Annotated in this window: 48 protein-coding genes (1 of these 48 running past the window's edge); 22 read left to right on the plus strand and 26 right to left on the minus strand. The window is 42.5% G+C overall.

The genetic code is table 11. From position 1 onward, the window contains the following. Positions 1–1,224 precede the first annotated feature (1,224 nt). On the plus strand, positions 1,225–1,422 hold the full coding sequence (locus GCHA_RS01275) for a hypothetical protein (RefSeq protein WP_007984203.1): 198 nt from the start codon (positions 1,225–1,227) through the stop codon (positions 1,420–1,422). A gap of 375 nt (positions 1,423–1,797) precedes the next feature. After that, positions 1,798–2,781, plus strand: a complete 984-nt coding sequence (locus GCHA_RS01280) for a GGDEF domain-containing protein (protein WP_007984204.1) — start codon at positions 1,798–1,800, stop codon at positions 2,779–2,781. Between the two features lie 8 nt (positions 2,782–2,789). Here the strand turns inward: GCHA_RS01280 and GCHA_RS01285 are convergent, their stop codons facing one another. Beyond that, positions 2,790–4,007, minus strand: a complete 1,218-nt coding sequence (locus tag GCHA_RS01285) for an MFS transporter (RefSeq protein ID WP_007984205.1) — start codon at positions 4,005–4,007, stop codon at positions 2,790–2,792. Between the two features lie 370 nt (positions 4,008–4,377). Between GCHA_RS01285 and GCHA_RS01290 the strand changes: the two genes are divergently transcribed. The 7 genes from GCHA_RS01290 to GCHA_RS01320 all read left to right on the plus strand — a co-directional run bounded on the left by GCHA_RS01290 (position 4,378) and on the right by GCHA_RS01320 (position 14,155). Continuing rightward, positions 4,378–6,759 (plus strand): TonB-dependent receptor, encoded by a 2,382-nt coding sequence (locus tag GCHA_RS01290; protein ID WP_007984206.1) that lies wholly within the window; start codon positions 4,378–4,380, stop codon positions 6,757–6,759. Between the two features lie 22 nt (positions 6,760–6,781). Continuing rightward, positions 6,782–8,923: a dihydrolipoyl dehydrogenase family protein gene (locus tag GCHA_RS01295; protein WP_007984207.1), complete on the plus strand. Its 2,142-nt coding sequence runs from the start codon at positions 6,782–6,784 to the stop codon at positions 8,921–8,923. A 90-nt stretch (positions 8,924–9,013) separates the two neighbouring features. Beyond that, the gene (locus GCHA_RS01300) at positions 9,014–9,892 is read left to right on the plus strand and encodes a DUF547 domain-containing protein (RefSeq protein ID WP_007984208.1); all 879 of its coding nucleotides are present in this window, start codon (positions 9,014–9,016) and stop codon (positions 9,890–9,892) included. After that, complete coding sequence (locus tag GCHA_RS01305) at positions 9,876–11,120, plus strand: ABC transporter substrate-binding protein (RefSeq protein ID WP_007984209.1); 1,245 nt, start codon at positions 9,876–9,878, stop codon at positions 11,118–11,120. Before GCHA_RS01300 ends, GCHA_RS01305 begins: the two co-directional genes overlap by 17 nt. A 1-nt stretch (position 11,121) precedes the next feature. Beyond that, a complete protein-coding gene (locus tag GCHA_RS01310; protein ID WP_007984210.1) occupies positions 11,122–12,819 on the plus strand; it encodes an ABC transporter permease subunit in 1,698 nt (565 codons plus the stop codon). Continuing rightward, complete coding sequence (locus tag GCHA_RS01315; protein ID WP_007984213.1) at positions 12,803–13,465, plus strand: ATP-binding cassette domain-containing protein; 663 nt, start codon at positions 12,803–12,805, stop codon at positions 13,463–13,465. The genes GCHA_RS01310 and GCHA_RS01315 overlap by 17 nt, the downstream gene beginning before the upstream one ends. 75 nt (positions 13,466–13,540) lie before the next feature. After that, positions 13,541–14,155, plus strand: a complete 615-nt coding sequence (locus tag GCHA_RS01320; protein ID WP_007984215.1) for a CDP-alcohol phosphatidyltransferase family protein — start codon at positions 13,541–13,543, stop codon at positions 14,153–14,155. A gap of 6 nt (positions 14,156–14,161) precedes the next feature. Here GCHA_RS01320 and GCHA_RS01325 read toward each other — a convergent pair whose 3' ends face one another. Beyond that, positions 14,162–14,971: a sterol desaturase family protein gene (locus GCHA_RS01325; protein WP_007984217.1), complete on the minus strand. Its 810-nt coding sequence runs from the start codon at positions 14,969–14,971 to the stop codon at positions 14,162–14,164. A 120-nt stretch (positions 14,972–15,091) separates the two neighbouring features. Here GCHA_RS01325 and GCHA_RS01330 point away from each other — a divergent pair, with 120 nt between their 5' ends. After that, complete coding sequence (locus GCHA_RS01330; protein WP_007984220.1) at positions 15,092–15,799, plus strand: DUF1499 domain-containing protein; 708 nt, start codon at positions 15,092–15,094, stop codon at positions 15,797–15,799. Positions 15,800–15,943: 144 nt separating this feature from the next. Here the strand turns inward: GCHA_RS01330 and GCHA_RS01335 are convergent, their stop codons facing one another. Beyond that, positions 15,944–16,171, minus strand: a complete 228-nt coding sequence (locus GCHA_RS01335) for an EexN family lipoprotein (RefSeq protein WP_007984222.1) — start codon at positions 16,169–16,171, stop codon at positions 15,944–15,946. A gap of 292 nt (positions 16,172–16,463) precedes the next feature. Between GCHA_RS01335 and GCHA_RS01340 the strand changes: the two genes are divergently transcribed. Beyond that, a complete protein-coding gene (locus GCHA_RS01340) occupies positions 16,464–17,024 on the plus strand; it encodes a porin family protein (RefSeq protein WP_007984225.1) in 561 nt (186 codons plus the stop codon). Positions 17,025–17,112: 88 nt separating this feature from the next. Here GCHA_RS01340 and GCHA_RS01345 read toward each other — a convergent pair whose 3' ends face one another. Continuing rightward, positions 17,113–17,529: an acyl-CoA thioesterase gene (locus GCHA_RS01345; protein WP_007984227.1), complete on the minus strand. Its 417-nt coding sequence runs from the start codon at positions 17,527–17,529 to the stop codon at positions 17,113–17,115. 56 nt (positions 17,530–17,585) lie between these two features. After that, complete coding sequence (locus GCHA_RS01350; RefSeq protein ID WP_007984229.1) at positions 17,586–18,536, minus strand: transporter substrate-binding domain-containing protein; 951 nt, start codon at positions 18,534–18,536, stop codon at positions 17,586–17,588. A gap of 340 nt (positions 18,537–18,876) precedes the next feature. Here GCHA_RS01350 and GCHA_RS01355 point away from each other — a divergent pair, with 340 nt between their 5' ends. The 3 genes from GCHA_RS01355 (at position 18,877) to GCHA_RS01365 (ending at position 22,644) form a co-directional block, all read left to right on the plus strand. Beyond that, a complete protein-coding gene (locus GCHA_RS01355) occupies positions 18,877–20,568 on the plus strand; it encodes an alpha-amylase family glycosyl hydrolase (protein WP_318248903.1) in 1,692 nt (563 codons plus the stop codon). Positions 20,569–20,914: 346 nt separating this feature from the next. Then, positions 20,915–21,325: a hypothetical protein gene (locus GCHA_RS01360; RefSeq protein WP_007984233.1), complete on the plus strand. Its 411-nt coding sequence runs from the start codon at positions 20,915–20,917 to the stop codon at positions 21,323–21,325. 494 nt (positions 21,326–21,819) lie between these two features. Next, positions 21,820–22,644, plus strand: a complete 825-nt coding sequence (locus GCHA_RS01365; RefSeq protein ID WP_007984234.1) for a toll/interleukin-1 receptor domain-containing protein — start codon at positions 21,820–21,822, stop codon at positions 22,642–22,644. A 172-nt stretch (positions 22,645–22,816) separates the two neighbouring features. On the opposite strand, the gene GCHA_RS01370 is transcribed toward GCHA_RS01365, so the two are convergent. Beyond that, positions 22,817–23,650: an HD domain-containing protein gene (locus tag GCHA_RS01370; RefSeq protein WP_007984238.1), complete on the minus strand. Its 834-nt coding sequence runs from the start codon at positions 23,648–23,650 to the stop codon at positions 22,817–22,819. Between the two features lie 519 nt (positions 23,651–24,169). Between GCHA_RS01370 and GCHA_RS01375 the strand changes: the two genes are divergently transcribed. The 7 genes from GCHA_RS01375 to GCHA_RS01405 all read left to right on the plus strand — a co-directional run bounded on the left by GCHA_RS01375 (position 24,170) and on the right by GCHA_RS01405 (position 36,138). Further along, a complete protein-coding gene (locus GCHA_RS01375) occupies positions 24,170–24,766 on the plus strand; it encodes a restriction endonuclease subunit S (protein ID WP_007984240.1) in 597 nt (198 codons plus the stop codon). After that, positions 24,766–26,040 (plus strand): N-6 DNA methylase, encoded by a 1,275-nt coding sequence (locus tag GCHA_RS01380; protein ID WP_007984241.1) that lies wholly within the window; start codon positions 24,766–24,768, stop codon positions 26,038–26,040. The genes GCHA_RS01375 and GCHA_RS01380 overlap by 1 nt, the downstream gene beginning before the upstream one ends. 90 nt (positions 26,041–26,130) lie before the next feature. Continuing rightward, positions 26,131–27,780 (plus strand): type I restriction-modification system subunit M, encoded by a 1,650-nt coding sequence (locus GCHA_RS01385; protein ID WP_007984243.1) that lies wholly within the window; start codon positions 26,131–26,133, stop codon positions 27,778–27,780. A gap of 3 nt (positions 27,781–27,783) precedes the next feature. After that, a complete protein-coding gene (locus GCHA_RS22360; RefSeq protein WP_007984245.1) occupies positions 27,784–28,971 on the plus strand; it encodes a restriction endonuclease subunit S in 1,188 nt (395 codons plus the stop codon). After that, positions 28,968–31,682, plus strand: coding sequence for a TrlF family AAA-like ATPase (locus tag GCHA_RS01395; protein WP_007984246.1), 2,715 nt, complete (start codon positions 28,968–28,970; stop codon positions 31,680–31,682). Before GCHA_RS22360 ends, GCHA_RS01395 begins: the two co-directional genes overlap by 4 nt. 4 nt (positions 31,683–31,686) lie before the next feature. Then, the gene (locus tag GCHA_RS01400; RefSeq protein ID WP_007984248.1) at positions 31,687–34,899 is read left to right on the plus strand and encodes a type I restriction endonuclease subunit R; all 3,213 of its coding nucleotides are present in this window, start codon (positions 31,687–31,689) and stop codon (positions 34,897–34,899) included. A gap of 477 nt (positions 34,900–35,376) precedes the next feature. Continuing rightward, entirely contained in the window at positions 35,377–36,138 is a 762-nt protein-coding gene (locus GCHA_RS01405) for a site-specific integrase (protein ID WP_007984250.1), read from the plus strand. Between the two features lie 34 nt (positions 36,139–36,172). Here GCHA_RS01405 and GCHA_RS01410 read toward each other — a convergent pair whose 3' ends face one another. The 6 genes from GCHA_RS01410 to GCHA_RS01435 form a co-directional block, all read right to left on the minus strand. Continuing rightward, positions 36,173–37,258, minus strand: coding sequence for a hypothetical protein (locus GCHA_RS01410; RefSeq protein ID WP_007984251.1), 1,086 nt, complete (start codon positions 37,256–37,258; stop codon positions 36,173–36,175). 12 nt (positions 37,259–37,270) lie between these two features. Next, positions 37,271–38,827, minus strand: a complete 1,557-nt coding sequence (locus GCHA_RS01415) for a TnsD family Tn7-like transposition protein (protein ID WP_007984253.1) — start codon at positions 38,825–38,827, stop codon at positions 37,271–37,273. A 24-nt stretch (positions 38,828–38,851) separates the two neighbouring features. Further along, complete coding sequence (locus tag GCHA_RS01420; RefSeq protein ID WP_007984255.1) at positions 38,852–40,282, minus strand: ATP-binding protein; 1,431 nt, start codon at positions 40,280–40,282, stop codon at positions 38,852–38,854. After that, complete coding sequence (locus GCHA_RS01425) at positions 40,282–42,396, minus strand: TnsB C-terminal domain-containing protein (RefSeq protein ID WP_007984257.1); 2,115 nt, start codon at positions 42,394–42,396, stop codon at positions 40,282–40,284. The genes GCHA_RS01420 and GCHA_RS01425 overlap by 1 nt, the downstream gene beginning before the upstream one ends. Next, positions 42,383–43,207, minus strand: a complete 825-nt coding sequence (locus GCHA_RS01430; RefSeq protein ID WP_007984259.1) for a TnsA endonuclease N-terminal domain-containing protein — start codon at positions 43,205–43,207, stop codon at positions 42,383–42,385. Before GCHA_RS01430 ends, GCHA_RS01425 begins: the two co-directional genes overlap by 14 nt. Before the next feature lie 164 nt (positions 43,208–43,371). Beyond that, on the minus strand, positions 43,372–44,553 hold the full coding sequence (locus tag GCHA_RS01435) for a BaiN/RdsA family NAD(P)/FAD-dependent oxidoreductase (protein WP_007984261.1): 1,182 nt from the start codon (positions 44,551–44,553) through the stop codon (positions 43,372–43,374). A 126-nt stretch (positions 44,554–44,679) separates the two neighbouring features. Here GCHA_RS01435 and GCHA_RS01440 point away from each other — a divergent pair, with 126 nt between their 5' ends. Next, complete coding sequence (locus tag GCHA_RS01440) at positions 44,680–45,366, plus strand: cyclase family protein (RefSeq protein ID WP_007984263.1); 687 nt, start codon at positions 44,680–44,682, stop codon at positions 45,364–45,366. On the opposite strand, the gene htpX is transcribed toward GCHA_RS01440, so the two are convergent. The 14 genes from htpX to spoT form a co-directional block, all read right to left on the minus strand. Then, positions 45,363–46,235 carry a protease HtpX gene (gene htpX / locus GCHA_RS01445; protein WP_007984264.1) on the minus strand — a complete coding sequence of 291 codons (873 nt, stop codon included), beginning with the start codon at positions 46,233–46,235 and terminating at the stop codon, positions 45,363–45,365. The two genes, GCHA_RS01440 and htpX, sit on opposite strands and share 4 nt — an antisense overlap. A gap of 246 nt (positions 46,236–46,481) precedes the next feature. Then, the gene (locus GCHA_RS01450) at positions 46,482–46,697 is read right to left on the minus strand and encodes a hypothetical protein (protein ID WP_007984266.1); all 216 of its coding nucleotides are present in this window, start codon (positions 46,695–46,697) and stop codon (positions 46,482–46,484) included. 160 nt (positions 46,698–46,857) lie between these two features. After that, positions 46,858–47,484: a response regulator transcription factor gene (locus tag GCHA_RS01455; protein WP_007984268.1), complete on the minus strand. Its 627-nt coding sequence runs from the start codon at positions 47,482–47,484 to the stop codon at positions 46,858–46,860. After that, a complete protein-coding gene (locus GCHA_RS01460; protein ID WP_007984269.1) occupies positions 47,477–48,646 on the minus strand; it encodes a sensor histidine kinase in 1,170 nt (389 codons plus the stop codon). Before GCHA_RS01460 ends, GCHA_RS01455 begins: the two co-directional genes overlap by 8 nt. 63 nt (positions 48,647–48,709) lie before the next feature. Continuing rightward, complete coding sequence (locus GCHA_RS01465) at positions 48,710–49,540, minus strand: ABC transporter permease (RefSeq protein ID WP_007984271.1); 831 nt, start codon at positions 49,538–49,540, stop codon at positions 48,710–48,712. Beyond that, the gene (locus GCHA_RS01470; protein WP_007984274.1) at positions 49,537–50,526 is read right to left on the minus strand and encodes an ABC transporter ATP-binding protein; all 990 of its coding nucleotides are present in this window, start codon (positions 50,524–50,526) and stop codon (positions 49,537–49,539) included. The genes GCHA_RS01465 and GCHA_RS01470 overlap by 4 nt, the downstream gene beginning before the upstream one ends. A 398-nt stretch (positions 50,527–50,924) precedes the next feature. After that, positions 50,925–51,398 carry a peroxiredoxin gene (locus tag GCHA_RS01475; protein WP_007984278.1) on the minus strand — a complete coding sequence of 158 codons (474 nt, stop codon included), beginning with the start codon at positions 51,396–51,398 and terminating at the stop codon, positions 50,925–50,927. Between the two features lie 42 nt (positions 51,399–51,440). Next, positions 51,441–51,836, minus strand: coding sequence for a VOC family protein (locus tag GCHA_RS01480; protein WP_007984280.1), 396 nt, complete (start codon positions 51,834–51,836; stop codon positions 51,441–51,443). 24 nt (positions 51,837–51,860) lie between these two features. After that, positions 51,861–52,694 carry a class I SAM-dependent methyltransferase gene (locus tag GCHA_RS01485; protein ID WP_052017966.1) on the minus strand — a complete coding sequence of 278 codons (834 nt, stop codon included), beginning with the start codon at positions 52,692–52,694 and terminating at the stop codon, positions 51,861–51,863. Then, positions 52,681–54,756, minus strand: coding sequence for an ATP-dependent DNA helicase RecG (recG, locus tag GCHA_RS01490; RefSeq protein WP_007984285.1), 2,076 nt, complete (start codon positions 54,754–54,756; stop codon positions 52,681–52,683). The genes GCHA_RS01485 and recG overlap by 14 nt, the downstream gene beginning before the upstream one ends. 230 nt (positions 54,757–54,986) lie before the next feature. Next, positions 54,987–55,631 carry a peroxiredoxin-like family protein gene (locus GCHA_RS01495; RefSeq protein WP_007984287.1) on the minus strand — a complete coding sequence of 215 codons (645 nt, stop codon included), beginning with the start codon at positions 55,629–55,631 and terminating at the stop codon, positions 54,987–54,989. 86 nt (positions 55,632–55,717) lie between these two features. Further along, a complete protein-coding gene (trmH, locus tag GCHA_RS01500; RefSeq protein WP_039991948.1) occupies positions 55,718–56,470 on the minus strand; it encodes a tRNA (guanosine(18)-2'-O)-methyltransferase TrmH in 753 nt (250 codons plus the stop codon). A gap of 193 nt (positions 56,471–56,663) precedes the next feature. Next, complete coding sequence (locus GCHA_RS01505; RefSeq protein ID WP_007984291.1) at positions 56,664–57,050, minus strand: RidA family protein; 387 nt, start codon at positions 57,048–57,050, stop codon at positions 56,664–56,666. Between the two features lie 21 nt (positions 57,051–57,071). Continuing rightward, positions 57,072–57,671, minus strand: the 3' portion of a protein-coding gene (gene spoT, locus GCHA_RS01510; RefSeq protein WP_007984294.1) for a bifunctional GTP diphosphokinase/guanosine-3',5'-bis pyrophosphate 3'-pyrophosphohydrolase. Its footprint extends 1,530 nt past the window's final position; only the last 600 of its 2,130 coding nucleotides appear in the window; its start codon lies beyond the right edge, outside the window; it ends in the stop codon at positions 57,072–57,074.

Consider the following 57,671-nt stretch of genomic DNA (forward strand, 5'->3'; position numbering starts at 1 on the left):
AAAACAGCGTGCTTCCTTAGAAGCGGCTTAAGATGTTGTCCGTAGACCCTCTTAAGCGGGAGGCGTATAATACGCTCTCAATCTTCGATGTCAAGGTGTTATTTTTATTTAATTTCCATCAATTTTTGAAGTGAATCTAAAACCGACAAAAGCAAATCAAACCGCCTTGCATCACGCTGATTAAACACTTTTAAAAAGTCTTGAATCACCTGGTAAAACCAGTGTCAGTGCAGCTGTTTTAGCGGCTGTCCCGAAGCGAGATGCGCATTATAGAGATCCCATTTCTGATCGCAAGCGTTTATTGCAAAAAAAGGTTTAACCGAACACTTTATGAACAACCCGCCGTAAATACAGGCTATCTGTTGGTTTTTACAACAAAAAGAGATATGAAATAGTCGCTATGCGGCGATCCCGTGCTTCTTTTTATTAGATCAACACGCGCCTTAAGTAGTGCAAGCTCTGCTTCTAGTAAAAGATGGTAGAAAGTAAGCGCCGAGATTTACCTTTCTTACCGTTACATTTCGATCACTAGGTCCTATTGCCACTTCCACTTCCACTTCCACTTCCACTTCCACTTCCACTTCCACTTCCACTTCCAAGAAAGTTAACTCTTTTTAGAACTAGCATAAGTGAACAAAACGCCGAAACAAGGTATGCGCACACCAATCCGCATTAATAATGTGCCCCGTCAGAATGCATCCAGCTTATTTTCATTGTGCTGTCGTTATGTAGTAATGGGTGTTCCCTTATAAATAGTGGGAAGCAGTTAAGCGAATGTAGAACCTGGTTGTTCGTTTACGATGTCGCCAGCTCTTTATAACGCCCAGCCTTCTTTATAACGTTATGGCTTATCTATGATGTTCAATCTACTTTATATCACTCGAGCTCGATATTGCGCTTAGGCTCCCTTATTAGGCTCAGGGCTTTTTAGTACGCTCAAGGCTTTTCCCACGCTCAGGGCTCTTTATTACGCTCATGGCTTTTCCCACGCTCAAAGGCTTTTTTCAACGCTCAAGGCTGTTCATGTTTTCTTACTTGCTCGGGAAGCACTCGGAAGACTCGTTTTTTTATCTATAAATTCAATCAGTTAAAATCAGAAGAATAGCAGAAGGTTAAAAATCTCTCCCAGACGTACAGTGTTAACGTCGATTAACCCAGCATTCAGTATTGAGTCATTAATTGGCATTTACTCTCGGCCATATTAACGACATACAAGGAACTAACATGAAAACATTTTTACTTTTACACATCGCCCTACTTTGCGCTTTAGGCTACGTAAGCCAAAGCATATTTTTTGGCCCAGTAGGAGACATTCTATTTACGGTGGCCAGCGTGATATGTGTGCCGATCGTCAGTGCATACGCGTTGAAGTGTTATTTCAGTCTTACTTCTATGCGTCAGCGTAATCACAGATTGCAATAAGGGTTACCTATTTTACATGCCGGTTTAGCCTAACTTTATTATACGTCCCCGCACCCAAAGCACATATGCTTCGGGTGCCTCTTTGCTTTGCCCCCCCATTTATGCCCGTTCTATGAGCTGTTCATGCGCTATCTAAAGCGCGTGTTTTATTTTATCCCTAATAAAACTGCTATTGCCCGTCTCTTTAGAACAAGAACAAAGCAAATCCCATGATTCCACTTTAAAGAAGAAAAGGAAAAGCAACAATTTACCACCTTATAAACTTCAATTAAAACAATAAGATAAAAGCAGAAGGTTAGCAGAAGGTATTATAGACATTAGTTTAATACAGTTTATCCATCGCATATCAACCTAGATAGTTGGAACGGAAGCAAGATGGCAAACTCAAATAAACATAACGAAAAAAATGCTAAATCACCGTCGCTGTTAGACACCTTCTCACTACCACTGGTAAACGAAAAAATGAATGCCTTCAGTAGAATGGCAAACGTTATTGCTGAAGCGATCTTTATCGTCAATGATGAAGGGGTTATTGAGATGATAAACCCTTTGGCCGCAAAGTTTTTTGGCGCCCCCCAAGAGGCCTTAATAGGTCAAAAATGGTTTACCTTTTTGCACGAACGTTATCGCGAACAGTATGAATACCTTTTTCTAAACTGGAACCAGAATATAGACTTACCTTTGAGTCACGGCCCTAAGGAAGTTTTAGTCGAACGCACTGATCGAACATGGTTAGAAGTTGATTTGTCAGTTTCGTGTTTGCCTGCTTCTATCACCGAATCATCTCCTTTTTATGTCGGTGTCATGCACAGTTTGACTAAACACAAGTCTGAGTATGGGGAGTTACGTAGACTTGCCTCTACTGATCATCTAACTGGGTTAGCTAATCGACATAATCTAGAAAAAACCTTACAAAAAAGCTGGCTTGAGTGCTTAAACACAGAGCAAGCCATTAGCCTTATTCTTATCGACGTAGACTATTTTAAGCTGTTTAACGATCAGTTCGGTCATATCAATGGTGACAAGTGCTTGCAGAAAATAGCGAAAACCATTGAGCAATGCTTACCAGCTAACGACTGCATGGCTGCTCGCTACGGCGGTGAAGAGTTTGCCGTAATCCTACCTCGCCTGCCTTCTGTGAGTGCTGAGATCGTCGCTAAGGATATTCAAAACCAAATTAACATCCTCAAGTTTAGCGAATTAGGGCTACCATCAACCTTCAGAGTAAGTGTTAGCCAGGGTATAGCAACAGAACTAGGCGGACGATACCGCACATCTGAAGCACTTATTTGCGCAGCCGATACCGCACTATATCGGGCTAAATCTGAAGGGCGAAATAGGATTAGTACCAGCCTGTAAAGATGCGGTTAGCTTTGTGAAGGAACACCAAAAGCGCGTTTGGCCAGTAGCAGAATCAACACAGCCACCAGCATTAAAAACGCGCTAAGTCCGAAGAGTTGAGCAGCTGGTAAGTATTCGACAACCGCGCCGGTGACAAAACCCGCCAACAACATGCCAAAAGCAAATGCATTTTGATATAGCGTGGCACCAAAGGTCGGTTGGCTCGGTAACAGCCCTTGTAATAAATTAACCCCCAGCCCCGCCATAAAGCCGTACATGATTGCTTTGAGCGCCTGTAAAGCAAACAAGTAAAGCATGCTCTGATTAAACGGCAATAAAATAAAAAAGACGATGCCACAGGCGCTTGCAGCCATAAAAAGCTGATGGTAAGAAAACCGTGACAGTAAATTAACGCAGCGCACGATAAGCGCCACTTCCATTACGGCGGCCGTCATAAAAAGTGTACCGACTAAACTGACTGGTAACGACTGCTCTACAAAATATACAGGCAACAAGTGCTGATATAGGGTGATGGCAAAACTAACCACAGCAAAAAACAACGCTGGCGCAACGAGGTGCCGATACTGATGCCACTCTCCCACGCGCTGTAAGGTTCTGTTCACATCATCCGGTGCAATAGTCATGTATTGTTTTTCAACCACATTATTCTTGTGCGGCCCAGCAGGCAAAGTTGACGTATTACCTGTGGGCAGAATCAAAAATATGCCTGCTAGTAGGGGTAATAATGCGCCAAGTAAATAAAAAAACCAGCTAAACCCAACATATTCGACGAGATAAAACGCAATCCCTGGGCACACCACCCAAGCAGCACTGACGGTTGCCATCAAGCGCGCATTGACTCGATTGATTTTTTCACTTGAAAAATAACGAAAAGCGACCCCCATCAATAATGAGGTTGAGGCGTGAAATGGAGCAAACAGTAGCAGCATCACAATACACGACAATGTGTAGTTTTGCGTATTGGCTAATACTAATAAAGCACCACACGCTATAAAGCTAATAGCGAACAACCCGACTTTATGCTTGCCTACGCGCTCTACAATACGTGCAATGATAAAAGCATAGGCAATGCTACTGAGGGCGTATCCTCCTAATAACGCGCTTAACTCGCTGGCCGTTGCATCCAGATAACGGTAAGCATACAAAGACAGCACAGGCATCAAACTTGCCATTACACAGGCGTTCAAAAAGCCCGCTAAATAGTAACGACTGTCTTTATCCATGACGCTCACAATATGACTCATCTTCAATACAGCTATTCTTCTATTGGCGATAATATATTTATGCATGCCTACAGAGTCAGGTGTAGCCCAATCCTATAGAACTGCATCATAGGGTATTGTACGGTAAAAGCGTAAAGCCTATAACACATTGTTTATTATGATTTTTAATTTATATTGTAGGTCTGAATAGCCCTATAAAAAGTCAATTACCAGCCAACATAGCAGCACAAAAATAAACTATTCGCGTTATTACGCGTAAGAGATATATAACGTTTCGAACTAAAATAAGCGAATTGCTTAGAAAGTTAGTGCAATAAAAATCGCAGCCGATAGGTCTCTTGGGACAGAATCATTTTAAAAGGAAAAAAACATGTCGACTTTATCCCACAGTTTATTTGTTAGCGCTAGCGTAGCGATGGCATTCACTGTGAGCGCCCAAGAGAAGACTCGCTCTGCTGAGCAAGAAGCTCTTCAGGACAACAACTTAGAGCACGTCACCGTTACAGGCTCAGCTCAGCCAGCTCTGGTTATGTCACCCAAAAATGCCATTATCGATGGTCCATTTGGTAAAGATAAAAGTTTGACGGACATTGCCCGTACCCTAACGTCAATTTCCAGCGACATGTTAGAGCAGTTATCCATTGATGATCTACAGGACGTTCTGGCCTTAGTGCCAAACACTTATTCTGCCAGTGGCTTTGGCGCGCCTAGCCTGCCAACTATTCGTGGTCAGTTAGGTGAATTATTTCAGCAAGGTATGCGCCGCCAGGCAGGCAACAATGGTTTTGGGATCCCGCTGTCATTTAACAGTGTCGGGCAAATTGACGTAGTCAAAGGAGCGCCTTCGGTCATACTCGGTACAACGCAACGTAACGGAGGTTTTGTCAATCTCAATAATAAAACCGCTACTTTGTCTGGTACAGATGTAAAGCTTCAAGCCAGCGCGGGTAGCTGGGAGCATTATCGCGGCCAAGTGGATGTGAACACAGCCATAGAAGAAGGTAAAAGTGGTATTCGGGTGAGCGCCGAATACATAGATAACGACAGTTACTATGATTTCACCGAATACCAAAGTGAAGACTTATTCATTGCCTACACGCTATTACCAGACGACAAATCAAGCTGGAACATCAGCTTTGAGTATTACGACGTAGATTTTACCGACAACGCAGGTATTAACCGCCCAACACAAAACCTTATCGATAATGGTTTATACATTACCGGTCAAGGCGTACAACCCAATGGGTCACAAGTGCCAGGTGCTTTTGCTGTGGTATCACCAACTGGTGAAGTACGCATTCCCCGCAGTACAGTATTAACTGACCCAGATAACATCAACAATGCGCAAACTTACGTATTGCATAGCACTTACGAGCGTCAACTCAATGCGGTGCACACGTTAACTAACCGCAGTTATTTTCAGTATTTAAACCGAGAAGAAATCACCCAAAATAGTTTTGTTGAAATCATCGATGGAGCGAAAACCGCGCAAAACCGCCTTGAAATCAACTCAACATGGTCTGGCGCCCAACAAACAACATGGGGAGTCGATATTCGTTATAACGATGTGCTCGGCTATAGCCAATTCACCACAGAAGCTGACTTACCCATCGATTTACTGGGCAGCATAGAACAACGCCGTATCCCTCTCACCCAAGCTCAACAAGCGCGTTTAGTCGAGCTTCGCCCCGGGGTATTTGTTTCTCCTGGCGCTAATTACGACGTTGACGGAGATGGCAACAATGACTTTTCGCTGTCAGACACCACAGACTCCACTACTTGGCAAACGGGTTTGTTTGCCGAACAAGACAGTGACTGGACAAACAGATTTAGCACCACCATTGGCCTTCGAGCCGATCATTATGATGTAACCGCCCGGGATGCTTTACCACCTGCTGGGCAAATTGCTGCACAAGATAGCTTCAGCAAATGGTTGTACTCAGGCTCTGCTAGTGCTCGCTTTAAAATGACTAACGATTTCGTATCTTACGCTACTTACAGTTATAGCGAAGCTACGTCTAACAGTATGGGCGGCGGTACCGTTTTAGGTGCCGACAACAAAATAAACCCACTGAATTTTGCGACTGAGAATGAGCTATTCGAACTCGGTGTTAAATATTCACCGGCAGATTCACCTTGGTATGCTGACGCCTCTGTATTTGAGCAAACCCGCAGTTTACGTAATCGCGATGGTAGCAACACAGGTATTATTGCCAAGGGGTTTGAGGCCCAAATGTTTTATCAAGGTAGCAACGTGTGGGCAAATATTGGTTACAGCTATTTAGATGCGCGCTACGATGACTCGGCCAGCGCCCAAGACTCACAACAAGTGGCCGACGCATTTGATAACTCGCGCCCTGATATCATTCAAGGTACGGGTATTGGTGCCCCCAATTTTGCTGGTTTCGCGCCATCGAATCAGCGAGTACAGGGCATACCAGAACAAACAGTTTCAGCCAGCGCAGGCTATCAAATATTTGATAATTGGGATGTATCGGGCTCAGCCATTTACACAAAAAGTTATCCCTTGGACTACTTAGCAACCGTGTTAATCCGCGATCAAATTACCATTAATATCAACACCAATGTTGCCCTTACCGAGCAATCGAGCTTACGCCTAGAAGTTCACAACTTAACTGACGAAAACAACTGGCGCCCCGTATTTGAGGGCGGTTATTTCGGCTCTACATTAGTGTTTCCTGAACTGCCACGAAATGTTCAGTTAACGTATACCTACAACTTTAAGGCCTAGCTCTCTAAGGAATCAGCCTATCATGAACAGTAAACGTATTATCCTAGTCGCCATCATCGTAGCGCTTATTGCTAGCTTCTTTGTGCTCGACCTCAATCAGTATCTCACGCTAGAAAGCCTCAAAAGTAATCAACAAGATTTAGCTCAGTATATAGAGGCAAACTGGCTAATAGCCTTTATAGGGTATTTAGTTATTTATGCAGCTGCCACCGCGCTTAGCGTGCCAGGTGCGGCTATTTTAACCTTAGGAGCAGGAGCGTTATTCGGTTTCGGCTGGGGCTTATTATTGGCGTCTTTCGCTTCAAGTATTGGCGCAACATTGGCATTTTTGGCGTCGCGCTTTTTATTGCGCGATTGGGTGAAAAACACCTTTTCTAAAAAACTCGAGTCTATCGACAAAGGCGTAGAAAAAGACGGTGCATTTTACCTACTAAGCTTGCGTTTGGTGCCCATTTTCCCTTTCTTTATCATTAATTTAGTGATGGGTGTCACAAGTATAAAAACTTGGACTTACTACTGGGTTAGCCAGTTAGGTATGTTAATCGGCACAGCCGTTTACGTGAACGCTGGTACCCAATTGGTAGAAATCAATCAACTATCAGACATTATCTCAACCGACCTTATCCTTTCATTTGTACTGTTAGGTATATTCCCTATTTTGGCTAAGTTTATCTTAAGCGCACTGCAACAGCGCCGTGTGTATAAAGGCTGGAAAAAACCAAAGAAATTTGACCGTAACCTAGTGGTTATCGGTGCAGGCTCAGCAGGTTTGGTTACTGCCTATATCGCAGCCGCCATTAAGTCTAAAGTGACCTTGGTAGAACGTCACAAAATGGGCGGCGATTGCTTAAACACCGGCTGCGTTCCATCAAAAAGTATATTGCACGCCAGTAAACTTGCGCACATACATCACACTTCGCAAAACGCCGGTGTGACCTATGAAGCACCAAAAATTGATTTTAAAGCGGTAATGAATAAGGTTCACAGTGTTATTAAATCCATTGAACCCCATGACTCCGTTGAGCGTTATGAGTCACTCGGGGTAAACGTTAGCATAGGTAATGCGACTATCGTTTCACCTTGGCAGGTGGATATACAAACCGAAAATGGTGTTGAGTCATTAACCACACGTAATATCGTTATTGCAACGGGTGCGCGTGCTTTTGTACCTGATATCCCAGGCTTAAAAGACATCGACTATTTAACCGCAGATAACCTTTGGGAAATCACTGAGCAGCCCAAACGCATGATAGTGCTAGGTGGTGGCCCCATTGGTTGTGAGTTGTCTCAAGCGTTTGGTCGCTTAGGCACCCATGTCACGCAAATTGAGCGCGGCGATCAAGTTCTGAGTAAGGAAGATCCCGATGCAGCCAAGCACTTGCAAACTCAACTTGAAAAAGACGGCATTGATTTACGCCTAAACACCAGCGCTATGGCGGTTGAAACCACCAGCGAAGGCAATGTGTTAGTCGTAGAGTTTGAAGGCAAAGAAGAGCGCATCCCGTTTGACAAGATTTTGGTTGCTGTGGGTCGCCAAGCGAACCTAACAGGCTTTGGTTTAGAAGACCTCGGCATAGAGACCGACCGCACCGTTATCACCAATGACTTTTTACAAACCAAGTATCCGAATATATTGGCGGCGGGTGATGTGGCTGGGCCTTATCAATTTACCCACACAGCGAGCCACCAAGCTTGGTACGCCGCAGTTAATGCGTTATTTAGACCGTTTAAAACCTTTAAAGTCGACTATAGCGTTATCCCTTGGGCAACCTTTGCTGAGCCTGAAATTGCCACCGTTGGATTAAACGAAATGTCAGCCAAACAACAAGGTATCGATTTTGAGGTAACGCGTTACGATATAGGCGGCCTTGACCGCGCATTAGCAGACGATCACGCTCGGGGCTTTGTTAAAGTACTAACCAAGCCGGGTAAAGATAAGATTTTAGGGGCGACAATAGTCGGTGCCAATGCTGGTGAACTGCTTGCAGAGTTTGTACTTGCCATGAAACATGGTCTTGGTTTGAACAAAATATTGGGCACGATACATATTTACCCTACCATGGCTGAAGCGAATAAAAACGTTGCCGGTAACTGGAAGAAAGACCATGCGCCGCAAAAAGTGCTCGACTTCGTTGAACGTTTTCACACGTGGCGTCGTAAATAAGCGCTTGTTTGTAAATCGCTTATAAAATCAAAAAGCGTACTGTATTTACCTCAGTACGCTTTAATTCAAAAGACACTAACGGAGAACGTCATGCCAACGCCAAAAAGTCGCGTTAAACGCTTGATACAAAACATGCTCACGGTGAGTGGCTTGGTAATTACCTTGTTTTCACCTGTTTTACATGCTGCTGAATTTGATCATCGCTACACAAACTTTGATCAGCTGTTAACCCAGGTGGTGCAAACCTCCGCTGATAAAAAGCAAACCCGGGTGAACTATCAAAGGCTGTCAGTAAAAAGCGATATCTTACAAAGATCGTTAAATGCATTTTCTGCTGTGAGTAAAAGTCAATTTGACGGCTGGGACGAGCAGCAACAACTTAGCTTTCTTATCAATGCTTACAATGGGTTTACCCTAAAGCTGATCACTGATAACTGGGATGAATTTAAACAAGGGGATGCTGATTCTATTCGTGACTTAGGCAGTTTATTTACGACTCCTTGGGAAAAGAAGTTTTTCACGCTATTCAATGAAAAACACAACCTAGATGACATTGAACACGAAATGGTGCGCAAATGGTTTAAAGAGCCACGTATTCATGCGGCGCTTGTTTGTGCAGCTGTGTCATGTCCACCTTTGCGCGATGAAGCATTTGTGGCAAGTGCATTAACAACCCAGCTTGATAGCCAAATGCAGCGCTTTTTAGCAGATAACAGCCGCAATGAAATAAAGATAAATGGCCAAGAAGGTGAAGCGTCTTTGTCTTCTATTTTTAAATGGTATCGTGGCGACTTTGAAAAAGGCCAGCAAGGCTTCCACTCATTATTTGATTTACTTAGCACCTACAGCGAAGCACTCGTCGAGGGTGACGATAACGCACAGGCTCAGCGCAATTTGCTCAAAAGTGCCGATTACCCAATTACTTTTAAGGACTACGACTGGCGTTTAAATGATGTGGCAAACTTCTAAACACGCAAACATTAGGTCGCGCATTGGTTTCTTTAACTCCTTTGGCTGGGCAAACCTTGCTCTGCTATTTGCTGTGTTGCTATCCGTGCTCAGTGTGAGCCCGGTTGCTCTTGGCAACAGCACCCTAAAGGAAACAATTAGCGAGCTTGAAGCCTCTCAACAATGGCAGCAAACCTTAAAAGAAGCTCGCGGCCAAACGGTGTATTTTTATGCGTGGGGCGGTTCAAAGCCCGTTAATGATTATTTACGCTGGGCCGCGCGGGAAATCGCCAGCCGATATAAAGTGCGCTTGCGTCATGTGAAAGTTGCTGACATCAGTGAAGCCGTTAGCCGCTTAAAAGCTGAAGATGGCAGTAAAAGTGCCATCGATTTGTTATGGGTTAACGGCGAGAATTTTAGCTATCTAAAAGCACAAAAATTATTATTGGGTAAGCTACCATCTGCCATTCCCAATACTACCCTACTAGCCACAGAGCAACTTTCATTACATAACGATTTTGGCGTACCGATGGAGGGTTATGAAGTGCCTTGGGGTGTGGGGCAATTTAACCTCATCGCTAATCAGTCGTTGTTTTCTGCTAAAAACCCTGAACAAACCAGCATCACGCCTGCGGATATCCTTAGTGCTGCCGAGCGTAACCCGGGGCGTATTAGCTACCCTCGCCCGCCAGAATTTCATGGCACCACCTTTTTAAAACAGCTTTTGGTCGCCTTGACGAATAGCGACCCGCGCTTGTTTGCCTTAGCCACACCAAATGCACAACAGCAGTTACTTCCTGTTCTTTGGCATTACCTGGACAAGCTTCACCCGATAATTTGGCAAAACGGCAGCGCATTTCCAAGTTCAAACACAGAACAACTCGCCTTATTTACCCAACAACAACTAGATTTAGCTGTTAGCTTTAATCCCAATCAAATGGCAAAAGAGCAGAGCGAAAAGCGTATAGCCAGCAACGCCCAGCGTTTATTTTTTGACGGTGGCGCAATTACCAACAGCCATAATTTAGCGATCCCTAAGGGGGCTCAAAGCCCTGCTGGGGCAAAAGTGGTGATCCACTTCTTATTAAGTGAACTGGCACAAAAACATAAGGTTGATGGCAGTTGGGGCGACCCTGCTGTCATTACGCCATTATTAGATCCCGCTTCTACCTTACCCGCACAACAAGAGCTGCACAGCTCTTGGCAACAAGTGATTGAAGATACATGGCAACAAAAGTACGGCGCTTGATGTGAATAACCGCCTGTTAGCAAAAAGCCAACTCTCACCCAGCAATCAATTATACAGCGCAATTGACCTCGGGCTCAAAAGCACCGCTTGGGTGTTGGTTGCTATCATTGCTTTAGCACCTTTGTTTGGTGTCGTTATCGGTTTGTGGCCAGCAGCGGAGCTAGACTGGGCTGCCATCAGTCGCTTCTTAGGTTATAACGGCCTTGCATACTCCGTAGCCAGCACCTTGTTGTTGTCTTTAGTTGCGCCTCTTATTGCGCTGTATATCGCATTTATGGTGTATAGCCAATATCGCTTTAACCGGCGCTGGCAATCATTAGAAAAACGCCTAGCCCCTCTTTTATCTTTGCCTCATTTAGCCGTAGCGTTAGGGCTGGTTTATTTGTTTAGTTCAGGGGGAATGCTGTGGAGCGTCCTGTGGGGGTTTGTCGGCCAAACTGCGCCTGAATGGCTAGGTTTACCACGCAAAAGTATGCTGACAATGATACTGGCCATCAGTATCAAGGAAGTACCGTTTTTCTTACTGATTTTCAGTGCCATTGGACGCCAGCTAGCTATTAAACAGTGGTTACTGCAGGGGCGAGCACTGGGCTACAGTGAAAGTGCAAGTTGGTGGCTGATCGTATTTCCTGTGGTGCTAAAACAATCTCGCTTAGCCGTACTCGCAGCTATGGCATATACCTTGTCAGTGCTGGATATCAGCTTATTAATCGGTCCGAATATTCCCGAGTTGTATGCAGTCGTGTTGTACAACTGGCAAACCGGTTTCACCCCTGACGAACAAACCTTTGCGTTCTTAGGTAACTTGCTGCTAATTGCTATGCTGGGCGTATTAATCGCATGTATTTATATTCACGAACGATTGGTAACGAAACAATTAGCAAACCAAGCTGTTATGGCAAACCCGCTGAACATTACCCGGCTCAGTGGAGTATTCACCGCCTGGTTAGGCTTTTTTAGTCTGTTAACCCTAGCCATTCTTGCTACTTTTTTACTTTGGTCGCTGGGGTGGAATACACACAGCACATTTAACACAGCAAATTGGTCAACCTCTTTATGGCAAGATGAGTGGTTCTTCATGCAAGGACCACTGCTTAACAGCCTACACATTGCTTTTTTTAGCAGTATTTTAGGGGTCGGGGTTACATTGTTGGCCCTCGAATTACAGCGCCACAACAAACGTTATTTCCCTGATTACTTGTGGTTACTAGCCATATTACTACCACAACTGAGCATGGTGTACGGCTGGCAAATAGTGCATACCAGTAGCAATGCAAGCTACCACAGTAGTTGGATTATCTTGTCCCATGTGCCATTTACCTTTGCCTATAGCTATTTGGTATTACGCGGTCCTTTTCAAAGCCTCAACCGGCACTACGAATTAGTTGCTGCCAGTTTTGGTTACTCGCCTTGGCAAAGGTGGTGGAAAGTGCGTTTTATGCTTCTTCGCCCCGCTCTGTTGAGTGCGTTTGCCATCGCGTTTTCTGTCAGTATTGCCCAGTACATTCCTACGTTAATGATAGGGGCTGGCCGTGTTGCCACCATCACCACTGAAGCGGTGGCGATCGCATCAGGTAACGAGCAAAGCATCACGGCTGTGTACATACTCGTGCAAGCGGCATTGCCGTTTATCGCTTTTTTAGTAGCCAGTATTTTAGCCCAACGTACCCGAGGAAGTGTCGATGCTGAGCATCAATAATTGCCAAATACAGATTGAAGGGTGCCTGATCACCTTACCCAATATCACCCTTGAAAAGGGTGAACTTTTAGTCATAACCGGCCCAAGCGGTATGGGTAAATCAACCTTCTTACATTGGATATTGGGGGATAGCATACGTCACGCTAACATCAGCGGTGAAATCATGTTAAATGGTGTGCCACTCAGCGGTGTCAATATTGAACAGCGCCGTATAGGCCTACTGATGCAAGACGTGCATTTATTCCCTCATTTAAACGTGCTGGATAATATCTGCTTTGCCCTACCACATAGGTTGAAAGATGAGCAAGGCAGCAAGCTAAGCAGACGCCAGCGCAAAGATTCCGCGATGCAAATGCTGAACAAAATTAATATGGGCTACGTGGCAGAGCATTATAGCCACCAGCTTAGCGGGGGCGAGCGTTCCCGCGTGGGTTTAGTGCGTGCACTGGCGAATCAACCCCAAGCACTATTGATGGACGAACCATTTGCAGCACTTGACCCCGATACCAGCGCTAAAGTCAGCCAATGGGCTTTTAGCCAATTACACGAGCGCGGCGTACCCAGCATCATGGTCAGCCATGATCTAAACAACATTCCATCTCAGGCCCAGCACCTCGATTTAGCCAACTATTTTCAGCAGGTTTAAACACCAGCCAATGACGTATACTAGACTTGAGGTGACTGCTGTTAAGCAGCCATGAATTTTCACTTAAGGTAAACTATGTTCGACCCATTATTAAACAAAGTATTGAAAAAGCCCTTGTGCGGCCTGGCAAAACAACTGATTAAACGCGGCGTGAGCGCCGATAAAGTCACGGTTGTGGGTTTCATTGTGGGAATGCTCGCCGTGCCGGCAATTATCTATGGTCATTACACCTTTGCTTTGTGTTTAATTTTGTTAAACCGTCTTGGGGATGGGCTTGACGGTGCAATTGCCAGAGAAACCTCGCCGTCTGATGCCGGCGGCTTTTTAGACATCACCTTAGACTTTATCTTTTATTCAGCCATTGTATTTGCTTTTGTCTGTGCAAACCCAGTTCAGAACGCAGTCGCTGGCAGCTTTTTGATGTTGTCGTTTATGGGAACAGGAGGCAGCTTTCTGGCCTTTGCCATTATGGCGAGCAAACACGGTATCGACAGCCCAAACTACCCACAAAAAAGCTTACATTATATGGGTGGCTTGGCTGAAGGCTTTGAAACCATTTTAGTGCTGTGCTTATTTTGCTTATTCCCTAACCAGTTTGTGATAATCGCCAGTGTGTTTGCAGTGATTTGCTGGTTAACAGCGGCCATACGCATATGGGTTGGTTACAACACCTTGGTTGCCACCAAATAAATCATGCTAAGGCTCTTTCACCTTAGGTGTTTTTCGAAATGGCATCAACAGCACGGTGCCAATCCCAGTATTGCGGCTTTCTGTGTTGTACTCTTTTAAGCCCAATACCAGGCCGTCATCCCCTTCTTTAGCCCTATGGGTATAACTCGCAAATACCCGATCCCAAACAGATAAACAAAAACCAAAGTTGCTATCGGTTTCTTTCACGACTTGGCTGTGATGAATACGATGCATGGCTTGGGTGACTATGATTTTACGCAATGGTTTTTCCAACCAATTAGGCAGCTTGATATTACTATGATTGAAAATCGCACTGGCATTTAGTGTTATTTCGAAAATTAAAATGGCTTCAATGGGCACACCCAGCAAATAAATACCTACGGCTTTAACCCCAATACTCAAACCAATCTCAATAGGATGAAAACGCAGGCCAGTTGAGGCATCAAGATGCGGGTCAGCATGATGCACTCGGTGCAAACGCCACAATATAGGCACGCGATGAAACACCCTATGCTGCCAATAAATCAAACAATCTAACGCCACCACAGCCAATGCAATAGCCAGCCAAGCAGGCATAGCCACCACATTGAGTAACCCAAACTGATGTTTGTCAGCCAATATTGCCACGACTGCTAAACCTGCGGGCACAATAAGCCGGCCCACAAGCGCACCACAAAAGACCAAGAAAAAATTGCTTAGCCAACGCCTGCTGCTAGCTACGGGCGACGTGCGATTAGGCAACATGGCTTCCCAAATCATCATCAAGGCCAGTACTAGAATAAAGCTGCCCATGCGCAGCCACACTTCATTTTGCATATTTATCCACGTTAATATTTATTAGAAAGTTAAGTCCAAAAACTGTTACTGATAGTATCAGTTTGTTGCTATATCATGACTTAACAAAAACCAGTTATAACAAAAAATGGAGTACACCCTATGAAGACCTTGGTTAGCCTAATTAGCTTTCTGGCCATTTTACTCGTCGCCTTACCTGGCCCTCTCTACAAATTCGGTATTTTAGAATTAGGAACTGCCTTTGCTGCCCTGCGCTTTGGTGTATACGCTGGTATCGCTGCATTGGTGCTGATCCTAATTCAAATTATTTTTATGCGTAAAAATATCAGCTGGGCGGGCGTAGCGGTCTGTGCAGTACTTGCCTTGGTCGCCGTTGGTTTACCTATGAGTATGATGAGTAAAGCGAAATCGGTCCCACCTATTCATGATATTTCAACCGACTTAACCAACCCGCCTAAATTCGTTGCGATTGTAGCCCTGCGCGCCGATGCGCCTAACCCGGTGGAATATGCCGGTGAAGAAACCGCTAAACAGCAGCGCGAGGCGTATCCAGAACTGACAACCCAAAAATACAGCCAAAGCACAGATCAGCTATTTGATGCGACCGAAAGTGCAGTCAATAGCTTGGGCTGGGAATTAGTGAACGCCGATAAATCATTAGGCATTATCGAAGCCACTGAAACCACGGCCTGGTTTGGCTTTAAAGACGATGTGGTAGTACGTATTCGTACCACAGGTGAAGAAAGCTTCCTTGATGTGCGCAGTAAATCTCGTGTCGGTAAAAGTGACTTAGGCAAAAACGCAGAACGTATTCATACGTTAATCGACGCTATCAACAGTCAACTTTAATCCTGACATCATCTGCTTGCCATGTTTCTATGCATGGCGATAATTCAAAAAAACGCCCAATGACTCACATCATTGGGCGTTTCTTTTTGGCGTAAAACACGCTAATCGCCGCCAGTTAGCCATCGTACGCTAATTAACCGTGTACTAGTTACCGAGCAAGCCTTTCATAACATTATTTAAAATTTGTTTCTGGGCTTCGGTGGCATTTTGGCATTCTTCGGTTTTTACATCTTCGCCTTTCATTAATTTCGCAGTGCACTCTTCTAACACTTCGCTTAATAGCTCAGGGTCGTCGACTAAATCTTCCACTGAAGGAGTGCCACACGCGCTAAGACCAAACACCAAAGGCAGTACGACTAATAATTTTTTCATTTTTCTTCCTTAAATCCCTGACTAAAAAGAAGCTGCTCGTTCGGGTTTAACGCCAGCTATACCTTCTCAACTAATTGAAAAAGCGAGAGTTACATATTCCTTAACAATTCCTCACGTTTGGATACTAAAAAAACTTCTCATAAAAGACAAGTTTTTCTATTGAAAATCAGTTGCTTAACATCATGTATAGGAGCGAGAGCAGGAGCAAAAATCGTATCCTAAGTCCGGTTAGACCATGCTAGCCCTTCGCTTCTGTTACTCATTTATCTCAACTTAGTATTAAGGATTTCCAATGAAAGCGACAAAAATTGCGTTAATCGCAGCAACTGTTATTTCCGTTCCTACTGCTTATGCAGCTTCTCCTGATTTCAACTACGTTGAAGGTGGTTATGCAAAAATTGACGTCGATAATAGCGACTACGAGCCAGACGGCTTTAAAGTATCCGGCTCTGCGTTAGTCGGCAAAAACGTATTTGTGAATGGCTCCTACACGGATACTTCTGATGAAATAGCAAATAGCGATGTTGATTTTAACCAACTTAGCTTAGGTTTAGGCTATCGCATGGCCGCATCTAGCAACACCGACGTTTACGGTTTGGTCAGTTATGAAGAAGCCGAGCTAGAAGACTATGACGAAAACGGTTATGGCCTTACCGCTGGGATCCGCTCTCGTGTCACCCCTAACATTGAACTTGATGGCGGCGTATCGTACATCGATTTGGACGATGACGACGATACCTATCTGAATTTAGGGGCAAGTTATTACTTTACCCCTGCTGCCGCGGTTAGTGTTTCGTATCGCACATCAGATGACAACGATATTATGGGTGTATCAGCACGCTACTCATTCTAATCTGAGCAACTCAGTTTTTGTATCTGTTATCACAGCGACAGAATCAACTGTCGCTGTATATAGCAACTTGCCCTAGGTAAAACGCGCGCTAAAAATTCTCTAACACGTAATCAGGTAATTCACTCTCTGGCGGTAATTGACTAGGTACGCCATTCTCATCAATCGCCACAAACTTAAAACGCCCTTGGGTGACCTTTTCCCGTAGCCCGATGCGATCTCGCCTTACCCAGGCTTCAACGTTGATCACCATAGAAGTACGCCCTAACTCAGCCACACTGGTATAAAGCCCTAAAATGTCCCCCACATGAACCGGACGAATAAAGCTCATGCTGTCTACCGACACTGTTACCACACGCCCCTGAGCACGTTGCCCAGCGCAAATACCCGCGGCGATATCCATTTGCGAAAGTACCCAACCGCCAAATATATCACCGGCAGCGTTTGTGTCTGCTGGCATGGCTAAAGTGCGAGTAGTTAATTTACCAAGAGCTTGTTCTTCATTCATTAGACTGCCTGTAACACGTGTTATTGGTGAAAATGAGGCACGATTATAACACCAAATTACTCGCCAATATGATACCAAAGTGCTTCGTTATGCACTGGTGTTAGCGGTGGCAACAGTGGGTTCGGTAAATCAATGATATGGCGTTCGTCTAAACACGCCTTCTCAATTAACCATTCGTTGTGTTTCAAAAACATCTGCTCAAAAGAACCATCTTCTATTGCTAGCTGCAAACCGCGCTGTATATCAGTCGCCAACTGTGCATTATTTTTATGCACAAAATAATAAATGGCCGCTGGGTAGCGCAGTAAAATACCTTTTTCGACGGCAAGATTGTAGTGAGGCCTCGCGCTTAGCTCATCCCATATCTCAATTACGGAGCGCGGGAAGAAATTAAATCGCTCTTTATTAAGCATCTCAAATAAACGCTCATACTTTGAGGATGACATCACGTCAATATCACTGTTATTCAAGATATAGCTATCCGGCCAATCGTGTCCTTGACCTGCGGTTAATTTTTGCAAATCTGACAGGCTATCTATTTCATCGAAGGTGCTTTGCTGGCCAGCATGGATCAAAAATAAACGCCACCCTATAAGCCCTTTATAAATGGGAATTCGAATAGGTATATAAGCATTCTCTCGCTCTTGGGTTGTCATTGACCATACGATATCGGGCGCATTCGCTTGGCCCATCATGCGCAGCGCTCTGGTTTGAGTCATTAGCGCTCTACTTTGCTTTAAGCGATAGGGTTTCTCTAATTTGCTTATTGCCAATCCGAGCAGCCGCACTGGATACAAAGGACGCTGATCATGAGCTGACTCTGGCATAGGATAAAGAATGGTTCGTTCATCCGCTGCAGAGGTTAACGAAGTAAAACACAAGGCAAAACAGAGCAGAAAAAGCACAACCGTTACTGTGTTCGGGCGTACAAACTCAGCGGAACAATCCATTTGTTTATATTCTGCAAAATACACACTCGGGTGATTCACAGTCATAACATCTTTCATTGTGCTACTCCTGACCTTAATGTATTTACAATTACCCTTTTCGTCACTTCAGGCGTCAAACTTTTGTAAATTAGTACTTTATAATCTAACAGTTAACGCCAATAACACAAACGTCAACGGCAAATAAAGCACCCTAAACTGCGGCACTCAAACATTGCCCATTTAGCTGAATACGTATGCACAGGCTGTCCATTTCTTTTCGAGTAACAAATAATGATCCTTTCCGTTATGTACTGCCCAGGGTGTGAACAATTGGGCAACCCAAAAGGATACTTCAATGCTTACTCACTACCACAAAGCGCAAAGCGCATATCAACTTGCCTATAGGTGTGTGCTAATAATGTTCATGCTAAATAGTGCATCTACGTTGGCTTCCCCTGCCCCGCAGAGCAACTCAGTCGACCCGTTCTGGCAAAACGCTACCGTGTATTTCATGATGACCGACCGTTTTGCCAACGGTGACAAAAGCAATGATAAGCAATTTGATCGCAAACCTGATGGCGCAACGCTTCGAAACTTTATGGGCGGTGATATTAAAGGGGTCACCCAGAAAATAAAAAGCGGCTACTTTACCGAATTAGGCGTTGATGTGCTGTGGCTTACCCCACTAAATGAACAAATTCACGGTCGCTGGGACGATGAATGGGGTCGCAGTTACCCATTTCACGGGTATTGGATAAAAGATTGGACTGCTATTGACCCTAACTTTGGTACCGAACAAGACATGGCTGAAATGATTGCTACTGCTCACGCCCATGGCATAAAAGTATTAGCCGACGTTATCATTAATCATACTGGCCCTAAAACGAGCAAAGACGTGGCATGGCCAGATGAATGGGTGCGAACCAAACCCTACTGCAGTTGGGATTCATACCAAGGCAACGTAGAGTGTGCTTTGGCCAGCAGCCTCACAGATATTCGAACTGAATCAGAAGCTCCCGTGACACTTCCTCCTTTTCTGATTGAAAAGTGGCGGTCTGAAGGGCGTTTAGAACAAGAACTAGCAGAGCTAAATGCTTTTTTCGAACGCACTGAATTGCCTAGAGCGCCTAAATATTACATCACTAAATGGATAACCGATTGGGTACGTGAATACGGAATTGACGGATTTCGAGTAGATACCGCCAAACATGTAGAAGCCGATGTTTGGAAAATCGTAAAAGCAGAAGGCACCACAGCATTAGCACAATGGAAAGCTGAACACCCCGAGCAGGCCAGTGACAACAAGCCCTTTTTCATGGTCGGTGAGGTAATGCACTTCGGCGTTGATGGATTCAAAAATACCCCCAAGGGAACGCGCCTATATGACTATGGTGATAAGCAGGTAGACTTCTTTGCAAATGGCTTCGACAGCCTAATCAATATGGGTTTTGCTGCACATGCTGAACAAGACATGGAACAGATTTTTAGCACTTACTCTCACGAGCTTAACCAAGGTGCGCTACAGGGCGTCAGTGTACAAAATTACGTGGTCTCTCATGACGATCCTGAACCGTTCGATCCCAAACGTGAGCATCCTTATCAAGCAGCGCTAAAACTAATGTTAGCCCCAGGTTCTGCACAAATTTATTACGGCGACGAATTAGCCAGAAATTTAACCTATCCAGACGCGGTGGGAGATGCCACCTGGCGCTCATTCATGAATTGGCAAGACTTACCACCTGCTGACAACAACGCCGAACAACTAACGCCAAAACAGCAGTACACCCAGCAATTGCTCAAGCACTGGCAAAAACTGGGACAGTTTCGCCACGCGCATTTATCAGTGGGTGCAGGCGTGCATAAAATGCTGCAAGAAAAACCCTATGTTTTTCAACGTACCCTTGGGGCAACAAAGCAAAACGCAGCTGACCAAGTATTAGTGGCCATTGGCATGCCTAAAGGCAGTAAAGTAATAGAGCTGCATAAGTTGTTTAAAGAAGGGACTGAGCTAAAAGAGTATTACTCCGGCACAACTGTGACGGTACATGACAACCAAGTCATTTTAGATACCCCATTCGACATTGTTTTGCTCGGTGCATTAGAGCAATAAAGCGCTCCGCTTAACGAAAAAATGCAATAGGCCCGCCCTGATAAAGGGCGGGTTTATTAATTTGCCAGAATGCAATTTTGCCGAACGCCCTTAAAACGTGGGGCACCTGTAATCCCCCCATGAAGGCCCGTATATTCCTTAACTTTCTCAAGCAAAAATACGGTAGTCCACCAGCGTGGGAACAAAGAGTGCTAATGTCTAAACCAGAACTGTCTTATGTACTGTACGAAGGCTCAAAATATAAGCGGTCAAAGTAACGTAAAATCCATAACCATCGCTTATCACTTTTTTATTATTTCGAATTCTGGCTTATAGTCAGATAAGCAACATATTAACGAGAGAGTTTATGTCGGCGTATTTCAACGTAAAGATAGACGGCCAAGTGGTCGTCACAAATATTTTAGGCCAATGGTCAGAGCAAGTAGCGTTAAGCTTTGAAAAGGAGATGCACCGAGTGGTCCCAAACGTGTCTGCTACCAGGTTTGCTCATTTAGTGTCGTTTGATGAATGGGAGCTCAGCACCCCCTCGGTTGCACCGATAGTAAGACGTGTCGCTGGTTGGTGTGTCAGCCAAGGTATGTACGTGGCAGCAGAAGTATTTAGCGCTAATGTACTGAAAGAGTACCTAATCAATAAAGCGACCGAAGAAGTGAAAGACCATGTCACGATCCGTCGTTTCAGTAGCGAATCAGACGCCCGAAAATGGCTAGCTGAAATGGGCTTTGAAACCCAAACAACCCAGCAGCTACCAACCTAGCGATGAAGGCGTGAGGCGAAAATAGGTTTCACGCAAAAAAACACGAAAACGCAGCCCAAAGAAATACATAAGAATAAATCACTCATGTGTAGCCTGATACAGCTCTTCTTGTATTATCAAATCAATGTGCGCAGACAATAAAGTTTGTCCGCTATGAATTATTATTGACAATTAAGTTTGACCACATACGCACAGAATTACAATAATGCTTGTCCACAAGGTGCTTTAAAATACAATAAAGTTTGTCCTTACAAATCAAATTGACTTTAAAAATGTCACCGTGAACCTTCAACCTATTCGACATTACAATTAGAACCTTTAATGCAATTAACCTCAAGTGAAGCAATTTTGAATGGGTTATTGATTTTCCAACAGGCATTTACATTAAGGTCGATTACCAATTTTCATGTCTTTATATACAGTTATTGTTGGACTCAATTTTAATTTGCTTTAATATTCGTCTATGTGTTCAAAAAACAATCAGGGAAATTATCGTGTCAGCTAACGCTCAGATCAGACAAATTCAACAGAGGCTCCAACGAGAAGCTAGAGAACAACAAAGAAAGATAGACCAACACAATCGCAACGTTGCCCGTGCTCAAAAGAAAATCGTGGATGATTACAACCGCGAAGTAACAAAAGTGAATACGGCAAATAAAGCTCAAGTAAAAGCAGTAAATGATTACAATCGCAAAGTTGCAGAACAGAATAGATCAAATTTTCAAAGGGTTCAGAGTTTTAATTCCGAAGTAAACCGACAGAACACGCAAAACGACAATAGTAACAAGCGGCTATTGTCGGGGATAAAACAACAACTAAGAAATCCAGCTAGTAGTATTAGATATACTCCAACAGAGGAAAGGCTTGCAGATAGAGTCTATGAGGCGATATCAAAGTCAGATTCAAAGGAGTATGATGTTTTTATTAGTTACGCAAAAATAGATGGATATGAGATAGCATCTCAGCTAAGAGATGAGCTAAAAAAACTAGAGGTATCTGTTTGGTTCGATGAGGTAGCTATTATTCCTGGCAGAAGTCAGTCTCTCCAGATGGACTCAGGTCTTAGAAAAGCCAGAGCAGGGATTGCTGTGCTTACACCTGCCTATCTAGCCGGAAGATTCTGGACTGAAAGAGAATTAGGTGTGCTTCTAAATAAAGAAATTCTAATTCCCGTTTTAAAAGGTTGCACATTTGATGACGTTAAAGAATATAGTGGTATTCTGCCTGATCTGGCGGGATTCGTGGTCGATTCTGATGAGACGGCTGAGACTGTTGCATTAAAAATTGCTCCAGCAGTAAAGGTTGAAGAACTTGTTTAGCTTAAGCATCACCACCCCAAGTGAAATAGTATTAATATATTTTAAAGCATCATAAATATTCACCCGCGCTACAGCAACTTTCGCTGTGCAGCTAAGTTCCAATATATTCGGGTTCGTACTATTTGGCGTCGAGTGTGACTGTCAGCCAATGTTTTAATTTTAAAACTATTTGTTATTCGTCGTTTACCGCAGTTTCTACTAATTGTACTTTTAAATTAAATTGATCATATAGCGGCTTAGATGAAGATGAGCATACCTTTGCTACTTTTTTGCACCAGTCTATATAAGCTAACTTCCGATCAAGCGACCACTGGCTAGGAAGAGAAGATACGTTAGATATTACGTCAGCTAATTTGATTGATTGCGCAGCATTACTCCCTATGGAAATCTGATTCAGTAATGCTATTTTTTTATCATCAGAATTGTCCGCTGAGTTGCACGTCAGCTCTTGTACTATTTTTGAAACTTCGCTGCCAAATAGGTACTTGAGACCAATACTGGTAACCTCAGTATCCTCTAAAATGTCATGCAAAACTGCGGCTATCATAGTATTTTCATCGCTACTTGATTCATAACGCTGGATGAGTTGCACCACTTCAATCAAGTGGTTTACATATGGCTCGCCGGTACTCTTACTTTTTTGGCTCGCATGATGTAGTGAGGCAAATTTTATCGCAGATTGTAGAGAGCAGGAGTGCTCATATCCGTATAATTTAGCGCTGAATACACAGCGAATTGAAGTCTCATAGGCTTTCATCTCATCTGTAGTGGTATGCTCAATAGGGAGTGTCGATAAAACAACAGCATGTAGCTTACTACCTTTAAGACTGCTATTTGAAACTAAGCATTGATATTCGCCTGGCAACTCGTATACGTCAAAATTCCCTAGGCCAGCATAGAATCCGTATAAATACTTCTTGCGCTCTGGACTGTAGTAAAGAGATTTAGCTGCTATCCAGTTGCTGATATTTTTTAACGCTATCTTAAGACTTGTATCGTACTCCATGATTTATCCCGTCTCGCTTTCTATTAATACGCTGAATCTAAATCAAGTAGCCAAGCCTGATGTACGAATAGGAGAATTAGCAATGTGAGTTCATATCATCATTATTACGGTTACTTAGAAGAATCTTAATTCATGAAAAATATGCGGTCAATGAAAAATAAACGTAACTATTTGTATTTAATGGTCTTTTTAAAATAAATGATTGACAAAATATCAAAGAATAACTCTTTATTAAACCATTTAGCTGCTGGTAATTATTAACAAATGTAAATCAATTATCTGTTACACAACAAATTATCCGAATTAAAAGGTAAACACACAAATCTAGACTCGCAATACAAGTACCCCCTTTAAAAACCATGGGTATGGTGGATTTATTTAATATTTACCAGTGGCCTACCAATTCGTTTTACAAGTACGAATCAAAATAAATCAAAAAACTACTTGCAGGAAATTCAATTGTTAACTAATATCACCTTAACAACCTAATTCGTAGGTTGAAAACGAACTGGAGATAATATGAAAACTATCAAGGTGTTATGCAATGAATTAACTACTGGTGCAACAAACGCACTATTTGAAAAAAATGAAAGCAACGTTGAAGGTGCATTGCACTTGTTAACAGGCAGCTCTGTAAACCTGAACGGAGAAATTATTGAGCAACAGCTGAGTCAAGTAACAATAAAAGACGGTAAGGATATTCAGCGTTTCCTATTACAACAAGGTGATGTGGTGCTTCTTGCCAAAGGTAATTCAATTCGAGCGGGGTACGTAACGGAAAGTATTGCCAAGCTTAATGTTATTGCTTCAGCTAACTTTATTTTACTTAGACCAAACAACAATGAGTTACTTGGCGAGGTACTTGTAGCCTACTTTAATTCACCAACCGGTCAAAGCCTGCTAGATGCCACTAGTACAGGGGCAACAATTAAGAATATTAACTTATCAAACATTAAAAAGATGGAGATTGGGCTACCAGAGCTGAGTAAACAGTCTGAAATCGCTGAGCTCTTTAATGCAAGTAACCAAGCTTATCAAGCAACAATTAAACTAGCTGAACAGCAGAAGAAAGTCGCTACAGCTTGTATTAGTCAGCTTATGAAAGGAGTCGCGTAATGGAAAACTTAACTAAACAGTTATGGAACCTAATAGATAGCAGTCGCAGCTCAATGGAAGTATCCCATATATTAGAATTGATTTCTTATGTGGCTTTTATTGCAAAAGAAAACCCTGATTCATTCAAAATCATTGTGAATAGTGGTCATGCTAAACAATTAGACATGCTGATAGAGGCTGGAAAGGTGCTAGAACACATCCACCCAGCGGAAGTATGCGCAGCACCAGAGCATTATAGAATTGACGGAAAGATCATTAACCATGTTGTTAATGTTATTGCGACTATTACAAACTTTGATCTTCTTGCTAGTGCGCTAAGAGAGTTAAGTGCTCAGACACTTGGCAGGTACTCTGTAGATTCAGCCAACTTGAACATGGAAAGACTTTTTACTGCACTCGTCGGTACCTGTAGTAAGAAAACTTTGTATGACGGCGCATGTGGTTTAGCAAGGCTTTCTTCTAGCTTAAACACCGAAGCGCTATATTTGGAAGAAAAAAATCATAGCACCTATGTTACAGCTTACCGATTATTAGCGCTTGAAAACAAAAGTTTCACGCTATCGAATACAGATTCACTTTTAGAATCGGCCTTTGAACATAAGCAACAGTTTGATCTTGTAATAATGGAACCGCCATTTTCTTCAAAATTTGGCGCTGATGTACGCCGTCAACTTGCGGAGTCCCCTTTTATCCAAGTACCTACAGGTAACTCTGTGTCAGCAACCGCAGGTGACAGCTTATGGATACAACAAGCTTTAAGTAAATTAAATGACACGGGTAAAGGTTACATTCTATTACCTCAAGGTTTTTTATTTCGAGGCGGTTACGACGCAAAAGTAAGGGAGTATTTGCTAGAACACGAATTACTAGAAGCTGTTATTGGCTTGCCCGCCAATGTTTTAGATAGCACAGGCATCCCTCCTGTTATTTTGGTGCTTAACAAAAATAAACCTGCTGGATCTCCGGTGGTATTCGTTGACGCCAGTGAAATAGGTCAAAATAACAAAAACCGTATAGCTATTTCAGAAGAAGATGCTGTTTTAATAGCTGATTTAGCGGCAGGAAAGATAGCTGATGACGAGCGTTATAAAGCTGTATTTATGCCTGAAATTAGGCAACAAAATAATGAGTTAAGTATTTCTCGCTACATCGTGAAACAAGCTGAAATCGAAGAGCTAGACATTGCACAAGAACTAAAAATATTAAAACGATATCAAGCTGATTTTGATAAGTCTCAACAAAAGTTGAACTTATTACTCGCCAAACATCATTAGGATGGTCGCACTGTTCAGTTTGTATATAGGTTAACTCATATTTGATACATTACCCCTTAAGTAAAGGGAATTATAAGAAGGATTATAAAAATGGCAGATTTTAAAAAGATAGAAGAATTAGAAAAACGATTATGGTCAGCAGCTGACTCACTACGAGCTAACACAGGCTTAACCGCGCAAGAGTATTCTAGGCCAATACTAGGCTTAATTTTCCTTAAGTATGCTGAATATCGTTTTTCACTCGCAAAAAGTAAGATTGAAGAGCAAACCAGTTCACGTCGTCGCGGAGGTAGTTTATCTGGTGATGGCATTAAATCAAAAGTTCAAGCAGAAGGCGCTATGTATGTACCGGATGATGCGCTTTACTCGAATTTATTGGCATTACCAGAAGGTTCAAACATCGGAATTAATGTTAACAACGCCATGAAAGCGCTTGAAGCTGACAACGAGGCAATTAAAGATGCGCTGCCTAAAACTTATACTCGCTTTGAAAACGATATACTCAAAAGCTTGCTTAAAAACTTTAACGATATCGACTTCAGCCTTGGCTCTGATATTTTCGGTCGAATTTATGAATACTTCCTTAATGAGTTTGCTAAAACAGAGGGTCAAGGTGGTGGTGAGTTCTTCACGCCCTCAGCATTAGTAATGTTAATCACAGAAGTGATTGAACCTTACCACGGTAAAGTGTTTGATCCTGCTTGTGGTAGTGGTGGTATGTTTATCAGCTCTGCCGATTTTGTTGCAAAGCACAATAAAGATGCCTCTGATGAGTTGTCTGTATTCGGGCAAGAAAAAACTGGTGATACTGTTCGTTTATCTAAGCTAAACCTTGCCGTTCACGGCTTGCAAGGAGATATCCGTGAAGGTAACTCTTATTACGAAGACCCGTTTGAACTTGCTAAAGGTGAGGTAACAGGCGGTAAACAACATGGACAATTTGACTATGTTATGGCAAATCCACCATTTAACGTTAATGAGATCCAAAAAGACCGGTTAAAAGATGATAAACATCGCTTCCCTTATGGTATGCCCCGAAATGACAACGGCAACTATCTGTGGATCCAACTGTTCTACTCAGCACTTAACCAAAAAGGCCGTGCAGGTTTTGTTATGGCAAACTCTGCCAGTGACGCCCGTGGCTCGGAGCAAGAAATCCGTCAAAAACTCATTGAGGATGATGGCGTAGATGTCATGGTGGCAGTATCTAGTAACTTCTTTTACACGGTAACCTTACCTTGTGCTTTATGGTTTTTAGATAAAAACAAACCAGCGCATAACAAAGACAATGTATTGTTTATCGACGCTCGCCATATATTCCGCCAAGTGACTCGTGCAGTGCGAGACTACACCAGCGAGCAACTTAATTTTATCGCCAATATTGTGCGCTTATACCGTGGTCAATATATTGATAATACTTACCTAGAAACTCACCCTGATACAGGTAATGACGGTAAATTTAAGTTAGACGATTTCTTTGCTAATGATAGTGGCGAACTGACTTATCAAGATATCGCTGGTTTGTGTAAAGTGGCCACTAAGGCTGAGATTATTGAACAAGGATACAGCTTAAATCCTGGCCGTTATGTAGGTGTCGCTGAAGGTGAGCAAGAAAGTGACGAGGACTTTACTGTTAAATTAACAGCATTGCAGGAACAGCTAGAAGTATTGAATACAGAGGCACATGAGCTTGAGTCTTGTATTGGAGATAATGTAGCTCAGTTGTTGGGAGCAAGTTAGTTTATGGTTGTTATAGAAAATATGCCGCAAGCACGTATTGAAGACTTATGTATTAATGTTACAAGCGGTGGAACTCCCTCTCGAAAGAATCCAGACTTCTATACTGGAGATATACCGTGGTTAAAAACTGGTGAGTTAAAAGGATGGTTTGTTTACGATGCGGTAGAAAAAATAACAGAGGAAGCAATTAAAAAATCTTCTGCGAAAATTTACCCTAAAAACACAGTCCTAATGGCTATGTATGGCGACGGCAGAACTATAGGGAGTGTAGCAATAACAGCAATTGATGCCGCAAGTAATCAGGCTAGTTGTGCTATGGTTGCCAATCAAGATAAGTGCTTGCCACTATTTTTATTTTATAGCCTAAAGTATCATAGAGAAACCATAGTCAATTTAGCTTTAGGTGGTGCACAAAGAAATTTGAATCAAGGTACTATTAAGAACTTCGAAATAAACTGTCCGCCACTGCCACAGCAAAAAAGAATCGTAGATACTCTATCTAACTACGACAACCTAATCGAAAACAACAACCGCCGTATCGCTATTTTAGAAGACATGGCGCAATCACTTTACCGTGAATGGTTTGTTAACTTCCGCTATCCAAACCACGAAGATAACCTTGATGCAGACGGCAACCCAAAACTCACCGACTCGCCGCTAGGCCAAATCCCAGAAGGTTGGGAGGTTAAGCGTTTGGATGATTACGTGACACTACAACGTGGCTTCGATCTTCCAAAGGCGAAGCGTAATAATGAAGGTGGTGTTCCAATTTACGCAGCATCAGGTTTAACTGGCTACCATGATGAAATTAAAGCTAAAGGTCCTGGGATTGTCACCGGTCGATCAGGAACGTTAGGCATCGTTAAATTAGTGTTAGAAGATCACTGGCCTTTGAATACTTCATTATGGGTTAAAAAGTTTGAGAATTGCACTGCACACTATGCCTATTATCTTCTTGATAGCATTGGGTTAGAGCGGTTTAATTCTGGTGCTTCAGTGCCAACTTTAAATAGAAATGATGTTCATGGTAGCCCTGTCATTGCTCCGCCACTAGCGCTGATTAATAAGTTTGAAGAAATTGTTGCCGTTAAACATAATCAGATCAATGTTCTTAAAAGAAAAAATGAAAACCTTAAACAACAACGCGACATGTTGTTGCCTAAATTAATATCAGGGACGATTGAATTATGAGTAATGAATATTTAGGAAGTCGGTGGTATAAGTTTGATTTTCATACGCATACACCAGCATCATCAGATTATAAAAGGCCGGAAGAGACAGAAACCGATTGGCTTAAAGCATTAATGGTAGAAAAAATAGACTGTGTAGCTATCGCTGATCATGTTTCAGGTGCTTGGATAGATCGATTAAAAGCGACATATGCTGAACTTGATCAATCATCCGAATGGTATCGCCCAATTTGTTTATTTCCTGCATGTGAAATAACAGTGAGTACAGGGCAAACACGTGTTCACTTACTTGCTATTTTCGATCCTGTTTGTGATTCAACAAAAATATCTGCGGTTTTAGGACAATGTGGTATTACTGAAGGTCATGGTGATGCAGAAGGTACTTGTGCTACTGAATCTGTTGATAAAGTCATAGGTGTTGTTCAATCAGCAGGTGGACTAGCGATTCCAGCACATATTGATCGTGCTAAAGGTTTATTACATGGCATTACAAAAACTAATAAAGAAATAGAGAGTTGGTTAAGTAAAATTGAGGCAGCCGAGTTTATTGACCTAAACTTTCTGGACACCGTTAATCCAGAACTTGCTAGCGCTTGTTTTCATTTAGCTAAACTTCAGGGATCAGATGCACATGAGTGTAGTCGTTTAGGTAAAGGCTACTCTTGGATAAAAATGAGTCAGCCTTCAATTAATGGACTCAAGCTTGCTTTACATGATCATGATTTCTGTGTTGAAAATGGTGTTGAAGACCCTAACTCGACACCTGATTTGTTTTTAAAACGTTTGAATATTTCACAGATGCAGCATTGCGGGCGGATTCCAGGCCAGCTTGCGACCTTTGATCTACACCCTCTTTTTAATGCGGTTATCGGGGGGAGAGGCTCAGGTAAGTCTACGTTTATAGAGTCTGTTCGGTTGGCGTTAGGGCGTGAAAATGAAGTATCGAATCTTCCACAGATTCATGAAGAAATTCGTTCTTTTAAGGATGGTGTAACCAAAGCTGACACTGAAATTAGCGTTGAGTTACAAAGAAGAGATGAATCGTATCAATCAATATGGAAATACAATATACCACCATACATCAATAAGTTTCATGAAAATACCTGGTCTCGTGACAACGGAAAGCCAGAAGAACGATTTCACGTTAGTTTATATAGCCAAAAACAAATTAACTCCTTAGCTAGCAATACGAATAGTTTATTAGAAATTATTGATCGTTCAAACGAGGTGAATCATTCTGCATGGAAATATCAATTTGATACCGAACTAAATAGATTTTTAGGTTTTTGTCGCGAAGCACGTCAATTGCAAGAGCGTTTGGATAATAAAAGTACTCTTGAATCACAGAAAGATGATTTAAATAGTGATATAGAAAGTTTTGAACAAGGTGGCCATAAAGATATATTTAATGCCTATCAAACCTTTACACTTGAAAAACAGAAAGTTGAAAATTCTGCTGGTGTAGCAGGCTTAATTGATTCCATAGATAATATGTTATCTGAAGAATTTGCTGAGCTTACATTAGTAGAAGAAGGTGCAAATAAACCTGCTTACGTTACAGAATTAGAAGAAATACAAGCGAAATTTAAAGGTGATTTAACCGTTGTTCAAACTGAATTGGCAACAATAAAAGAGTTGATTACCAAAGCTGAACAAGATCGTGAAAAGGCAATTAGTGAATCAAATTGGTTTAATAACGGTGTTGAAACCACACAGCAATATGAAAATATTGTGCAAGAGTATGCTGAGAAAGGGGAAGAATTAAATCCTGAACAATATGAAGCTTGGCTTACTCAAAGAAATGACATTAACACTCAATTAGCAGAGTTAGAAACTGTTCAAGTTAATTTAGCAACTAAAAAATCTCAGCGTGATAAATCATTTAAGAAACTATATATATTGAGAAGACGATTACAAAGAAAGCGCCAAAAATTTATTCAAAACGTTATTGGCGGTAGTCGATATGTCAAAATGAAGCTATTACCATTTGCAAATAAAGCTAATGTGGAAGCACAGTTTAGAGGGTGTATTGGTGTGGAGAGTAGTTTTGCTACTTCCATTTATCAAGATGATCAAACGAATAGTCTGTTGTTTAAATTGCTCACTAGTGACTTAAGTTTGAAAGAGACATCTAGTGAAACTCACGAGCTAAAGAATGCAATATCCGCTTTGGCTTTAGGAAAAGAAGCAACGCAATATCGAATTGATAATCGCTTAAAGAGTTCACTTGTACAAAAGTTTTCACAACAGCCTGAAGTTTTTGACCGCTTAATGACCTGGTGGCCTGATGACCAACTTATTGTAGAGTATGCAAAAGATATTGAAAAAGCTAAGTTTGAAAACATTGAAAAAGGCTCGGCAGGACAAAAAGCTGCTGCTATTTTAGCTTTTTTACTCAGCCATGGTAATAATCCAATTATTGTCGATCAGCCTGAAGATGACTTAGATAATGCGTTAATTTATCAACTTATTGTGTCACAAATTCATGAGAACAAAAAACGTAGACAGATTATTATGGTGACGCATAATCCTAATATTGTTGTTAACGGTGATGCTGAATTCGTAAATGTTCTTCATTTTCATGCTGGTCAAGTGCAGGTATTGAAAGCTGGGGGCTTGTGTGAACAAGAAATCAGAGATCATGTCTGCGATATTATGGAAGGTGGCGCAACGGCTTTTGACAAAAGATACAATAGATTAAGAGCGATATAATTAGATGGCATACACGGAAGATGCTTTAGTAGAACAACCTGCAATACAGTTATTTTCAGAATTAAATTGGGAAACTGTTACTTGTTGGGATGAGGTTTTTGGCTCTACTTTTGACTTAGAAAATGATGAATATTTGGCTAATAACCCGTTGTTTTTTGGTAGAGAAACCCGAAATGATGTGGTTTTATTTGCAAGACTGAAAGCTGCACTTATCAAGCTTAATCCAGATATTAGCCATTTAATCATTCAAGAAGCCATTGATGAAATAGCGCGTGATAGAAGCGTAATGACGGCAATATCAGCCAATGAAGAAGTTTATGAGTTACTTACTAACGGCTACGTGTACACAACTAACGCTGTAGATGAAGAAGATTGCGTTGTTCGTTATGTTGATTGGACTAACGCTTCTGAGAATGATTTTTTGCTATGTAGTCAAATGAGCATAACTGGCGAGATTGAAACCCGTCGCCCTGATTTACTGGGGTTTGTTAATGGAATTCCCTTTGTATTTGTTGAGCTAAAAGCAAGCCATAAAAATCTGTTAACAGCTTACAAAGATAATCTTGCTGATTATCGTAAAACCATCCCTCAACTATTTACCTTCAATCAATTAATTCTGCTATCAAACGGCGTGCAATCGAAGGTTGGTTCTATATCAAGCCAATGGGAGCATTTTGCTGAGTGGAAGAAAATAGAAAGTGAGTCTGAAGAACGTAGAGTAAGTTTAGAGGTTGTTATTCGAGGCGTGTGTGAGCAAAACCGCTTACTTGACATTATTGAAAACTACGTTCTGTTTGTGAAAACGAAACAGACGATTAAAATCATTGCGAAGTATCATCAATACCTTGGTGTTAACCAAGCGTTGTCGGGCTTAACGAATGTAAAGCAACGAGCTAGTTCTGAAAGTGCAGGCCAACTGGGAGTGTTCTGGCATACCCAAGGCAGCGGTAAAAGCTTTTCTATGGTCTTCTTCTGTAAAAAAGCCTTCCGTAAATATACCGGTAACTGGACGTTTGTTTTAGTTACCGACAGAACAGACCTTGATGATCAAATTTATAAAACCTTTAATTCTGCCGGTATTGTTACAGAAAACTGCCAAGCAGATTCTGGCGTACAATTAAAGTTACTACTTGGTGAAGATCACCGCTTTGTATTTACCTTAATCCAGAAGTTTAAAGGGGATGAAAAAGGCAATTATCCGGTTTTATCTGAACGCGACGACATTATTGTTATCACTGACGAAGCCCACAGAAGCCAATACGACTCTTTAGCGATGAATATGCGTAATGCTATGCCTAATGCCTCGTTTATGGCATTTACGGGCACTCCGTTGCTTGCAGGAGAGGCTAAAACACAAGAAGTGTTTGGTGATTACATCAGTATATATAATTTTTCAGATGCGGTTGATGATGGTGCAACGTTACCCTTGTATTATGAAAACCGAGTGCCAGAAGTTTCATTAGCGAATGAAAATATTGGTGATGAAATAGCTGAAATATTAGATGAAGCCGATTTAACCGAAGAACAAGAAACTCGTTTAGAAACGGAATTTTCTAAAGCGTATCACATCATTACACGCGATGACCGCTTAGAAACGGTCGCTAAAGACTTGGTCGAACATTATATTAATCGCGCTCCCTTTTCTGATGGCATGCTAGGCAAAGCCATGGTTGTGTCTATTGATAAAGCAACCACGATAAAAATGTATGACAAGGTTCAGGATGCTTGGAAAACCAAGTTAACTAGCTTAAAAGCGCAAGCTAAAGTAGCTAAAGGGAGTCGTTTAAATAAGCTTAATTTCCAAATAGAGCATATGACATCAATTGATATGGCTGTTGTTGTATCAGGTGGGCAAAATGATGATGAACGAATGGCTAAGAAAGGTCTTAATTACAAGCCACATCGTGAACGCTTTTTGAAAGAAAAAATTGATGAGAAGTTTAAAGATCCCCAAGATAACTTAAGGATCGTGTTTGTTTGCGCTATGTGGTTAACCGGCTTTGATGCACCAGCGGTTTCTACGCTTTATTTAGACAAACCATTAAAAAGTCATACGTTAATGCAAACCATTGCTCGCGCTAACCGTGTTTATGAAGGTAAATCGGCTGGCCAAATTGTTGATTACATCAATATCTTTAGCTCTCTTCAACAAGCATTAGGCCTATACGGTGGCGGTGTAGCAGAAGGTAACCCTGGCTACCAAGTAGACAGCCCAGCGAAAGATAAATCTGAGTTAGTAGCAGCTCTCGGAATTGCCATTGGTGAATTACAGGTCTTCTTAAATTCAAAAAATATAGATTTAGCGGGTATTGTTTCAGCACCAGCTGATGGTTTTACCAAACTTTCTTTATTAGATAACGCCAGTGAAATTTTATTAGAGCCCAAAAATAAAGATGAATTTACCGCATTTCTTCGCCAAATAAACCGCATATTTAAAGCGATAATGCCAGATGATAGTGCAAATCAATACGTGCCTTATCGAATCGCGATTAATATTATTTATTCTCAAATGCGTTTGAAGTCGGGTTTATCAATTGATGATGAAGATGTACTTGATGTTGTACGAAATCAAGTGAATGAATTGCTTGATGAATCCATATCTACCATTGAGATTAAGAGTAACTTACCCGAGCCTATTAATATTGCCGATATAGATTTTGATGCGCTAGCAACTATGGTTGCCAAAGTTGAAAAACCTAAACAGTCTGATGCAGAGCGTTTAAAAAACCTGATTGAACGCAAGTTACAGCCAATGGTGCTAAAGAACAAAAGCCGACAAGATTTACAGCAAAAATTCTTAGACTTAGTTGAGCAATATAATCTAGGCGCTTATACGGCTGAAGAATTCTTTAATCGCTTGAAAGAGTTTATCAATGAATTGGAACACGAAGATAAACGTACAGTACGTGAAGGCTTAAGTGAAGAAGAGTTAGCGGTGTACGACTTGATGATTCAAGATGCACCACTTACTGACAAAGAGCGTACCCAAGTTAAAGAAATAGCTAAGGAATTGACTGAAAAAATGCAGGAAATGTTGGTTATTGATTGGCGTAAAAAACAGCGTACCAAAGCCAGAGTTAAAAATATGATTGAGGAAGTATTAGATAACTTACCTGAATCATACGATGATGACTTATGGCCTAAAACCTGTAGCGAAGTTTATATGCATATTTTTGAAAAATATCCTGGGCAAGGGCAAAGTGTTTATACTGCGTGATCCCAGACATCCCCTCACTATGCAATGAGGTTAAAGCAAAGACCTGGATGAGCAATTGGCAGAATGGCGGCGCTATTAAAATTGTGAGCGTCCACACAGTAGTCAATTTGGAAAAATGCTCATGGAAAGATACTTTTCTGTTTCTACTAAAAGCCTCATGAATAGGAAGTAGCAGCTAGTTATAAAAAGTCCAACAAGCGTTTTCAGGATGGCAACTACAAACATGATCTTGAGGTCGCGAAATTGAAACGATCTCTATGAATCACACAAAACGAATAAACGAAGTGTTAACTGTAAATCTCCTTAAAAAATTAACCCGTGTAACTTCTCATTTTCGCGTGTGGATTTTTAGATTAATGAAATGCATAATCAAACTGTTTTTCAGGTCTCAAATTCCAAGATGTTCAAATTTTATCATTTTGAAATTTGGCTGACGTATTTTGAACCAGCGACCCATGACTGGCGGATATTTATAATATGGCTATACGAGGCAGGGCTAGCGTTCTCTCTGAAGAGGACTGGGAGAGAGTTTTTAACGCAATATTAAAGAATCGGCATCCAGAAAAAAACACTGCCATAATGAAATTGAGTAAACATTTAGGCTTAAAAGCTCAAGAAATTGTAGCTATAAGAATCAACGATATAGCAATATTAGAGGGTAATGACGGATTAAACAAACGAGCATTAACCTTACGAAAAGAACTTCGTATTGCACCCCGAGCTACACCTGAAAATCGCTCTCGCAGTAAATATACAAGAAAGAGTCTGACTTTCACTATTAGTGAGTTTAATGCGACTATAGAAAACGTAGTTTCTTTAGTTAAATCCGATATAACAGTTGACCCTACTGATTTTTATCCAGCGGTGAAGAAAAAGTCTTCAACACCGAGGTTGCTTCCTTTATCTGAGATAAGCCTAGTAAGAGCGCTAAATATATATTTAAAACAAAGGCTAGCGAGTAGCCCTTTTTTAAAGAATACGGATCCGCTTTTTGTTTCGCAAAAAGGCGGAGCTTACTCACCTAACACTCTTCAAGAGCATATGGCTCTCATATTGAAAGACTGGGCTGGCATTTCAAAAGCTACATCAAATAGTGGAAGGAGAGGTTTAGTTACAAACGTTCTTGAAACTCATGGTGTTATCGTTGCGCAGAAAGTTGCCGGAAATCGCAGTCTATCGAGTGTAGCCATAAGTTATAATGATGCGAATAAATCAAATTCAAAAAAAATTAAGAAATGACAGTCTTCTGTTAAAAGGTGGTTTAGCGATTATTCTAGTCCTTCTCAGTTTTAGCAAATATTGCCCATACATCATCATCGACATCCTTTCTGTTTGAAACTGGGTGGTCAATATAATAGGGTCTCTTATTAGTGAGGTAGTAATCACAAGGGTTTTCTTGGAAAGTTTCGCGATTTTCCCTTAATTTTACTAACTTAATAATTTTAGTTTCTGAGCATTGATAGCCTTCACTTTGTAAGATACACGTAGAGCAATTTCGATCTTTAACTACCCTTTGCTTGCTAGTAAATACATGCTCATCGACTTTCAAATAAGTATAAATCTGGTCAGATATTTTGTTAACAAAATCTTCAAATTTTTCTGGGTGATTGTCTCTAGTCATTTTGCAAATGCTAGATAACTGCACATCATTAACTTCTTCATACAAGCCTGTTTTTCTCTTTAATAGTGAGGAAATGTGCTGAGACGGCGGTGTATTTCCGTCCAATTCATTACAGCTTTTCCTTAGCCAATGAAGTAATGGTTTTTGCATGCACGGAGCAAACTTAATCTTTTCTTCAGCAACATTACGACTGAAACAGTCCGGTTCACCATCAATGTCATACTGTTGACATTCGGTCACAATTTCACCACGTAGCATTTCTTTTAGGTTTGATACTGAGCTTCTTAAATTTGCGGTGGTTAGAGTGAATAGAGCTTTTTTGTGGTGGAGACAGTATTTCTCATTTAACCAAGCTGCACGGAAATAGCCAAAGCCCAAATTTCTCAAGTCAATCGCTATGCAATCTCTACAGAAATTGATACTGAGAAAAGCATTTTGAGTTTGCATACTATAGTTTTGAATTCCATGTCTAAACACGGAAGAGACTATTTCAAAGTGAGAAACAGGGTTTGAAAACATGCCAGCAAGAGGCTTGGCGATACCTGAACGTTGCAGGGTATCAAGCAATTCCTCTTTATCGTAATGCTTAAAGTTGCCGGACTGAATGGATTTAACAAAAGGATAGGCTCTCCACTTTCCATGTTGATTAATTAATCCAGTAAAGTCGCTTTCTCCATTGATCATTAGTACTCGGAATATAAAACTCTGAACTGATTCATCTCCTTGTATTAGTTTCAAGTAAAAGTCACCTCACTCTTTATTCATATATTTATTAATCACATTCATGGTTAACGGCAACTTTTTCTTACCCTTCAATAACCAACCGTGACTACCAATTTCTTCATCGATCTTACTGAGTGAAATGGCGTCATTCTTACTCATTAATATTGCCGAAACTTTCTCTGCTAGAGAAATGTCTCGCTCTGGCCAATCAACCTTCCAGTGAAACTTATTTTTCAGTGGTGCAGGCATCGTGCTATTTAACCAGCTTTTATCATTTCGATATAACCAATGGAATGCCGAGTAACACTGATTTTTGATTTCTTGTTTGATAGCTTTTGGTTGTCGCTGTATACAGCGTAATATTTCCAACCTGTTGCGCCTACGTTTTGACTCAAATTTGTAGCGTCTTCTCTTTTGAACTAATCCAGGCTCAGAAGATATGATTTGCTCAACACTTCCGACGGAGATATCCGTTTTGTAAGCGATATAATTTCTATGGAACCCTCGATATGCATAATTTAATACTTGTTTAATCACCGAATCATCAATAGTACGAGGGATCCGCTTAATCTCTATCTTATTATATAACGCCAGATGTTTGATAAAACACCTGCTCATGCCTGTTAGTCGGTGTATTTGCAGAATCGGCATACCTTTTCTTAACAGATCTAGGCATTCAGATGTTGGATGATCTATTTTTTTACCAACAGTCTTAGGAAAGTATCTTTTGTTTGAGTACCCATCTAATAGAAATGAAATTAATAGATATTTGAACGGATGCTGAGTGAATTTTCCATTTAGCAAATGATAAACATAATTATTTTTTGCTGTTTTTAATGGTGAAATAACATCATTTGGTAAATTAAGTTCTTCGGCTAACATCCTCAAATCAGTTGTTAATTTCTTATTTTTAATCGTTCCCGACCGAAGCATATAGCCAGTTTTACACAATAATTCTCTTAGCTTTGGTAAATTGAAGCACTCTGTTGTTGCTAATTCATCAAATATGAATTGCTTAGTGTGTTTAGCAAATGCAAACATTGTATCATTTGCATGGGTCGCATCCATATTATGAGGTGGTAGAAAAGAAGGAGCAATATGTACTCTTGCTGGCAGCTTCAACCTATTCAATATCACAGGATGCTTGCTGCATGATTCAACCCCTGGTATTTGATGAGAAATGTGCCAATAGTTAACACCATGCTCATAAATGTCCTCTTTAGCGCATGCTGGACAATATTTTACTGCTAACTCTTCCGTTTCATTGAAGCTTGCTAGATTACATGCTCGCAATAGAGCATTACAATCTCCTTGTAGAAATGCGTTGATAATAGCTGGTGAGCGAGTGGGTAAATAATATACAAAAAGCTTTAATAGAGTTTGTTGCTGTTGTATGTGTTCGATATCACTCAACGAAAGATTAGAGGTAAATCTAATACCGGCATTTAAGTAAGGATGAATTGAAACCCGATTTTTATTAAAATTTTCATACAAAAATTGCTCAACAGGTTTACCTGTCAAAGTAATGCTGCGTATTATCCTGCTGTAGAACGACTCATCAGGATATCCACTTGGCAACCGCATTGGTCAACATTCTCGAACTCCGCATCATGCAAGTTGCTTTAGTGGATCGTCGCAAAGGATGCCAATACTGCGAAAATATTCGTTGGCATCGTCCTCGTCCACTCCTCGTCTCAATAGATCTGGGTCATCTATGCGAGATATAAGATCAACACAGGAAGCTAACTCTATTAACTTTTTAGAGAATTCAGGGTGCTGAGGTCTTGTTATATCTGCTATAGAATGAGTTTTGATATTAACATTAGCTTCACTATCAATAACCGCATTGTTGGTAGCTTGACGGTTGCGGCGCGGCATTGTAATTTCAGCTCGTAAATCTATCACCTCTTTTGTTCTTGATGATAGACCAAGAGCGCTTAGGGCAGCCTGACGAAGAACTCCATCTGTAATTCGTTCATCACCTGAACCGATGACTAAACGTTGCGCTGCCCTGTAGATACGATGTGCCATATCTAGATTGCCTACAGAAAGCTCAAAAATTGTATTGTTAAGTTCTTCAGTCAATTCTGTCGTTACATTAGTCCAATGCAAATCCCATAACTCTTCTATAAAACAATCCCATTCCTGACTGTCTCTAGCTAGCTGTTTCATAATAAAGTAGCCACCACCTTCAGCTCTTCTCGCAGCTTTGAGTACTTTAGCTAACGTGTTATCAAATGGAGGATTAGCACAAAAGAGCATGGGTATTCCTAACTTGTTGACCAGCGTATGTATAAAATTAAGCAGGTTATTTTCTCCTCCCGTTTTTTTGAATGTGAGTCTTTGCACTTCGTCTATAACAAGCATGCCCAAGAAGTTCACCTTAATTTTTTGTTCTATTTGGTCAGTCAAATCCTCTATTTTCGTTGCCGGTTTTGTTTTACCCTCTTGGACAATATTGTCTATGCAGACAAGTATTTTCTTACAAAGGTCACGAACACTCGAATTATTTGGGCAATCAACTTTTATCCATACAATCTGACGCTGATATTCCATTTTTTTGCCGTGATAATTGTCGTGCATTATAACAGTTGGAAAATAGTTGAGTACCTGCTCTAGCATACTAGTCTTTCCAACACCACTATCGCCAATAAGGGTTATACATTCTGCTTTCGACACAAAATAACCAGTTTTAGGGGCAATTTGGGGGCGTTTGTCAGATGGATAATGAAGATATTGAGCTGTTGTTGGTGTAAACGGATTTTTAGATGAATAGCCATCCTTTAACGTCGTTTCAATAGCTCTGAAAACCTCTGCATAAAGTGGGAGTGGTTGACGAAGTGCTTTAAGTCGAATTGTATATTCAGCTCTAACTAGGGGATCAGCGTCTTCACGGACATGAACATCTAGCTCGGGATAGTTGCTAAATTTATCCATGATCTTATCTGTACCTACTTTTTTAGGTAAAGCCTCTATCCATGGATTCCCCTTGTGCTCAGGAAGTATTGCTTCTTGGTAATTTGCTTTTTCTATATTCACTATCTACCTTTAGGCCTGCGAGGCAACGATACTGGTTTCCCTTTTGGTAAAACAGTTATTGGTGATGGTGGTAATTCGTTGACGTTATTTTCATCAATTGCGTTGGTAGTATTTTTAATTTCATTTCTTCTATTTTCGCGAATATTTGCAACGCGATGAGAAAAGGGCGCTGATTCCTCCGGAATATTAGCTTTTGCTGACTTTTCCTTGTCTTTACGAAACTTGCTGGCATCAATAGATTCTACAGATATAGGTGTTTCAGCCTCTTTTTGCTCGCGCCAATCTTGAAATACTTCCACTTCATACATAAGCTTATTCTCGAACATATTGCTTCGCGGGAGAAGATTGCATCTAACAAAGTCATCATTTTTATTGAACCTTACATACATATAATTTGTTGTATTTTCATTGATGCGAGCATCAAGCTTCCAACTCCCGTTAGTCCTAGCAATTGCCGCTAGATTGTCCTTAACTACTCGGTCACAAGAGTAATAAAGCCCATTAAATTCAATACCTCGTTCGGTCATTGTCGCCTTCGCAAGCGGATACATCCGGCTAATAACCTCACTCTCGTTAGCTATTTGCAATGAGTGTTTATGATTCAAAACATTTATTTTCCAAAAGTTGATAGGGGTGGGGGCTAGATCGTGTTTTATTATTAGAGGACTCGACTCAGCCAATCTATCGTATTTTGATCTATTAAGCTCAAGAACAGCGTCAATCAGCAGTTTTGTGAAATCTTTTAGAGTATAAATAGCATCTTTTCGAGGATCTTTATCACCGCGTACCACTTTGCCACCACGCGTTGTTCCTAATAGGTCATGAATTAATTCCTTGTTAATAAGGCCAAATCGATTCTCTACAAATGATTTAAAATCTGGTCTATAGGGTGGTGATAGCTGTAATTCAGTCAAGGGTACAACTAGCTTTTGCGGCTGGAGACCTATCATTTCTCCATTGTCACACATTAGCGTAAGTGGAATATGATGAATCGGCCAATCGCTATCTTGAATATCAATGCCAAATTCCTTGCAGTAAGAAACTTTGGGTAGGAAAGCGTTAGCAAGTGCTTGTCGGGCTGCTCGCCATGATGCATAGAACAAAGATACGTTTATTCCACATATAGCCCCGCTTGCTCTGTCTACGATAGAGTAAATAGTAGGGCGACCGAGAATCAAATTTGATGACCATTCTGATACTATATGAGCATCAGCAACTGTAGCGTCAATTTCAAAACAATCGCCAGGTACTGACCACTTAGAGCTTGCGCTTCCCATCACCCCCCTTCGATTAAGCAAATAATCTCGCTCAGTGGTTGTTAACCTAATTGATTCTGCATCACTAAATAGTTTTCGCTTCCAATAGCTTAACTGTCTCAAGCTTGGCACGCGAGGTACGTTTCCTAGTGCATTTGCCATTTTAATTTCATCAGAATAGTAAGTTCTTAACATTTCCTTGTATGTATCTGAGAGCGGTTTTCCATGAGCTTTGAAATAATGTTTTTTAAGAATTTTACGAAACTTTTCCTTATCATCATCAGTTACGATGAAGTTACTTGCTTTCTCTATTGTTAGCGTTCTTGATTTTTTGGGAGCACCTAAAGGTGTAGTTTTCACAACCTTTGTTTTACCAACCCCTCCGCAAGCACTATAAGCAGGTAAAAGAGCATTTCGGGTTTGACCAAACTTGTAAAATTGTTTGAGTAAGCGGTGGATCTTTCTTACACCTACGCCCACCTTCTCGGCATGGCGACCAACACTATTTACTCGCTTGACTGTGGACAACTCAATAAGAAGATCTTGATCATGCACTAAGTCTTTGATCAACGCATAATTTGCATCTCTCATTTCAATATGTCGCTCACTTATTTCTGTGTCATCCTTCAACATATATACTGGTAGTTTGAAATTTCCTTTGAAAATGTAGTGCTCACTTATGGCGTGCTTGAAGGTATCAAAATCAATCAATAAAGGTCGTTTTTCCTCTTTAGAATCATTAATCGGGTATATGATAGTGAAATTATGTCCTTCGTCAGCTAACAGAATTCGCCACAAGCCAGGCTCGACACCATCAAAGCTTTTTATATCCCAAACACTATTCCTAAGAATTTCCATGCGCGATACCTAGATCAAAATTTGCTTTCGAATAAATTTCAATAATATCATCACGCTCTAATTGCCTGCATAAATTGACGCTTACATACCTATAGCCAATTAAGCTTCTCAACAGTTCTAAAGCATTTTCTGGTTTAATTTCCAGATACTTTATAAAGTCGTTACAGATATCTTTAATAAACACTTTGCCTATTGGAACAAATTGTAAACTTGCTGATATATAATCATCGGAAAAGGTTGGTATATCAGACCGTATACTGTGAGTCGCCCACTTGATGTTTTTACTTTGAATAGCAGTAACATGGTTACCAGTATAATAGTGGAATTTAACACCCAATAGCTCCCACCACAGACGCTCTATTTCAACTTTTTCAATAACCCGATGATCACCTGAATCATCCTCAGGTTTCACAGAAAACGCTTCATAAACTATTACATTATTAATTTTACGAGTAAGCAATAAATCGGTCGTGATTATTATGGGTTCTTTACTTACCGGATGTGCCGGATGTTTGATGTCCAATGATTTGGCGATTTTAATTGAGAAATTAATAGGGAGAAGAGGGAATTGCTCCCGAATATCGACAACCGAATCACTGAATTCAGCTAAATAAAACAACTCAGTTTCAATCAACGACATGAAATGATGCTTTCGCTTAGATTTGATCCCTGGAATTTGGGAGCGCACTCCTTTGGATGTTACATCTTGAACTCTTAGCCATGGTTTATACGATTCGTATTCACCAATCCCATATTTGTTTTTTAATGCTCGGTTGTAATCAGCAAAGGTTTCTAACTTGCGTTTTGCCATAAAGCCACGACTAAATAATTAAAAATTAATCGTAGAATAGGGTAAGCCAGCTAAAAGGACAAACTTTATTGTATATATCGAGTAAGTGGACACACTTTATTGTAATAACTCCTCATATGGACAACCTTTATTGTCTATGGACAATCTTTATTGTCTATGGACAATCAAACCACTTGCCCGGCTACATACCCTGACGACCAAGCCCATTGGAAGTTATAGCCCCCTAGCCAGCCGGTAACATCCATCACTTCGCCGATGAAATATAGCCCTTTCACATCTTTGGCTTCCATGGTTTTAGAGGATAGAAAATCGGTGTCAACGCCGCCTAGTGTAACTTCTGCGGTGCGATAGCCTTCGGTGCCGTTGGGTTTTAACTGCCATTGGTGAAAGGCCTGTGCAACCTCATTCAGGCTCTTGCCTTGGTATTGTTTTAAGGGTTTGTTCTCAATGCCCAAATAGGGCAACACGGTTTGTACATAACGTTTAGGGTAAAAAGCTGCGAGGGCATTACTGAGCAATACATCTGGCTGACTTTGCTGAGCTTTGTGTAATTGTTCATACAAATCACCATTTGGGTATAAGTCAAACTCGACTGCTTGCCCTGGCTCCCAAAAAGATGATATTTGCAGTACCGCGGGGCCACTTAAGCCTCTGTGGGTAAATAGAATGTTCTCGTTGAAGCTGGTGTCGTTGCAGCTGGCACTGGCGTCGAGGGAGATCCCGCTTAGCTCGGCTAATACGTTTTTGTCTTGCTCGTGCAGAGTGAAAGGCACTAGGCCTGCGCGAGTGGGTTTCACCGTTAAACCAAATTGCTCAGCGACTTTATAACCGAAAGGACTGGCTCCCAGTTTCGGCATCGACAGCCCGCCAGTGGCAATAACTAACGACTCACATTGATACTCGCCTTTACTGGTCTGCAAGGTAAAACCGCTATCACCTTTTTCTATTTGCAGTACGTCACATTGGTTTGTCACTGTGGCGCCTGCTTTGTCACATTCGCTGAGTAACATGCTGAGTATGTCTTTCGCGCTATCGTCACAAAATAGTTGGCCTAGCGTTTTCTCGTGATAGGCAATGCCATACTCGGCAACCAAGCTGATAAAATCCCACTGAGTGTATTGGCTTAGCGCTGATTTACAAAAGTGTTTGTTATCACACAGGAAGTTTTCGTGAGAAGCATACATATTGGTGAAATTGCAGCGACCACCACCAGACATCAGAATTTTGCCACCAATTCGTTTGGCGTGGTCAAGCACAGCAACACTACGCCCGCGCTTTCCCGCTTGCGCGGCACAAAACAAGCCTGCGGCACCTGCACCTATGACGATTACGTCTACTTTTTTCACGTTACTGCCTGTTGTTCTAAGAGATGTATTTCGCGCGGAGTATAAAGAATTTTGCTTCAAAAACCCAAATTAATGCTAAGTTGTGCCCACGCTATCTTCTATATTCCCCCAGACTAAGGAGCCATTTTGTCAGACGTTCAACCAAGCAAACGTACCTTTATCGATTTGAGCCACCGCATATATGATGGCTTGCGCACATACAAAGGTTTGCCCGCTCCAGTCATGTGCGATTACCTTAGCCGTGAAGAGTCGAAGAAGGTGTACGGTGATGATTACCAAGTGCAAATTGGCAAAATTGAGATGGTCAGTAATACAGGAACGTATATCGACACGCCTTTTCATTTTGCCGCCGATGGTGACGACCTAGCTCAAGTGTCGTTAGCATTGTTAGCCGACTTACCAGTGGTGGTCATTGATGCAAGAGATAGCATTGAAGTTAATATGCGCTTTTTCAAAGATGCGGATGTAGCGGGTAAAGCAGTGCTTATCAATACCAATTGGAGCAAGCACTGGAACAGCGAGCAATACTTTGAAAACCATGCATACTTGACTGAAGAGGCGGCGCAGTGGTTGCTTGATAACGGTGCCAAACTAGTGGGTATTGATTCACACAATATCGACGATACACGAGGCCAAAAACGCCCCGTGCATAGCTTGTTATTAGCAAACAATGTGTTGATTTGCGAACACCTTACCCACTTAGAAAAAGTCCCCACTAGCGGTGCACGCTTTTATGCCGTACCGCCTAAAATTACCGGTGTGGGCACCTTCCCTGTGCGCGCATTTGTGCAAATTGGCCAAAGCAATGGTTAGCTTTTTTGCAGCGCCTCAATGCGTTTTTCAAGTGGCGGATGGCTCGAAAACAGCTTTTGCACTTTACCTGCACTAATGGCGAATGCCGCCATTTCTTCTGGCATGGGCGGCGCGTCTTGGTTTTGCTTTAAACGCTTAAGCGCTGCAATCATATTGCTGCGCCCAGCTAGGCTTGCGCCCCCTGCATCGGCTCTAAACTCACGATAACGTGAGAACCACATTACGATCATCGACGCTAAAATGCCCAATATCACTTGGCTAATTATCGATACAATCCAAAACGCTGGGCCATGCCCTCGCTCAACTTTAAACACAACTCGGTCAACCACGTGGCCGATCACCCGAGATAAAAACACCACAAACGTATTCAGTACACCTTGGACTAACGTCATGGTGACCATATCACCGTTGGCAACATGACTAATTTCGTGAGCGAGCACCGCTTCCACTTCGCTTTGTGTCATATTTTCTAATAAGCCAGTGCTGACGGCCACTAAGGCATTGTTTTTATTCCAGCCAGTGGCAAACGCGTTAGGGCTTGCATGCACGAATATGCCCACCTCTGGCATGCCAATATTGGCTTGTTCAGCTTGGCGCTCTACTGTGCGCAACAACCATCGTTCGGTATCGTTCTCTGGGCGCTCAAGCACGTGTACATTCATACTGCGCTTGGCCATGAATTTAGATATTAGCAATGAGATGATTGAGCCACTAAAACCAATCACAGCCGAGTAGACAAGCAAAGCCTGCAGGTCTAAATCAACCCCGTTTTGCGCCAGTAAACCTTGAAACCCCAACAAGCTAAAGACCAAGCTAATCAAAACCATGACGGCAATGTTAGTGGCTAAAAATAGTAGTATTCGAAACATATTCCACACTCCATATTATACCATTCCACGTTAATAATGCGGATTGGTATTAGATGTGGTTAATATGCGGTCAATTCAGAATCAGCACAATAGCGCTCGAAAAATATAAATGTTTTGGCAGCTACCCTCGCCTATTTCTCAATGAAACCGACGAGATGCGTAACCTTTGGAGCAACCTAAGAAACACCTGCAGATGGATGAAAAGCCTGCCGCAAGTGCATGGTAAAGGAGGTTTAGCGGTGCACGTTAGCGCGTGGTCGGTATGCCTTGCAGTATCTCGATAATAGCGCGGTCATTATTCAATTCGGCCAAATCAATCAAGTAGCCTTTTTCCAACTCTTGGATTGGCTCGCTGGGCAGTAGCTCTCTAACGGACTGTTCTTCACCGTTAGCAATAGCGGTTTTTAAGGCTGCAAAGTCCATAATGCCATGTTCTGTTTTATCATGCTTGTTAGACGTCATAATTGCTCCTGCATCAAGAATTCCCTGTTAACCTAACAGCTGAGCCACAGCAGGGGCAACCAGCACTAACAATTTGTAACTTTTGAGTGTGCCGTATAGTTAATGAAGGGCTAGTGAAGAGTCAGCAAAGTGCTCGTCAAAGATAAACATCGCAAACGAGTTACAACCAGCCATTTTGATGGGCTATGCGTGCAGCTTCAATCCTGTTTTTGGCATTCAGTTTATTAGAAGCAGATGACAAATAATTACGCACCGTGCCAGTAGATAAAAACAATTTGCTGGCAATATCTTCCGTGGATAGCCCGTCTTTGGCTAAACGCAACGCACGGCGCTCTTTGTCTGTTAGTGGGTCTTTTTCCATCCACGATCCCACCATTAGTTCCGGTGCGATTGCAGCGCCGCCTTGGTGAACTTTATGTATCGCCGCAATCAGTTCATGTGAGGGGGAGTCTTTTAATAAATAACCCTTTACGCCCGAGTCCATTGCGCGACGCAAGTAGCCGCTGCGGGCGAAAGTGGTCAAAATAATCGTGTTACTTCGGGCTTTCGCCTCATAAAGATGTTGCGCCAGCTCTAAACCGGTCATGTCGGGCATTTCAATATCACTAAGTACAATATCGACCTTCACACCATCGTCAGACTGCATATACTCAAGGGCCAATTTACCCGTGGCGCAGCTGTGAACCACCTGTAAGTTGTCTTCTAGATCCAGAATGGTGGCCAATGCATTTCTCAACATCGTTTGATCTTCTGCCAGCAAGATGTTGATTGCCTTCTTGTTATTCATCATGAGTTACCCCTGCTGCCGAAGTTTGACCAACGCTTAGCGTACTAATAGGCAAACCAACTTCGGACAAAGTGCCTGTAAAGTGACCGCCACTTTGTATGTGTAGCGTTCCATTGAGTTGCTCTACCCGCTCTTCGATGCCTTTGATACCGAATCCGCTGTGTTTACCTTGCTCAAAACCTTGCCCATCGTCATGAACACTCAGCACTATCTGCTCATTGAGCTTATTGATGCTAGCATTAACGTTATCAGCGTTGGCATGGCGAAGAATATTAGTTACGAGTTCACGCAGTATTATCGCCAGTGCTTTATTTGCGACTGAGTTAGCATCGATAGATTGCTCATCAAGATTTTCAAAATGATAGCTGAAATGAATATCGACGCCGCCAAATACGGCTTTCGCGTTGGCCAGCTCACTAAGCAGGTCACTGGTGCGGTAACCAGATACCACTTCGCGTACTTGGCTTAGGGCATCTCGAGCGATGTCTTCTAGTTGCTTTATTTCGGTTCGTGCTTTTTTGAGATCTTTATCTAGTAAGCGACCTGCCAAATCAGCTTTTAGGGTAATAACGGAAAACGTATGGCCGATCAAATCATGTAAGTCTCTGGCGATGCGTTCGCGCTCTGCTACCTTGGCTAACCGCTGAGTTTCTTTACGCGATAATACCAACGCTTGCTTGTTCTGTTGCAATGCATATTGGTAGGTATTCATCAGTCCGATTATGGCGGTAAACGCTAACCCAGGCACATAAAAATACACACTCAAATCAAAGACAAAGCTTAGTGCAGCCATCCACATCAAAATGGCAAAGATGGTGGTCACCGCGAATTTCACCGATGATAACCGACTGCACATTGCACCAGCGTAAATGAAAAATGTATTCGCCGTGGGGCTAACTAAGGCCGCAAAGCTGCCTATCAATACAATAGCCAGTACATGATAAACGTATTGTCTGTTAGGCGCCCAATAACAACGAAAGTACACGACTAAAAAGGTTATGGTCGCGATTGCTGTCCATACTAGGTCGATAGGTTGCTGATGGAAAATAGCGACTGGCACAAAGAAAAAGGGCAAGTAAATCAATAACAAGTAAGGCGTCATTGGCTCACTTAAGTTTCGAGGCAGTAACCACTTATCCAACTTTTTCAATACCTTGATCACGTCAGCTTTATCCTTAGCGGTATATTATTATATGGATCTTTTTTAGCATTCTAACTACGACGCTCAAGCGGTCTTTTTCTTAAACGCAAGTACAGCAGTAATGAAAAACAATACCGAGAATACCACGAGCACCAACAAATGCTGCGCAACCGAACCACCAGCATCTAAACTGACCACCTTAAGCGCAAGCTGTGACAAATGATATGGCGGCAAAAAATGAGCGAATGACTGTAGGTAAGTCGGTAACATGGAAATCGGTACCCACAACCCCGAAAGAAACGACAGCGGTAAATAAATCACATTAACCACTGCTGGGGCACTCTGTGCTTTTAGCAGCAAACCTAGCGTCAAGCCAAGCAAACAAAAAGGAAGTGCTCCGATAATAAGCATGCCCGAAAGCTGTAATATCTGTGCTAGGGATAAACTCACATCTGTAAGCCCGAACGCTACGAATCCTAAGGTCACCAGCACAATGAGTGAAAACCCCATCGAGACAATAAGGCGACTCACAATTTGTGCAGAACTTGGCATAGGCGAAGCATCTTTAATATCTAACCAACCCTGCCCACGCTCAACGGCAAGCCCCGCGCCAAATGAAAACAATGCAGGCCCAATCACGCCAAACGTGCCATAAGTACATAGCAAAAACGTGGCGACTTGCGGGTTATGCTGATTCATTAGCACACCAAAAAATAAGTAAAATATAGCGGGGAACAAGGTCGCTGGCAGTGCAAACGCAGGGTTACGAATACTCTTTAACCACTCAAATTTGGTTTCAAGGTAATACAACTTCACTATTTTCTTAGCACCCATTTTGTCGTTCACGTCTGCTGTGCTTATGTCTGCGTTTAAGCCCGTGTTTAACACATTAGAAACTGAGTTTGAGCTGTTCATGCTTGCTCTCCTTGCTTATTAGTCGCACCGGTAGTGGTGTGTGCATTTTGTTGATTAAGGTGTAAAAACGCGTCTTCCAAGCCCATATTCGAAACGGTTAGGTCTTGTACTTGTGGCTCTAGAATTAGCAGGGCTTTCAAGGTTTGGTTAATGTCACTGCTAGCCAATTCAATAAATTTCCCGCTACTCGTTACCCTCTCAACGCCAGCAATAGTGGTATAATCGATACCCGAATCATTCGCGCTAAAACGCACAATCGCGTGTGAAACACTGGCTTTTATCTGGCTTGTTGTGCCTCGCTGAATAATTTCGCCCTGCTTGAGCAACACTATCTCATCCGCTAAACGATCGGCCTCTTCTAAATAGTGGGTTGTCAGCACTATCGCCGTACCAGACTTTTTCAAGTCCAAAATGGCTTGCCACAGGCCTTTTCGAGCCTCTACATCCATGCCAACGCTTGGCTCATCTAAAAACAATAGTTTGGGGTTACCGCAAATACTAAGGGCAAATAACAGACGCTGCTTCTCGCCGCCCGACAATTTTTTAGAGTAGCGATGCTGCATTTCTTGCAAACCTGCGTATTCAATTACTTTTTGATATGCCATGGGCTGGGGGTAGTAGCTTTGAAACAGCTGGATATGCTCTTTTATTTTTAGTGTTTCTGGCAAAGCGGCCACTTGTAACAACACGCCTGCTCGGCGTTTTGCTGGCAAGGACCCAGCCGGATATCCAAACACGCTGACCTCGCCAGCATCTACATTTAATCGTCCCAGCAATATATTAATTAACGTTGTTTTACCCGCGCCATTCGCACCGAGAATGGCTAACACTTGACCGCTACAAATATCTAAATTGATATCATGTAGGGCGGTTTTACCATTAAAGCGCTTGGTTACGCCCCGCGCACTGGCAATCACGCGACGTGACGGCAAGTTACAGTCAGGCGCTGATTCGTTACAAATTTGTGTGGTGGAGGATGGCTGCATATTCATACCTAAGTCGTTTTGTGAGCGTACAAAGAGTATGAATAAGAAAGAGGTGTTACATCATAGACAAGTGTCACCAATAGCAGGTGACATTTGTCATATTAAGCGTTTTGGTTAACTGAGCACTTTAATTAATTGGGCAATTTGGTTACCTGAGCACTTTAATTAACTGAGCAATTTGATTAACTAAAGACTGAAAATAGATTTTACAGTGTGCTTTACAAGGGGCTAGTAGATTACCTTATTGGTACTTATCTGTAGCCTCGATAACGTAATATATTCTCAAGCGAACCAAATAATGCTCGCTTGAGAAACATGAAAGCTTAATCACTCTGCCCAGAGCTCGTAAACTGCCCAGAGCTCATTAACTGCCCAGAGCGCAATAGGTGCCTCGAAGATTACAAGCTATCGAGCATCGTTTGCGCATCGCTGACGTCGAACTTGCCAGGGGCTTCAACGTTTAGCAATTTTACCACACCGTTTTCAACCAACATTGAGTAGCGCCCAGAACGCACACCACCGAATGTACCAGTGTCTTTTGCCATGCCAATGGCTTGGGTAAACTCAGCACCGCCGTCGGCTAACATAGTGACATGCTCTGCATTTTGCGACTGCCCCCAGGCTTGCATCACAAAAGCATCGTTCACTGACAAACAGATAATACGCTCGACACCTTGCGCTTCTAACTTGTCAGCCAGTGAAATATAGCCGGGCAAGTGAGCATTTGAGCAGGTAGGGGTAAATGCACCAGGCACGGCAAATAACACTACCTTTTTATCGGCAAATAAATCTGCAGTGGTCGGGTTACTGCTTTCGTCGTTTTCGCGCAAGCTAAACGTGACTTGCGGTAAGGTATCACCAACTTTGATCATGTTATTTCCTTCATTAAAATTGCAAATTAAAAGATAAATAAATTACTTAGGTTGAAGTAAATCCCATTTGTTGCCGAAGCAATCTTGGAATATGGCCACAATGGCGTACGGCTCATCTCGCGGCTCTTCCAAGAAGGTTACGCCGCGTTGCAACATACTTTGATAATCGCGATGAAAGTCATCGGTTTGTAAGAAAAAAGACACGCTGCCACCGGTTTGATTGCCAACCCACTGCTGCTGATTAACCGCTGCTTTCATCAAGACTAACGCAGCCCCGCTCTGGCCTGCTTCATTGTTTGGTGCTACGCGCACCCAGCGTGAATCTGGACCATTTTCGATATCGTCAAGCAGAGTAAAGCCCAACGTTTTGGTGTAAAACTCGATGCCTTTGTCGTAATCATCCACAAGTAGGCTGACGTTACATACGCTTTGCTGCATGGCATTCCTTATAAATAAATTGGATTAATCACCTGCTTTAGGGTTAATCAAATACACATCAAAGCGATTTGCTTTGCCTTGCATTTCAATATGGGGCTTTTGCTGGGCTAAAAAAGGGGCCCCAGCGGGCCGTTTCACTACCACGCGCTTTTTCGCTAATGCGATAGCCGGTGCGAGCAGCGCATCTGCGTCTTCGTCAGGGCCGAGCAATTGCTGAAATAAACGCATTTCTTTTTTCACCGCTGCGCTCTTTTTACGATGAGGAAACATAGGATCAAGGTACACCACATCAGGCGCGACGTTTTGTGTAACCGTGCACCAATTCGCCATCAATTCAACGGCAATGCCGTGATGTAGGCGCATACGCTGAGGTAACCAAGCGCTCAGCTCTGGGCTGTGCTGCGCTCGTTCCAGCCCATCAGCCAACAAAGCAGCCACCACAGGTGAGCGCTCAATCATATCAATATTGCAGCCTAAACTCGCTAATACAAAGGCATCGCGTCCCAAGCCAGCTGTGGCATCAAGCACGCGCCAATCGGTTTGGCCCTTAAGACCAACGGCCTTGGCCACGGCCTCTTTCTTACCGCCACCATGCAAGCGGCGAAAAGTCAGAGCGTCAGAGGCAAAATCAACCAACACCTCGCCTACTTTGGGCTCATCAAGCTGCTTTAATGCTAAGTGCGCTTCACTTTGCATTAGTACTAAGCCTTGAGTGGCGTTTTCGTCAAAACCTAGTTGCCAGTGCATTGCATTGCGCTTCGCTCTTTCAACCAAGGCTGAGTTTGCGTTGCCGGGCACGGTGATCACGGGCGTGACCTTTTCAAGCTCGCTTGAAGTTAATTTATTAGGCATGACCATAATGCTCTTTGTCACCCAGCCAGCGATTAATAATGGCTTGTGCGTTGGCTGGGTGATTCTCCCATAACTGTACTGACAACGTTTGAACCTGTGGTATTAGCGCTGCGTCACGGACTAAATTCGCGATACGCAGATCGGCCAAACCCGTTTGCTTGGTGCCGAGCAACTCACCTGGGCCACGTATTTCTAGGTCTTGTTGAGCGATATAGAAACCGTCGTGTGATTCACGCAATACCGCTAGTCGTTTCGCTGCTACTTTTGTTAGCGGGCTTTGGTACATCAACACGCAGTGGCTTTCTACAGAGCCTCGCCCTACTCGCCCGCGTAATTGATGTAGTTGAGCCAACCCCAAACGTTCGGGATTTTCAATGATCATCAAACTCGCATTAGGCACATCCACACCCACTTCAATAACCGTAGTGGCAACGAGCAAATCCATTTCACCCGCTTTAAACTGCTCCATTAAGCGCTGTTTTTCTTCGGCTTTTAGCCGCCCGTGTACCAGGCCTACTTTTAACTCAGGCAGCGCTGTCGCTAAGGCAATGGCGGTTTCTTCTGCCGCTTGGGACTGCAGCACTTCTGATTCTTCAATCAAAGTACATACCCAATAGGTTTGCCTGCCATGCTCAACCGTTGCTAGGCGTACCCGCTCCACCACATCAACCCGCCGCGTTTCTGGTAATACAACTGTGGTGATAGGTGTGCGCCCAGGCGGTAGCTCGTCAATCACTGAGGTATCTAAATCCGCATAGGCTGTCATCGCCAATGTCCGCGGAATAGGCGTCGCAGTCATGATCAACTGATGAGGAAATGCGCCTTGCTGTAAGCCTTTTTCACGCAAGGCCAAACGCTGATGTACACCGAATCTATGCTGCTCATCCACAATCACCAGTGCTAAAGACTGGTACTGCACTGCTTCTTGGAACACCGCATGGGTGCCCACTAGCAATTGCAGCTTGCCACTGGCTAAATTTTCAAGGGTTTCGGTTCGGGCTTTGCCTTTTAACTTACCCGCTAACCAACCTACTTCAATGCCTAATGGGGCAAACCAGCCTTGAAAGTTGTTCATGTGCTGCTCTGCAAGTAGTTCAGTGGGCGCCATCATCACCACTTGGTAACCAGCACTAATGGCCGATAACGCAGCCATTGCTGCCACCAAAGTTTTACCTGAGCCCACATCCCCTTGCACTAAGCGCATCATGGGTGTGGGACGCTGCATGTCTTGCTGAATATCTTGAATAACACGTTGCTGAGCACCGGTTAAATCAAAGGGCAAACTATCGAGTAGCTGCGTTAACAGGGGGCTACTTGGGGTGATAGCAAAACCTTTTTGTCGCTGACTTTGCTGACGTACTTTAAGCACGCTTAAATGATGTGCCAGCAGCTCTTCTAAGGCTAAGCGTTGCTGAGCTGGGTGCTTGCCCTCTTCTAATAAGGCGAGTGTGACATCCGGCGGTGGCCGGTGAGCCAAATGCAATGCTTCAATCAAGCCCACTTGTTGCTGATATACATCGTTTGGCAGCAATTCAGCTAAACCACCTTTATCAAGTAAACCAAGCGCCTGCTCGGTCAAATTACGTAAAGTAACTTGCTTCACGCCCTCGGTAGAGGGGTAAACCGGCGTTAACGATTCAGCCAGTTGAACGCTGGAATCTGTGCTGATGATTTTATATTCTGGGTGCATGATCTCTAAACCATACTTGCCCGCTCGCACCTCACCGAAACAGCGAATGTGCGTGCCTTTCTCTAAGCTGTTTTTTTGCGCCGCTGAAAAATGAAAAAAGCGTAAGGTAATGGTTCCTGTGCTATCACTCATGCGCACAATCAGCATACGCTTGCGACCAAATTGAACGTCACAGGACATCACTTCGCCCTCAACACTGGTGTGCAGATGTGGCATTAATTCAGCGATAGGATATATACGGGTGCGATCTTCATAGCGATGAGGCAAGTGAAACAACAAGTCTTGCACACTGTGCAGCCCCAGCTTCTCGAGCTTTTCAGCTACTTTGCTACCCACCCCTTTTAACTGGGTGACTGGCGTTTGAGCTAGTCCGAGCATCGCATGTCCGAGCATCGTGTTCGTATAGCGCACTCAAACGCAGTAATGAAAGAAAATAAAATGAGAGAAAAGATAGCCGCCTGCCCGTTAATTCGTACTTAATATGTCAATTGTGTAAGTCATTATACTTCACGATTTAATCAAGTGTGGCAATAACTTAACACCCTTTGATGCGTTAATTACCACGGCATAGTCGATTTAAAAACTCTAAAATGACTTACCACAAAAGCCTACAGTGAATATTTAGCGGCTTGGTAAAGCAATTCAGGAGACAAGCGCTGTTTATAATCTGGGTTGACGTAGCTAAATTTAATCACGCCTTGTTCATCAAGAATAAACACTGCTGGGGCGGGTAATACGCCGCGCTCATCTTGAGTCGATGCATTTAGCACAATACCTTTTTTCTCTTTGTATTTAGCGGTTGTCTCTTTTGCTACATAAAAGCCAATACCAAAGCCGCGTATGGTATCCAGCGTACTATCTGAGAGTAATTGCACCGTAAACTTACTTTGCAGTTTTTGTGCTTGCAATTGTTCTGGGGTTTCTGGGGAAATAGCCAGAATTTGATAACCTAAATCATCGAGCGATTTCTCAATGTCTTTAAGCCCGGCTAATTGCCGATTGCAGTATGGGCACCAGCCGCCCCGATAGAAAATGAGCACGGTCGGCTTTTGCATGATCATGGCTTTTAAACTGACCGGAGCGCCTTCGGCGGTTTTCAACTTAGTATTTGGGGCCCAGTGGCCGACTAACAAAGGAGTGACATCTTGAGCACTTTCAGCAATATTGGTCCGCTCTAACGCTGTACTCGTCACAGAAAAGACCATCAATAAAATAGCTAAACTGCCTATAGCAGCTTTCATATAACGAAACATTTTGCACTCCTTGGTAGGGTTACTATTAATCCACTTATATTTCCACGGCTAAACCGCCTGTCACGAATTAACGCCTATCGCTTGGCTTAGCGATTACCTCTGTGACGCTTTTCATACTCTATCTCGTTGTTGCCCTCGAGTTCTAGCGTATGCATGGCTTTGGCAGTAGTTTGCATTTTTTGCCACCAAGTTGCGTCAGCCACTATGTTGCCACCTTCATCAATATGAGGGTACTCAAGGCCTTTATTTTTGCAAACATTGGCTAAAACGGGGAACCCACCTTCAAATAACACCCGTTGGCATTCTTCTTCATCGAGTTGCAAGGTGTCATACATCCCTGCAACATCGCGCTGTCGCTGGGCTTCGTACAAGACTAGTGCAGCTGCCACAGACACATTCAAAGATTGCACCATGCCCACCATGGGTATCACGATGTTTTTATCCGCTAAGGCAATAGCTTCTTCTGTGGCACCGTGTCTTTCTTGACCAAGAATAATCGCTGTCGGCTGAGTGTAATCAATTTCTCTGAAGTCCACAGAATCATCTGATAAATGGGTCACCAGCACTTGCATATTCTGTTGCTTTAAAACGCCTACGGCATCATCTATGCTGCTGTGCATCTCGGTCTTAACCCAATGCTCAGAGCCCATTGCTGTGCCTTTACGCAGCTTGGTTTTTTGATCCCACACGCCATGAATACGATTGATACCTACAGCATCACAGCTGCGCAATATCGCTGATACATTATGCGGCTTATGAACTTGTTCTAAACAGACCGTTAAGGAAGGTTGGCGGGTACTCAATAACTTACGAATGCGCTGATAACGCTCTACTGACATGGGGGCTATAGCAGACATAGTTTTATGTTCTTTTTCTTACTGATGCCTTTTGGCCCCGCTGCTCGCTAAAAAGCGTGCCTAGTAGGCTAGCATCTTTTAATCAGCGCACGGCTATGATGACATCCCGTGCGCAGTGCAGCGCTTATGCGCCGTCAGTCTTATACCAATTAACTTTAGCTAAAACGACCCGAGGTTATTCAGGTAATTCCATCACGCCGTCAATCTCAATTTGTGCACCTTTTGGCAACTCTTTAACACCAATAGCAGCACGCGCTGGGTACGGCTGTTTGAAATGCTTACTCATGATCTCGTTAACCGTAGCAAAGTTAGACAAGTCGGTTAAGAAAATATTTACTTTCGCCAAATCATTAGTGCTGCCACCCGCGGCTTGGCAAACAGCTTGTACGTTTTTGAAGACTTGCTCAGCTTGCTCTGCGAAATCATCAGAAACCATTTCCATGGTTTCTGCAACCAAGGGGATCTGGCCAGATAAGTACACAGTAGTGCCAGATTTAATCGCTTGGCTGTAAGTTCCAATAGCTTGTGGAGCCTTGTCAGTGTGAATAACAGACTTAGACATAATATGATTACCTTTTAAAGTTTATACGTTTTGAGATTTATTCTGCTTGGATTGGCTGTGCCTTGAAACCCGCTGTACTTCGGGCATTATGCGAATTTTGCGCATGACATCAGCAAGCTGAATACGATCCGTGATGGTCAGTTCGATATCGATATAATAGATACCGCTTTCTTTTTCTTCGGTTTGCAAACCGACAATATTAGAGCCGCAAGACGCCACGTTATTGGTTAAGTTGGCGAGCGTCCCTTGATGATTAATTAACTCGATCCGCAGGGCTGCTTTAAATTCACCTTGGGGCTTATCATCCCATTTCATTACAAGAATACGCTGGGGTTCTTCTTTACTGAGTTTGCGAATATTGCTACAGCCAGCTTGGTGGATCATCATGCCTCGGCCTGGGCTCAGCACAGCGACAATTTCATCCCCAGGAATAGGGTGACAACAGCGTGAATAAGACACGAGTAGCCCTTCTGTGCCACGAATGGCCACTCTGCGTCCGCTATCCGGTATCTCCGCCGCTTCACCAAGTAAGCGCCGCGCCACAATCGCACTGAGCTCATTACCCAATCCAATGTCTGCGACTAAGGATTCAAAATCCTCATGTTTGGTTTCTTGTACGAC

It is taken from the genome of Paraglaciecola chathamensis S18K6, from assembly GCA_000314955.1.
Lineage (GTDB): Bacteria > Pseudomonadota > Gammaproteobacteria > Enterobacterales > Alteromonadaceae > Paraglaciecola > Paraglaciecola chathamensis.

Excerpts from the sequence above, each read along its gene's own strand:
- GCHA_RS01505 (WP_007984291.1), bottom strand. The coding sequence starts at position 57,050 with ATGTCTAAGTCTGTTATTCACACTGACAAGGCTCCACAAGCTATTGGA.
- GCHA_RS22360 (WP_007984245.1), top strand. The coding sequence starts at position 27,784 with ATGGTTGTTATAGAAAATATGCCGCAAGCACGTATTGAAGACTTATGT.
- GCHA_RS01335 (WP_007984222.1), bottom strand. The coding sequence starts at position 16,171 with ATGAAAAAATTATTAGTCGTACTGCCTTTGGTGTTTGGTCTTAGCGCG.
- htpX (WP_007984264.1), bottom strand. The coding sequence starts at position 46,235 with ATGTTTCGAATACTACTATTTTTAGCCACTAACATTGCCGTCATGGTT.
- GCHA_RS01450 (WP_007984266.1), bottom strand. The coding sequence starts at position 46,697 with ATGACGTCTAACAAGCATGATAAAACAGAACATGGCATTATGGACTTT.
- GCHA_RS01475 (WP_007984278.1), bottom strand. The coding sequence starts at position 51,398 with ATGATCAAAGTTGGTGATACCTTACCGCAAGTCACGTTTAGCTTGCGC.
- GCHA_RS01375 (WP_007984240.1), top strand. The coding sequence starts at position 24,170 with ATGAAAACTATCAAGGTGTTATGCAATGAATTAACTACTGGTGCAACA.
- GCHA_RS01360 (WP_007984233.1), top strand. The coding sequence starts at position 20,915 with ATGTCGGCGTATTTCAACGTAAAGATAGACGGCCAAGTGGTCGTCACA.
- GCHA_RS01425 (WP_007984257.1), bottom strand. The coding sequence starts at position 42,396 with ATGGAAATTCTTAGGAATAGTGTTTGGGATATAAAAAGCTTTGATGGT.
- GCHA_RS01465 (WP_007984271.1), bottom strand. The coding sequence starts at position 49,540 with ATGAACAGCTCAAACTCAGTTTCTAATGTGTTAAACACGGGCTTAAAC.
- GCHA_RS01355 (WP_318248903.1), top strand. The coding sequence starts at position 18,877 with ATGTTCATGCTAAATAGTGCATCTACGTTGGCTTCCCCTGCCCCGCAG.
- GCHA_RS01455 (WP_007984268.1), bottom strand. The coding sequence starts at position 47,484 with ATGAATAACAAGAAGGCAATCAACATCTTGCTGGCAGAAGATCAAACG.
- GCHA_RS01350 (WP_007984229.1), bottom strand. The coding sequence starts at position 18,536 with ATGAAAGATGTTATGACTGTGAATCACCCGAGTGTGTATTTTGCAGAA.
- GCHA_RS01415 (WP_007984253.1), bottom strand. The coding sequence starts at position 38,827 with ATGCGGTTGCCAAGTGGATATCCTGATGAGTCGTTCTACAGCAGGATA.
- GCHA_RS01320 (WP_007984215.1), top strand. The coding sequence starts at position 13,541 with ATGTTCGACCCATTATTAAACAAAGTATTGAAAAAGCCCTTGTGCGGC.
- GCHA_RS01325 (WP_007984217.1), bottom strand. The coding sequence starts at position 14,971 with ATGCAAAATGAAGTGTGGCTGCGCATGGGCAGCTTTATTCTAGTACTG.
- GCHA_RS01480 (WP_007984280.1), bottom strand. The coding sequence starts at position 51,836 with ATGCAGCAAAGCGTATGTAACGTCAGCCTACTTGTGGATGATTACGAC.
- GCHA_RS01430 (WP_007984259.1), bottom strand. The coding sequence starts at position 43,207 with ATGGCAAAACGCAAGTTAGAAACCTTTGCTGATTACAACCGAGCATTA.
- GCHA_RS01280 (WP_007984204.1), top strand. The coding sequence starts at position 1,798 with ATGGCAAACTCAAATAAACATAACGAAAAAAATGCTAAATCACCGTCG.
- GCHA_RS01370 (WP_007984238.1), bottom strand. The coding sequence starts at position 23,650 with ATGGAGTACGATACAAGTCTTAAGATAGCGTTAAAAAATATCAGCAAC.
- GCHA_RS01330 (WP_007984220.1), top strand. The coding sequence starts at position 15,092 with ATGAAGACCTTGGTTAGCCTAATTAGCTTTCTGGCCATTTTACTCGTC.
- GCHA_RS01275 (WP_007984203.1), top strand. The coding sequence starts at position 1,225 with ATGAAAACATTTTTACTTTTACACATCGCCCTACTTTGCGCTTTAGGC.
- GCHA_RS01300 (WP_007984208.1), top strand. The coding sequence starts at position 9,014 with ATGCCAACGCCAAAAAGTCGCGTTAAACGCTTGATACAAAACATGCTC.
- GCHA_RS01380 (WP_007984241.1), top strand. The coding sequence starts at position 24,766 with ATGGAAAACTTAACTAAACAGTTATGGAACCTAATAGATAGCAGTCGC.
- GCHA_RS01400 (WP_007984248.1), top strand. The coding sequence starts at position 31,687 with ATGGCATACACGGAAGATGCTTTAGTAGAACAACCTGCAATACAGTTA.
- trmH (WP_039991948.1), bottom strand. The coding sequence starts at position 56,470 with ATGTCAGTAGAGCGTTATCAGCGCATTCGTAAGTTATTGAGTACCCGC.
- GCHA_RS01405 (WP_007984250.1), top strand. The coding sequence starts at position 35,377 with ATGGCTATACGAGGCAGGGCTAGCGTTCTCTCTGAAGAGGACTGGGAG.
- GCHA_RS01305 (WP_007984209.1), top strand. The coding sequence starts at position 9,876 with ATGTGGCAAACTTCTAAACACGCAAACATTAGGTCGCGCATTGGTTTC.
- GCHA_RS01495 (WP_007984287.1), bottom strand. The coding sequence starts at position 55,631 with ATGTTTCGTTATATGAAAGCTGCTATAGGCAGTTTAGCTATTTTATTG.
- GCHA_RS01345 (WP_007984227.1), bottom strand. The coding sequence starts at position 17,529 with ATGAATGAAGAACAAGCTCTTGGTAAATTAACTACTCGCACTTTAGCC.
- GCHA_RS01470 (WP_007984274.1), bottom strand. The coding sequence starts at position 50,526 with ATGCAGCCATCCTCCACCACACAAATTTGTAACGAATCAGCGCCTGAC.
- GCHA_RS01485 (WP_052017966.1), bottom strand. The coding sequence starts at position 52,694 with ATGGTCATGCCTAATAAATTAACTTCAAGCGAGCTTGAAAAGGTCACG.
- GCHA_RS01315 (WP_007984213.1), top strand. The coding sequence starts at position 12,803 with ATGCTGAGCATCAATAATTGCCAAATACAGATTGAAGGGTGCCTGATC.
- GCHA_RS01285 (WP_007984205.1), bottom strand. The coding sequence starts at position 4,007 with ATGGATAAAGACAGTCGTTACTATTTAGCGGGCTTTTTGAACGCCTGT.
- recG (WP_007984285.1), bottom strand. The coding sequence starts at position 54,756 with ATGCTCGGACTAGCTCAAACGCCAGTCACCCAGTTAAAAGGGGTGGGT.
- GCHA_RS01340 (WP_007984225.1), top strand. The coding sequence starts at position 16,464 with ATGAAAGCGACAAAAATTGCGTTAATCGCAGCAACTGTTATTTCCGTT.
- GCHA_RS01395 (WP_007984246.1), top strand. The coding sequence starts at position 28,968 with ATGAGTAATGAATATTTAGGAAGTCGGTGGTATAAGTTTGATTTTCAT.
- GCHA_RS01385 (WP_007984243.1), top strand. The coding sequence starts at position 26,131 with ATGGCAGATTTTAAAAAGATAGAAGAATTAGAAAAACGATTATGGTCA.
- GCHA_RS01295 (WP_007984207.1), top strand. The coding sequence starts at position 6,782 with ATGAACAGTAAACGTATTATCCTAGTCGCCATCATCGTAGCGCTTATT.
- GCHA_RS01290 (WP_007984206.1), top strand. The coding sequence starts at position 4,378 with ATGTCGACTTTATCCCACAGTTTATTTGTTAGCGCTAGCGTAGCGATG.